The following is a 57,671-nucleotide window of genomic DNA, read 5'->3' as shown; positions in this document are numbered from 1 at the left end:
CATTAGAAGTTTACGGAATTGAAACGCAAACTCCTAAACAAGTGGAACCAATTCAAGTACGTAAAGCTGTTGAACTTTCATCTGTATTTACTCAAATTGGGCGCAACGACAAGCTAGGTTTAACTGGACGTCCTGTACGGCGTCTGCGCAGTTTAACAACATCAAGAATTTTTCGCATTCGTGATGAAATAATAGTGTTTTTGCCTTCGTTTTCTGATCTTCAGCAGTTCTATTTAACCCTGGATGATCATTTCCTGATCGATCAGTTTAGAAGTGAACTTGCTTATATTCAAAAATATTGGAGTGATTTGGGACGCCCAACTCTAACTTTAATGTTGACTCACACGATGTGGGAAACAGGGAGCGAAGCTTTGTTGGCGCTAATACAAGAACTTAAGGAAGGAGTTTGTAATAGTGTACGGGTAAAATTAGGACGCGTAAACCAGTTGATGTTAACATCCGCAACACAACGGATCGATTTTCTCCACGATTTTGAATTTTCTCAATCATCTGTTAAAGATGCTGCACCTGATTGCTGTTACCTATTTAATGATCCAGAGAAAAACTGGCAGTTAGGGCATACTCAAGAATTTCAGATGGAATGTGAAACTAACTTAAATTTATTGCTTTCTTATTTACGTTCATCGGAAAATCTCTATGAACAAATCGAGTTGTTGCAAACTTTAACTCGTTTACAAGGACTTCAGTTTGATACAGGTTTTGGAGGCTCACGGTGTCCTGTAACGGTAGGAGATTTGTTAGATGAAGTATATACTAGAGCAGGTAAGCTAAATCTTTGGGCGGTTGTACGTCGTGCTGCTGGTTTAAGGCAGATGGTTGATATTGGCTTATCAGATGTAGTTACGATGATTTTGGTACGGGGTAAGCAAATTGCTGTGGGTAAGGCTTACAGTGAAGCATCCCTAATTACTGTACCAATGTCACACAATGAAATTGTAGAAAAAATAAATCATTTTTGTGGTGAGGATATACGCGATCGCGTCTTAACTCAAGAGATCCTGATTTATCTGAGCACTTTGATTCAGTCAGAGCCAGAATTATTTAAAGGACTATTGACACTGAGAGTTGGGTATCTGATCTTATTAATCACCAGCAAATTAGCAAGAGAGTTGAATGTTACTCAAGATGAAGGTTATGAACATTTGATGCAACTCTCTCCTTTTGAGGTGAAAATGCGTTTGCGTCAGGTATTGGTTGAGTATGCTGGTATGAGTAACCTTTTACGCCAGCAGGAATCACTGCGCGTTAAGCAAAAAGAAAGCGATATTGCTTGGGTGATACAACCTGTGGGTGAAGAAATCGACGTTCCTCTTGGTGGTTGGCGGCGGTTTCGCGAAGCAGAGGGAGCTACCGGGCGTGTACCAAAAGATTTTTTCCAGCAGGTTTGGCAGCTTTTGAAGCATTGCAAAGGTGTAGTGATTGGTGATAAGCTAGAAAGACGTAACCGTTTAGATAGTGAGAGGATGCTGTCGGAAATGACAGCCGGGGAAAAGAATTTTGCACTAAAAGTTGAGCATTTGCTGAATAAAATAGAGGCTCCAGAGTACCGGCAAGTTTGTATTGAAACATTAATGGAATTGGCGGCGATCGCGTCAAATAACCCTAACCTGCAAATTGAAGCGTATATAGTGTTAGATGTGTTAATTGGTCATGCTGTACGCTTAGCATGGTTAGAACGTCATCGGGAAAGAGGCGATCGCTATGATGAGGATAAAGCAAGTGCGTGGAGATCGTTTTACAACACCTCTCCTACAGAGTGTGCAAGTCATGTTTTGAAGGCATTTAGGTTCTTAACCCGTTTTCAGCAAACCACTGAAATTCCAGCAGTTTAACACCAAGAACTCACAAGCCAAGATTCATCTGTGGAATTGTTTAGTCGCAATAATGCATAGCAATTACAAAACCATTAAATATGTATCTTTTCCTTCCATTGGTAAAACTCGTAATTTCTGATTTTGTAAATCAGGTTCTAATCCTAAATCTTCTAAAGGGATTAATCCTAATAAAGGATCTGAATCTTCTGGTAATTCAATACAATTAAATATCCCTTCTCTTCCTTCAACTGAAATATTTAACATTTTAAAAATACGAGCTTTATGCAATCCTGTGGCTATTTTAACGTCCACTTCTCCTTGAAACGGTAATCCCAAATCAAGAATAATATTTTTCGGTAAGCATAGCCTTGTCGCCCCTGTGTCAACTAAAACATCGTGTAAAGTAATTGAACGTATTTGATCTGTTGGAATAAATCCTCTTTCTGCTAAAATCTGGTCAATTTGGTTAGTAATGGTGATTGTGGTAGTCACTTTGCCCGTTTTTTCGCTTTTGCTAACTTTCATATTATTTTCCTATAAATTTCATCAAATCACAGACAATTTGTGCTGTGCATTAGGATCGCCTTCACAACTTTTCTTCATCTACCAAAGTTGTAAATTTTCTCAGTGCTTTAGCTAAATCATTGGGTGTCCCAATATCTAAATAACTACCATTGGGAAATGCTTCTGCTTCTACATGAAAACCTTGATCAATACCAGCTTGAATTATATTGCCAATAGGTATTTCTGGTAGCTTTGATAAATTTTTGCTAGCTTTGAGACTGGAAATATAGTCATGCAAAAACTGAGTAAAAGCAGGTGTCCAAACTGCAATAGCCCACATATAACGTAAATCTGACTGGTTAGGTTTTTCGATTACCAAGTGGACTTTACCAGAAGCGTCAAAATCAACCATACCTGCTTTATGAGGCTGTTCTGTGGGGAATAATCCCAAAACGACATCAGCATTGCTTTTTTGTTGGCGTTCAAGTAGCTTTACAAAAGCATCGTCAGGCTGAAATAGAATATCAGGAAAACCAAAAGCTACCACTGCATCTTGAACGAAGGGATAAGCCTGATCTAAGGTAAAAGGTACACCATAAGGCAAACCCATGATCAGATAGCCTAAACTCATAGAAAGCATTGTCCCATCTCCAAAATATGACGGGATATCCCACTTTCCAGGACGAAGTATAAAATACGCCTGCTCAATGCCTGCTAGTTGCATTTTTTCTAGCAAATAGTGGCAAACAACTTTTGGGCGCAAATCACTTTTATCACCAAAAGAATGAAACCCAACAGGATATAGCTCTTTACTCACAGGTAAAGGTGAAATCCTTTTTGCTTGTCCACCTGCGGGTAGCAAGCCAATGATTCGACGCTTAATCATACAAAATGACACTTCATAATTCGCCTTTCCTCAATAAATCATAAAAAGGAGTCAGGAGACAGAATTCAGGAATCAGAATACGCCATCCCTTTATGGGTGGTATTTTAAGAAAAGTTTCAACTCCTCCCTCGTCGAAAATCAACGAGGTTTTAACCCAGTATTTATTCTGACTCCTGTCTCCTGAATTCTGAATTCTGTTTCATAAAAAATACCCCCTCCTTACTTAATTAAGCGTCGTCGTTTACAAACGGCATAAGGAGAGGGTTATTTTTCTTTATTGAGACTACTTGACAGAGACAGCATCAACATCGATAGTGTTTGCAGTAGAGGTAGTACTCTCAGCCGTCGTAGATGCTTCCGAGTCAACCACATTATTAACTTGACGTGCTTTGAAGCCTTCGATCACAAGCTGGGAGACTTCGGAAACTAACAACGTTAATAAAAATACGTCGTCCAGCTCTCCCACAATAGGTAGAAAATCTGGAGCAATATCAAGTGGGCTAACAAAATAAAGTAGCGTTCCTAGAATTACCCACCAACGGTATTTGGGATTGCGAAGTAAATTACGATACCAAGAATAAACGGATTGGAGTGAAAATTTCATAAGTTTAACCTCTAGTTATCTTTGATTGTGTCAAATTATGTCATAAAATTCCTGGGGGAATAACCGTCCTAGTTTATCTGGTAGATGCTACCGCTAGGCTATCGGAATAGCCATATTCCTAAGAAATTCAACAGGTATGGAAATTGTCTATTCATCTTTAGTATGAAGTTTATTAAAATGCTTTGAAATAGTTATCAAGGAATGAACGGAGGAAACTTAAAACAGTGGATATTTTAGTTATCTTTCAGAAAGTTGGACCAGTCATCTGGTTGTTACTTTTCTTCTCAGTTTTATGTTTAAGTGTCGTTCTAGAGCGTCTATGGTTCTGGTTACGAATTTTAACCCAAGAAAAGGAAATAGTTGACCGTGTGTTGGATGCAGCCCAAGATAATTGGCTAACAGCTACGGAGATTGCTAGACGAGCAACAGATCAACCTATAGGTAGATTTCTTTATGCTCCCTTAAGCTTACCAAAAAGTACTCCCGAACTCTTCCGTTTAGCATTAGAGTCTACAGCAGAAACTGAACTGGCACAAATGCGACGGGGTGAAAAAGTTTTGGAACTTGTGATTGCTGTTGCTCCTTTGCTGGGATTGTTTGGTACGGTTTGGGGTTTAATCAAGGCTTTGGAATCTATTCGGATTGGGGACTTGGGAACAGAATCAACCGCTGGAGTAACTACTGGTATTGGGGAAGCTTTGTATAGTACTGCAATGGGGTTAGCGATCGCTATCGTTAGTCTCATATTCTACCGGCTATTTCAAGCCTTTGTTGTCAATCAAGTTAAAGTTTTTCGCAAAGCTGGAAATGAGTTGGAAATACTGTATTTACAGTTTCCCCCAGATCTTAACAATAGTGATATACAGGAATCGAGACCTTACACCAGCCCACCTCGTAAGAAAGTGAAAAATAAATTCTCAGAAACTGTAACAGGTATTCCCTCAGAACCTGTAACAGCCATTCCCCCTGAATCTGATTTATCAGAACCAAAAGATACTCAAGAATTTAACTCCTAATTTGTGAGATTTTGACATATGAAAGTTAATCTACACACTCCACTTGAAGAAACTCAAGTTCAAATTATTCCCTTAATTGATGTCGTTTTTTGTATCCTGTCATTTTTTATTTTGGCTTCTTTGCAGTTTACTCGTCAGCAAGCAATAAATGTTGATTTACCTACAGCTAAGACTGGTTCAATATCTAATAGCAGTGTCATGTCACAGACAAAGCAACAGATATTACCTGTAACTATTGATGCCATTGGTCAAACCTATGTAGAGAAACAGCCAGTGAAAAGGGAAGATTTGAAGATAGTTTTAGAGAATTATGTTAGAAAAAACCCCAAAGGAATTTTAGTGTTAAATGCGTCTCGATCAGCAACATACAACGATGTCATTGAGATGCTGGATTTGCTACGACAAGTGGGGGGCGATCGCGTTTCTTTAGGGATTATACCTACCTCCTCACAAAAACCAACTAATTCACAACAACCTGCTTCTCCTTACTTACCAAACAATCCTAGTACTTCAGGATTTGGTTCCGTACCAAACACCCAACCTGTCCTACCTCAAATTCCCTTACCCTCCGATCAATACCAAACTGGGCAACAAGGGATTAATTCAATTAATCCGGGCACATATCCTGTACAACCGACACAACCTGTCGCACCCAGAAAAACGAGATGATGACAATTCCAAACAGATAAAAGAGTAGAGGCGTTTGCCGGGAAAACTCCTACACAAGTAGGTAATGAAAAAGTCGAATAGGGACAAATCAATTAAAATTTTTTGATTCATTTGTTCCCTTCATTCATCTTTTTATTCCGTCAGACTTAAAAGTACACACAATGAACATTAAGTAGCAACAAAATTCTGGTATTTTACAAATATTAATAAAGCTAGATAGAGCAATTTCTTGTTGCCAGTAGCCATTTAAATATCAAGGGTTGTTGCAATGGATCTTAGGACCATTTTTATTGTTTGGGTGGGAACAGCAATTAGCTTGTACATTATCAGCAAATTTCCGCTAATAGGAGTGGAGATTGATACTCCTGACAAAGCCTTTACTTCGTCAGCTATTTTTGGAATAGTAACAACAGTAGTCAGACCAATTTTGCATTGGACATTTGCAACATTCAATATTGTTATAGTTGATTTGTTATCTGGTTTTTTTACCTTTATTATTACCGTTGTGTCCTTTGGACTTGCAGCATCTTTAGTGGAAGGCTTTAACTTACGCTTTGGTCTTTGGAGCGCTGTTTTAGGTGCCTTTACATTATCTATGATCAGTAGTCTTATTTATGGTTTTTTAGGAACCTAGCGCCGCTACACGGAAGTCAAAAGGAGCCAGTGCGCCCTTATGGGTTTCCCGGCTTGAAGCATCTGGCGTTCAAAAATCAAAAGTGTTATAAATCAAGGTTTTTGGCTATTTCAAATGGTCTACTTATTTCTGCGGCGCTGTACTAGTATTAGAATTAATTGTTAGTCAGTTGACTAACAATTAATAACTAACTATTCATTAGTAGTTGGTGGAGTAACTTTGGTGGTTGATTGTTGACCACGCTTTTCGCGTTTTTTACGATCAGCTGATAAAATATCAGCCATGACTACCATTGCTTGCGCCATTTTATCTAAGTTAGAACGGTATAATTCTAAATCTTTATTGAGCTTGTCATCCGATAAATGTAAGCCAGCAGCAATAGTTTTTAGTGCTTCATTGCGTTGCTTTTCATCTTTGACTAATTCTGGATCTGACAGATCCAACAAAGAAAATATACCTATTGCAAATAAGCGGTTATATTTGAAATTAGGATTTTTAGCAATTGAAGCTAGTGAAAACTGGAAGTCACTATCTTGTTCTAAGGGATTTGTTTGGCTCAACCAAGCAATTAATTGGCTCGATGGTAAGCCTTGAGCTAAATCTTGCAAGCGTTGAGCGTCCTGCTTATAAAGTTGTGGATCTTCTTGTATTGCTTGGAGAAGGGCAATAAAAATGGAGTCCTTTTCTCGTTCTGGCTGGTAGCCTTGCATGAAACGTTCAAAAGCGGTAACAACACCCAAGGCATAAATCGGATTATAACTAAAATCAGCATTTACTGACAGCAGGTGCATCTCCACCATCAACTCCTCGACAACCCGACGATAAATCGTATTTATAGGACGGGTGTGTAGAGTGTAGAAAGTTCGCTTTGTATCAGAGACTGTACGGACGTTATTCACAAATAAAATTTACAGGGCAACGTATGTTTATTTTCTCGCTTCTGGGCAACTTTGCCAAGTTTATATTTGTCCTAGACAATAGAATAACTTTGACACTCTCCGCTCTAAAGAGACGGAGATTCTTAAGACCTAAAGCGTCTTAATATCCTGTTTTCACAGGTACGCGCGGCTCAATACGTTTGCCTTTAAGGCGTACTGATGTCTCCTTACAGTGTTTTGGGCGTATACTTCCTCCCAGTCCGGGAGTAGGTTTTATTTAAATGTCTTGTACTGACATGTTCAAATTCTAACACAAAGCCGTCCTAAAAGGACAGGGTTTTAAACCCAAATTTTTTGATAAAAGCCCCAATCGTGACATCATAACACTTCTCCCTAGTCAGTATGCTAAAAAAATCATTACAATTCTAGTTGTATACTGAACAAGTCAACATATGCGCTCCTCGCCACAGCTACTTGCCCTAGCGGATTATCTCAGCGGTGAATTTGATAATCGACAACAAGCTCTTGCTGAGCCTGTTTGGTATGTTCATCTACGTTTGTGGCATAGACCAGTAGCATTATTAGCACAAGATAGCATTACCCTGTTTGCTGAGCAAGCTAATATTGTTAACCTAGAACGACCTTATCGACAGAGAATTATGCGGCTGATGGAAGGGAATAACCCTGATGGATCTCTGTTAGTACAATACTACATGCTTAAAGACCCAACAGCACTAAGTGGTGCTGGTCGTAACCCTGCTTTACTAGATAACTTGACAGATGACCAAATAGATATACTACCTGGTTGCGTTCTCAATGTTAAACAGCGGACGCTGGCCGATCAAAGTTATCACTTTACGGCTAGCCCACCACCCGAAACTCGTTGCTGCTTTACTTATCTTGGCAATACTGTCGAAGTTGCACTTTCATTTGAAGCTAACAAAGATGAATTTCTTAGCTACGATAAAGGAATCGACTCAGAAACAGGAAAACCAACTTGGGGAGCAATTTTGGGTCCATATCGTTACACCAAGCGTCAGTAGAATTAAAAATTTTTAATCCTTAGCTGGCGATACTACGAGGTACACCTTCTAACGCTTCCTCTTCAGTTTCAAAGATTTCAAAGACTGTATCCATCATGGTCACTTCAAACACGAGTTTGGCTTCCGGATGGACGCTACATATACGAAAACTTCCCTTGACTTTATCAGCATCCCGCATTCCTGCTACCAAGGAAGTGAGACCAGAACTATCAATAAAATTGACCTGACCGAGATTCACGACGAGATGCTGACTGACCTTGGAAATACATTCTTGCAGCTTGAGACGAAATAGCCAAGCGGTGGTAATATCCAGACGGCCTGTTGGTGTCAAAACGATAACAGTATTTCCGTCTTGAGTTGTATAAGTTTTTTGATCGATCTTGATCACTAAGCCTCCCTATTGTACTTTACAAAATCCACTAATTGTTTAGTTCCTGATAGTATAACAGTCTTGTTTTATAAGTATTTACTTTAGTACTATAACTCACAGAAAAAAGTTCTGTGTATGATGAACATACGGAGAAGGGTGTAGGGTGTAGGGTGTAGGGGGCAGGGGAGCTCTTGAGCAGGGGAGGAAAAAAAATACCTGAGTTCATTTCAGCTAACAATTGATCGATATAGTTCTTCTCCTCCGCCCCATGCCCCATGCCCCATGCCCCATGCCCCATGCCCCATGCCCCATACTCCTAACTACCTCCAATTTACCCAATCTTGCGGCTTAAGGAAGGTTGTGTATAACTCAGCTTCTGGGGAATTTGGTTCTGGATTGTAGCCGTATTCCCAACGTACCAAAGGTGGTAGTGACATCAAAATTGATTCAGTGCGTCCGTTGGTTTGTAAACCAAAAATTGTGCCTCGGTCATAAACTAAGTTGAATTCTACGTATCTTCCCCGACGGTAGAGTTGAAAATTCCTTTGGCGATCGCCATACTCAAGTTTATGCCGCCGTTCTACAATTGGTACGTACGCCGGTAAAAAAGCATCACCACAGCCTTGCACAAAAGCAAATAAATCTTCCCAACTACGTTGTGAAGGAGTTCCAACTTTGTTGCTGTAAATAGCTGCGTCTTTATCTGGATGGGGACCACGATACAAGGAACCTTGACCATCTTGGTAATCAAAAAATAAACCCCCTACACCTCGGGTTTCTCCTCGATGTTTGAGGTAAAAATATTCATCACACCAGCGCTTAAACACTGGATAATAGTCTGGATGATGAGTATCACAAGCTTGCTTGAAAGTTTTATGAAAATGTGAAGCATCTTCGGCAAAAGGGTAGTAGGGGGTTAAATCAGCACCACCACCAAACCACCAAACTGGTCCTGCTTCAAAGTATCGATAATTTAGGTGAACTGTTGGTACATAAGGGTTACGAGGATGTAGCACCATTGAAGTTCCTGTGGCATAAAAGCCGTGTCCTGCAGCCTCTGGGCGTTGGGTTAAAATTGAAGGTGGTAAATGAGAACCCCAAACTTCTGAAAAATTGACACCAGCTTGTTCAAATATTGCTCCTTCACACAAAATGCGCGATCGCCCTCCACCTCCTTCTGGACGCTCCCACGTGTCTTCTCTAAAATTCCCAACACCATCCAAATCTGCCAACTTTTGAGTAATTTGGTCTTGCAAGCGCTTCATAAACTGACTAACTCTGTTTTTTGCGTCAGATGGAGGCAAAGATGAAGAAGATGCTGGTACTGTTTTGGTTTGGGAGTTGGTCAACATAAGTTCAAGAACCTAAAGTGAAAGTCTCAAAATTTTTCAATTGCAAATTTAATTTGATCAAAGGTGCTCATGCGCTGCCTAAAAGCAAACTACACTCGCTACAATTCTGGGTTTTACCAGCAAGCCAGTGCGTTCCCCCAACAGATTGGTTGACTAAAGGTTTGGGGGTATAGGAGAATTCAAAATTCAGAGTTGAAAACCAAGTTTTGAATCCTGAATTTGAGGTCAGCGAGAGTTTTTGTTAACCTTGCTACATCTTGGTAGCCCAATTTGTGGTGAGCGATGAGTATGACTAAAGCTATTCTCCCTCAAATCGGTATAAGGTTTAATACTGATTGACTTTTTTCAACTTTTTGGTAAAAAATTCCCAAAATGCTGAAAATCCTCCAGCTTAGGGGTTTAGGATGAAATACAGGTCTGCATCCCAGACTGATAATTATAATATTCCTCTAGACCAATGTTAAAACCCCCTTGGAAAAAACTTTTTAAAGCAGGAGCCAGAATTCAAAAGACAGTAGGAGCCAGCGCACTGGCTACCCCCGAGTTCTTTTATTAAATAGTAAGTTGCCATACAAAGGGCATATTTGAGACAGTTTGATACAGAAATTGATTATGCCAGAGTTTCCAAAAAAGTTATAGCGAGGAGGATTAGGAAAATGCGAGCTTGGTTGTCCAAATTCATCCACCGCAAACGTCGTTGGTTGTGCGTTTCTCTGGTGCGGACGTATCGAGAGATTAGTTGTGCTTCTGTAGATGAACTTTGGCAACAGGTGGTTGATATTGCTGATGTTTCCTGGCATCCACTACTAAAGAGTACTAACCTACCTCGCGGATTAGTACCTAAACCCGGATTGATTTACCTAGCTGTAACACGCTTGTCGCCAATTCCCATACGTATCTTTGTAGAACGTGTTAATCCCAGAGAAGTCCTAAGTATCAGAGTTATGCCAATTCCTGGTGTAGAAGAAAGAGTGACTTACCGAGTAGAGTCAACGGTATGTGGCACTTGTTTATCTTATTCTGTAACATTACGTGGGTGGTTGTCACCTTTGATCTGGTCTTTCTCTCGTCCCTATGCGGATCGGGTAGCACGAGCTTTGGTCGATGCAGTCGAGAAAACCGCGCTACAAGCAGTTTCTGGAAAGAGAAAATCTCTTAAGGACAGTTGTTGGGATTTTTAGAGCATAGGAGGGAGTAGGGAGCAGGGGGAGAATAAGAAAATTAGTTTCACTCTTCTTATTCTTACTATTCCCGATGCCCCATGCCCCATGCCCCATGCCCCATGCCCATTGCCCCAATCCCTTGTTAATATTTATTTCGTTAGAAAAGGTGAAAAAAAACTATGTATGATGTCCTAGATTCGCAGTCAGTTTTAGAAGTGCTGCGACCAGTGCAAGATCCAGAGCTTCGCAAAAGTTTAGTAGAACTAAACATGATTCGCAATATAAAAATTGACGATGGCAAGGTTAGCTTCACTTTAGTATTGACAACACCTGCCTGTCCATTACGTGAATTTATCGTTGAAGATTGCGAAAAAGCTGTCAAAAAACTGCCAGGAGTTAATACTGTATCTATAGAGGTAACAGCAGAAACACCTCAACAAAAAAGCTTACCTGACCGTATGGGTATTGCTGGAGTAAAGAACATCATAGCAGTTTCTAGTGGTAAAGGGGGTGTAGGAAAAAGTACAGTTGCTGTCAACGTATCAGTTGCTCTAGCGCAAACGGGGGCAAAGGTTGGGTTACTGGATGCTGATATTTATGGTCCTAATGACCCCACAATGTTAGGACTTAGTCAAGCTCAGCTTGCAGTGTACTCAACACAAAAAGGTGAAGTTCTAGAGCCTGCATTTAATCATGGTGTCAAATTAGTTTCAATGGGCTTTTTGATTGACCGAGATCAGCCGGTGATTTGGCGTGGTCCTATGCTCAATGGAGTGATTCGTCAATTTCTCTATCAAGTTGAATGGGGGGAACTTGATTATTTAATTGTGGATATGCCACCAGGAACAGGAGATGCTCAATTAACGTTAACACAAGCAGTGCCAATGGCAGGGGTAGTCATAGTTACTACACCGCAAAACGTTGCGTTGTTAGATTCTCGTAAGGGATTGCGGATGTTTCAGCAAATGAACGTGCCGATATTGGGAATAGTAGAAAATATGAGCTATTTTATTCCGCCAGATATGCCTTCTAAGCAATATGACATCTTTGGTTCTGGAGGAGGAGAGAAAACTGCTAAGGAATTGGGAATACCTTTATTAGGGTGTGTACCGTTAGAAATTTCCACGAGGATCGGTGGTGATAACGGTGTCCCGATAGTGATTGCTGAACCCGATTCAGCTAGTGCAAAAGCTCTGCATGCGATCGCCCTTGCTATTGCAGGCAAAGTGTCAGTCGCTGCACTATCTTGAAACAAGTCTAAAACCGCATAATAATGTTATTAAAACGCTCAATTCCCAAAATTCGCTCTTTATATTGGGTGAAACCTTGGCAGCAAGTAGACTGGTTGTTACTTAGCTTGCCAATTGCTCTGACTATATTTGGCGGTATTATGATTCGTAGTACCGAATTGAACCAGGAATTATCAGACTGGCGGTGGCACTGGATAATGGGTGGCATTGGTTTGGCTATAGCGCTTGTGATAGCTCGCATCCGCTATGAAAATCTGCTGCAATGGCACTGGGTAACGTACGCAATTATTAATATTAGTTTACTGGCCGTGATGATAGCTGGCCATAGTGCCAAAGGGGCGCAGCGATGGATAAACATAGCTGGTATTCCAGTGCAACCATCTGAATTTGCCAAAGTAGGCTTAATTATTACGCTAGCAGCTTTATTACATAAACGCACTGCTTCTCATCTGAATAGCGTTTTCAGAACCTTAGCGATCACTGCTGTTCCTTGGGGATTAGTGTTTTTGCAACCAGATCTAGCAACATCGTTAGTATTTGGTGCAATCTTTTTAGGAATGTTATATTGGGCAAATGCTAATCCTGGTTGGTTGATACTGATGATTTCTCCAGCTGTGGCAGCAATTCTGTTTAGTATACCTTGGCCTTTCCCAATATCTTTTACCCGAGACCTCACTTTTGGCCCTTTAGGATTAGTATGGTCAATTGCTATGGGTTTGGTTGGTTTAAGCACTTTACCTTGGCGTCGATTTGCGCTTAGCGGTTTAGGTGCTTTGACTCTTAATGTGCTAGGTGGTGAACTAGGACTGTTTGCTTGGAATCATGTGTTAAAGGATTATCAAAAAGACCGACTCACTTCTTTTATGAACCCCAACGCAGATCCTCTCGGTTCCGCTTACCACCAAATCCAATCTCGTATCGCTATCGGTGCTGGTGAACTGTGGGGATGGGGTTTGAACAAAGGTCCCATGACTCAACTGAATTTCGTTCCAGAACAGCACACAGATTTCATTTTCTCAGCTGTAGGAGAAGAATTCGGTTTTGTCGGTTGTTTGGTAGTACTGTTGGTCTTTTGGATGATTTGTCAGCGCTTATTGCATATAGCCCAAACAGCCAAAGACAACTTTGGCTCTTTATTAGCTATTGGCGTTTTATCCATGATCGTATTTCAGATGGTTGTTAATATCGGTATGACCGTTGGCTTAGCTCCTGTTGCAGGCATTCCCCTGCCTTGGTTAAGCTATGGTCGTTCAGCAATGCTGACAAACTTCATTTCTATCGGAATCGTAGAAGCTGTGGCAAATTGTCGCCAGAGGCAGAAGTATTGAAGAAGGAGTAGGGAGCTCTTAGCAGGGAGCAGGGGAAGCAGGGGAAGCAGGGGAAGCAGGGGAAGCAGGGGAAGCATTGAATGAAGCCCTCTATTCCCAGTACCCAATCCCCAATCCCCAGTACCCATGCCCCATGCCCCATGCCCCATGCCCCATGCCCCAATCCCCAATCCCCAATCCCCAATCCCCAGTACCCAATCCCCAATAACAAGTATTAAGCTAGTAAGAGGAAACCTAAAAGTTAAAAACGATGATCCTACCTGGAGCAACTGTTCGCGTCAAGAATCCAGCAGATACCTACTATCGCTTTGAAGGACTCGTGCAACGGGTGAGTGATGGTAAAGTAGCTGTACTGTTTGAAGGTGGTAACTGGGATAAATTAATTACCTTTCGCCTGTCAGAGCTAGAACTTGTAGAAACTACAGCCGGTCGTAAAAAAGGGAAATAAAACATAAATGGGCATGGGGCATGGGGCAGAGGGCATTGGGTATAGGTACTAGGTACTAGGTACTGGGGATTGGGGATTGTGTACTGGGAATAGAGGACTTCATTCAATTCTTCCCCTGCTCCTCTGCTCCTCTGCCTCCTCTGCTCCCCTGCTTTCCCTGCTCAAGAGATCCCATGCCCTATGCCCTATGCCCCATGCCCATTTACCCTACCATGCGCCTTCCTCTACCACAGTTTAACCGTCGCGATCGCCACCCTGACCATATTGGCGAGGTCATTGAAACCGCAACTTGTGAATTTCTAGCTCAGTGTTTGGAAACAGAAGACTTGAGTTTCCCTGTTATGCCACCATTTGGCAGCTGGGTTTGTTCTGTAGATGAAGAGTCAAAAAATCAAGTTTATGCTGTAGTATATCATGCAACTACAATGCCCATAGATTCTGTACATAGGGCAGTAGCTCTTGGCTTGTCATTGCAGGATTTGCGAGAAGAACAACCTCAAATATTTTCTATGCTGAAAACACAATTCCGTTCCGTAATTGTTGGTTTTGAGCAGTCTAGAGATGCTATAATCTCTAAACAACGGGTGTATCAATATCTGCCACCCCGTCCCCCGCAAATTCATCAAGCGGTTTATCGATGTGAACCAGAAGCGATCATTCGATTTACCGAAGAGTTAGATTTTTTACAAACACTACTTTCTGTCAAAGGTATACCAGTGGAGTCTTTAACCGCAGCAGCTATTAGAGAGGTGTATCAATTACGTAAAGCTGACCGACAGTGGTTAATAAAAGCTGGACGAACCCTAAGTATCTTATTAAAAGATGACTATGACCGCTTACGGTTCATCTTAAGTCAAATCCACCCATAGGTAGTTAGCTTTGTGACCAGAATTTATGTAACTTAAGTAAGACTTTTGATCTTTTGCTCAGGGTAGCTTTTGAATTTGTATTGATAAAAGCGATTGTCTTGGGTAATCGCAGCCATACCATAGCCTTTGCCAGTCCTACCTATGGAACTGATATCACAATTTCTTGCTTTAGAACCTACTTCCCAAGTTCTTGGCAAGGAACCAATTGTTCCCTTCGCTATTCTATTACTAGTCATATTAATTGTACCCATCCTGTTTGAGCGTCTACGCTTGCCAGGAATATTCGGTTTGCTTGCATCGGGGATAGTGCTTGGTCCTCATGGGTGGAATTTATTGCAAACAGCATCGCCTTTGATGACTCTACTGTCAGACATTGGGCTAGTTTACTTGATATTTGTGGCAGGTCTAGAAGTAGACTTAGTACAGTTTCGCCGAAATAAAAATCGATCTTTAGCGTTTGGTAGCTTTACCTTCCTAGTTCCCCTTTTCGTGGGAGCTACTGTAGTGAGGATTTTTGGTTTTAACTGGAATGCAGCAATTCTGGTCGGCTCTTTGTTTGCTTCTTACACGCTCCTAGCATACCCGATTCTCACTCGTTTGGCAGTAGTTAGCAACGAAGCTGTTAATATGACGATTGGGGCTTCAATTTTGACTGATGCCAGCGTACTACTGATATTAACAGTATGTGTGGCTATCCATACGAATAAATTAGGCGTTTGGCAAGTCGTCACCTTACTAAATTCGTTAATTATCTACGCTCTCTTTATTCTTATTGGTTTTGATTGGTTGGGTAAACAATTTTTCCGCAGATCAGGGGATGACCAAGGAAACCAGTTTTTGTTTGTGTTACTCTCCGTATTTCTCGCATCTGTAGGCGCTCAATTTATCGGCGTACAAAAAATTGTTGGAGCTTTCTTAGCAGGTTTAGCAGTCAACGAAGTTCTTGGAGATGGACCAGTCAAAGAGAAGATACTTTTTGTTGGCAACGTGCTGTTCATTCCTATTTTCTTTGTTAACGTTGGCTTGTTAGTTAATCTGCCGATATTCTTAAAAAGCTTTGGTACGCTTAACTTAACATTGTTAATTTTAATTGGGTTAGTAACAAGCAAATTTATAGCGGCTTTTTTAACAAAATTATTTTATCGCTACAACTGGCAAGAAACGCTAACAATATGGTCTTTGTCAATACCTCAAGCAGGTGTAACTTTAGCAGCGACTTTAGTTGGGTATCGAGCAGGGATACTCAATTTATCCGTATTAGACAGTGCTATTTTCTTAATAGTCGTAACATCTGCTTTGGGCCCGTTGATTACTGGTAAAGTAGCTGTGGGTTTAAGTTCAACACCGCAAAAGGTTCAAAAGCCAACAACCTCTCTTCACCACCAAAACCAAGAAAAAAGAAACAGCCCTTTTACAATAGTAGTACCTGTTTACAATCCGCAAACGCAGCAGTATTTAATTGAAATGGCGGCATTGCTAGCACGGCAAGGAAATGGTAAGATCATTCCTCTAGCAGTTGCTACTGCTTTCGCTCATATGGATGCACCCCAGTTAGATGCTTCCGTACAACGAAGTGAGCGTCTATTGGCAAAAGCTACAGCTTTAAGTCAAGTCTTAGGTGTGGAAGCACAGCCATTACTCCGAATTGATGATGCCTTTGCTCCAGCAATTAGTAGAGCTTCTAGAGAACAAAGAGCTAATTTAATTGTTATGGGTTGGGGTAACCGTACAGGATTGAAAGCTCGTTTATTTGGTAATGTAATTGATAGTGTTTTATGGGGCTCCCATTGCCCAGTTGCGGTAATGCGTCTTGTGGAATCGCCGAAAAAAATTCAGCGCATTTTAGTACCTGTAGAAAACTTATTGGCTCCATCATTACAGCCTGTACAATTTGCCCAAATTGTAGCAGACGCAAATCAAGCTCAGGTGACCTTACTAAATGTATGTGAGCGGCGCACTAGCCCAGCTAAAATTGCTCATAAGCAATCTCAACTCTCCCTGTTGGTGTCTAAATTAGGTTCGCCAAATCCACCAGAAGTCCAGATTATAACCCATGAAAATATAGCTCAGGCGATTTTGCAGGCAGCAAGATTATATGACTTGGTAGTATTACCTTTTACACGTAATCGTACCAGTCCTGGAGGTTTAGCCATTAGTGATGTCACAAACCAGTTAGTGAGACAACTCACTTGCTCTATTATTATGCTTGGTGAACCCCATCGCACTCACACTGTTCTTCTGCCATCTGGGGTGACTTCGACAGCCACAATGTCACAGGGAATTATCTAAAACGGGTAATTTGATCACAAACTCTGTTCCTTCACCAAGGACAGAGTTGCAAATTAACTTACCAGCGTGTGTTTCTTCGACAATCTGGCGGGCGATCGCTAATCCTATTCCTGTTCCTTTACCAACATCTTTGGTGGTGAAGAGATGGTCAAAAATTCGATCTTTAATCGACTTTGGCATTCCTGGGCCATTATCTCCGATCCGAACGATTATTGTTTGCTCGTCGTTAGAGACTTCTGTGCTAATCTTAATCTGGTAACGCTTGGCTTCTAATTCGGCGAATGTTTGTCCAGCGCTCGCTATATCTATTGCATCAATCGCATTTGCGAGTATATTCATAAATACTTGATTCAGCTGACCCAAAAAGCAATTGACAAGTGGTAATTCGTTGTAATCTCTGATCACCTCAATCGCGGGACGTTTGTCGGAAGCTTTGAGGCGATACTTCAAAATCAACAGCGTACTGTCAATTCCTTCGTGAATGTTACAAGCAACTTTTTCAACAGCGTCGGCTCTCGAGAAGGTTCTTAGGCTATCGCTAATCGCTGTAATCCTCCGTGATGCTATTTTCATGGAGTTTATTAGTTTTTGGAAATCAGCAGTCAAAAATTCTAGGTCGATATCTTGTGCGTGTTCCCTGATTTCAGGTACTGGTGTAGGATAATGTTGTTGATACAATTGAAGATGAACTAGTAAATCTTGGATATATTGCTCAGTATTAGTTACGCTACCCTGAATAAATCCAATGGGGTTGTTAATTTCGTGTGCTACCCCCGCGACTAAATTACCCAAGGTTGCCATTTTTTCGTTTTGCACGAGTTGTAGTTGGGCTTGCTTGAGTTCATCGAGCGATCGCTCTAATTGTTGTCCATAACTCTGGGCTTTTTGATAAAGTCGGGCGTTTTCTAGCGATATACCAGCTTGGGCGCATAATAGATGAATGACCTCTAAGCGAGAATTGGTAAATACGCCAATTGTTAACGAATTTTCCAGATACAGCAAGCCCATGAATTGACCTTGATGCACAATTGGCGCACACAATACACTCTTGGGTTGTTTCTGCATTAGATATGGGTCGCCAATAAAATCTTTTTGTACTGTGGCATCATGCAGCACAATAGTCTTTAACGTGCGTTTAACATAGTTTACCACAGTGATAGGGACCGTTTCGCTACTTTCTAATGGTGCAGATATCAAATTAATACCATCATCTGTGCTAGCTATAGCCTCAACGAAGAGTTGACGATCTTTGAGCAGCACTAGGGTAGCTGTCTTCGCTCCAGCATTCTCTATCACCACTTTCATTAAAGTACAAAGCAAGTGTTCTAATTGAATTTCACTGGATAAGGCTTGTGAAGCTTTGAGAACAGTAGCAAAGTCAAGCGCTTCCGAAAGACTACTATTAGTAATACTTGTTTGGATGGTTTGATGAAGAACTAAAGATGAATCGACAGTAGAAAAACGTATTTTGTTGAAATGGGAGCGATCTTGTTGTACTTGTAGAATGGGAGCGAGAAGTTCGAGATACCGTTTTTCTAAGTCATCGGCTTTGGCTTTTGCACCCCAGCGGGTGTAACAAGAGTAAGCTTCTTCCATGTATGGTTGAGCGACTTTTTCTTTCCCTATTTTCAGGTAATACTTCGCTGCTAACTCATTAGCAAGAGCTTGATTATTGATATATTTATGTTTAGTCGCGATCGCGATCGCCTCATCATAGAGATCCATTGTCTCTAAACGCTGACCCAAAACTCGAGCTTTCTCTGCTTGGACAAGGCGTAACTTTTGCAGAATGTTTTCTGGACAGCTTTTTGCCCAACATTGTAGCTTCTCTTCTATAACTTGGGCTTGTTGTAAATGATGTTCTCGTTCTGATTCTATTGCTGTGTCACATAATGCTAAATGCATTAAAGCCACATAAAAGTTCGTTTCAGGAACTTTGCTGTGGCTGGGAACATACGTTTCTATAATCTCTAGCTTGTCAATCAAATTTTTCCATTCGCTGCGTTCATCAAACCAGTATGCACTGCGTATTTTAGGGTAGTAAAACCACGCCTGGTAATAACCCATATTGGGGTATTTCTCTAGATACTCAGTTTCGCTGAAGTGTTCATCATCGAAAGTCGCTAAACCCATTAAATGGAGTAATGGCTGAATAACACCCGCATGCAATAGATCGATGATGTCATAGTTTTTCACCTGTTTGAGAAACGCTAAATGGGCTTGGCAAATTTCGTAGAGATCATGTAAATCTTTACCAGAAGTGAGGCGATCAGAACCACTTTGGATAATTAAGTAGCCAATTGTAACCCAGTCTCCTGATTCTAAACCAAAGCGATAGGCGTTATCGTAATAGCGCTCTGATTCCTGAATAGGACGGCACCAGTTGTGAACGTCGGCAGCAAAAAGAAAATTGGTTTGGCACTTAATATAGTTATTGTCAAACTGCTCTGAAAGTTTTACCGCCATTTCACCAAACTGTCCACCGATTTCGTAGTTCCCTAACCCACCAGCAACCAAGCCATAGCCTACGTAACCAAAAGGTGAAAACTCATCATTACCATCTTGTAAAGAAAGGGTTGTCATTTTAACAACAGTCAGGCTAGCTAGAGTTTGATTACCAATCAAGTACCCTGCATAAAACATTGCCTGCAAGATTTTCATCATGGCTCTCTTTTGGGAATCTTGCATGTGGGGTAGATAAAGCAGATCTTTTACATTGCGATCAACCAGATAATCAGCCACTGCTTGCAGTTCTTCATCCAGCATGTTTTTTAAAGAACTTGGCTCAAGATCCATTTCCCAACCTAACAGTGATAAACTGGTGCGCTGTACTTCCACTGCTTCGGCGTAACGTCCTTGAATTTGATACTGATTCATTTGAATCAGGTAGATTGTTACTTGATCAAGCAGTGTTTGAGCATTTGCCAGAGCAATGGGATAAAGGCTCTCTGCTTGATCAAATTCGCTACATAAATACTCCACCTCTGCCCGTTCTCGATACAGCGCGAAGGTTAGGCTATAATCTTTTGTCCAAGCCTGGTTTGGCAGCATTTCCATTCCAATGATCAAGTATTCCCGCGCTGCGTTATAGGCACAAGAAAGCTTTGCCTTTTGTCCCGCACGTAAATTTAATTGTGCAAGTTGCCAAAATTCAGCCTCTGTCGTCAGCAGTTCTCGTCCTAAGTTGATTTGATTGACGATCTCAAAAATTTGCTCTTCCCATTGATCGGCGGGAATGTTCTCTAATAATAAACGCCCAATTTTTAGATGTACGGCTTGCTTTTGATGATCAGGAATCAACGAGTAAGCAGCTTGCTGAACCCGATCATGCAAAAATTTGTAGGTCACAACTTGCTCTGGGACGATGTTATGCTGTGTTTCCCGTCCTACATAAAACTTGTAAACCTCAGTTTGAGGCAAGATTAACCCTTCTTGTAAGCCTTTCCATAATACTGTTGCAGCTTCAGTTTCGGATTGCTCACAAATGACTGCCAACGTAGCCAGATTAAATTGGTTACCAATACACGCAGCTAATTTCAATACATTTTGTGTTGCTGTTGGTAGCTTCTGCAGCTGCAATGCCATAAACTCAACAACATCATTCGTTAAAGCTAATGCTTTCACCGCAGCAATATCACACTGCCAAACTCCTGTATCAAAATCAAACTGAATTAGTCCATCCTCATACAATGCCTTGAGGAACTGTGTGCTGAAAAATGGGTTACCCTTAGTTTTTTGATAAATCTGTTGAGTCAGTGGTTGAGCTATTGTTGCTGAACAACTGAGGGTATCAGCAATCAGTTGATTTAAACTTTCTTCACTAAGTGGGGATAGTGTGATTGTGTTAATGATAGCATTGGTTTTGCCAATTTCCTCTAGTGTTAGTATTAGGGGATGAGCAGCAGACACCTCGTTATCACGGTAAGCACCAATTAGCAACAAATACCCAGTACTTGACTCACTCATCAGCAGTTGCATTAACTTAAGCGATGCTAAATCTGCCCATTGCAAATCATCCAGGAAAATTACTAAAGGATGTTCTTTTGTTGTCAGTACTTGAGTAAACTTTTGAAATAATAAATTAAATCGATTCTGTGCTGCCATTCCAGAAAGTTCAGGTGCTGGAGGTTGTTGCCCGATAATTTGTTCGAGTTCTGGAATAACTTCAACAATCACCTGCCCATTGTCGCCCAACGCTTCAAGAATTTTAGCTTTCCAAATTTCTAGTTGGGTATCAGTTTCAGAAAGCAATTGCCCCATTAAGTTTCGAAACGCTTGCACAAAAGCTGAAAAAGGAATATTTCGATTAAATTGGTCAAATTTACCTTTGATGAAGTAGCCCCTAGCTGCAACAATGGGTTTATGAACTTCGTTAACAATTGCTGTTTTTCCAATCCCGGAAAAACCTGCTACAAGCATGAGTTCTGTGTTTTTATTAGCGACTCGGTCAAATGCTGTCAGCAGGATTTCAACTTCTGCTTCTCTACCGTAGAGTTTTTCGGGGATGAGAAAGCGATCGCTCACATCTCGTTGCCCAATTTCGAAATCCTCTATTTTGCCGTTTTTGTTCAGTTGAGCTAGACAAGTTTCTAAATCAAATTTTAGTCCTATTGCACTTTGGTAGCGGTCTTCGGCATTTTTTGCCATTAATTTGCCGACAATAGAAGAAATTATAGGGGCAATTGCTGGATTAATATCGTGAACTTGCGGGGGTTGTTTAGCAATATGACTATGCACCAACTCCATCGGATCGTTAGATTGAAAGGGTAACTCTCCTGTTAGTAATTCGTAAAAAGTTACACCTAAAGAATAAAAATCTGTTCGGTAGTCGATGCCTCGATTCATCCTCCCTGTTTGTTCTGGTGACAAGTAGCCTAGAGTCCCTTCTAACACATTTGGACTCATCAGCACTTGGGTTTCCCGTGGTAGCAAAGAGGCTATACTAAAGTCAATTAATTTTACTTGTTTAGTTTTTGGATTAATTAAAATGTTAGCGGGTTTAATATCTTTATGAATAATGCGGTGACGAATTAGTATATCTAATGTGTTGCACAGGGCGATCGCTAACAGCAAAAACTCCTTCATGTTTTGTGGGTTTTCGCCGATCGTTCTATTATTCTCTCCCTCCATCCATTGACTGAGGGAAATCCCTCCAAAGTCCTCCATTACCAAGGCATAGCCATTTTGATATGGTTCTAAGCTATACATTTGGGTAATAACTGAGGAGTCGAGGTTTTTGGCAATAGTGTATTGATTACGAAACTGGAGTAGTTCACTAAAGCTAGGATAAGGATTTTTTAGCAGCTTGATAACAACTGTTTGTCGATCTTTGTCTCGATAAGCACGATAAACTACAGTTTTGGAACCATCGTAAAGTTGTTCGGCAACTTGATAACCGCTTATACTGACTCTTTTACTACCCATACAGATGAATCCTTGAGGCTTTTTATTTTTAGTCTTCCCAAAACATGTGCTTGTATCATTAATCTATGTAAGACAATTGGTGAAATGAGGAGAACTACCAAACTCTTGAAACAATCAGAGCGCTCTCGGCTGAGGTAGTGTGACCATAAGAACATGGTACGTAAACTATTTAGGTTATCCTATCGTTTCCTTCAAATTTGTTCCATAAGCTAAAAAACTTTATATTCTTGAAGATTTGGTAAATTATTATCCAAACCGTTACTGTAGACAGGCAATGTTTGTTAATTTTCTAAGGGAATTCTGTAATCTTAGTAAAAATAAACATAAAAAAATTGTACCTCCAAACGATTTGCTCTTTTCCTAACGAAACTCCTTAAAAACCTTGATTTGTTTCTGTGTTTTCATGGAAAAACTGGGTATTCTAAAGAAAAGTAGAATACATTTTGCAATGATAATTATCTGTTAACGAACTGAGACATTATGAGAATATTGGTGACGGGCGGAGCTGGGTTTATTGGTTCACATCTAATTGAGCGACTGATAGCTGAAAAACATGAGGTTATTTGTTTGGATAACTTCTATACTGGTCATAAACGTAACATCCTTAAATGGACAGATTATCCTTATTTTGAATTGATCCGCCATGACATCACTGAACCTATACGCTTAGAGGTTGATCAGATTTACCATTTAGCTTGTCCTGCTTCCCCAGTACATTATCAGCACAACCCAGTTAAAACCGTTAAAACCAGTGTGATGGGCACACTGAATATGCTCGGCTTGGCTAAGCGAGTGAAAGCACGTTTTTTACTGGCTTCAACTAGTGAAGTGTACGGTGATCCAGAAGTTCACCCCCAAAGTGAAGAATATTGGGGTAACGTCAATCCTATTGGTATAAGATCATGCTACGATGAAGGTAAAAGAATTGCGGAAACACTAGCATTTGATTATTACAGGCAAAATAAAGTTGATATTCGCGTGGCGAGAATATTTAATACTTATGGCCCACGAATGTTAGAAAATGATGGTCGGGTAGTCAGCAACTTTGTCGTTCAGGCGTTACGAGGTATTCCTTTAACAGTTTATGGAGACGGATCTCAAACTCGTAGTTTTTGTTACGTGTCAGACTTGGTAGAAGGACTGATGCGGCTGATGAATGGCGAGTACATTGGGCCAGTAAATTTAGGAAACCCCGATGAATATACAATATTAGAGTTAGCGCAAAATGTTCAAAATTTAGTGAATCCTGACGCAAAAATCAAGTTTGAGCCATTACCTTCTGACGATCCGCGTCGTCGTCGCCCTGATATTACCAAAGCAAAAACCTGGCTAAATTGGGAACCTACCGTTCCGTTGCAAGAGGGGTTAAAACTGACTATAGAAGATTTTCGCTCTCGGTTAAATAAATAGGTTAATAGTTGTAGTTGTCCTATTAACAACTAAAAAAAATCGAAAACTAACCCCAAAGAAACGAGGAATTGAACAAAATGCGAGTTTGCGTGATTGGTACTGGTTACGTTGGTCTGGTTACAGGTGCTTGCTTGGCGCACATCGGACACGACGTGATTTGTGTTGATAATAACGAAGAAAAAGTCAAGATCATGAAGTCTGGGCAATCACCGATTTTTGAGCCTGGCCTTTCAGAGATTATCCAGTCTGCCATTAGTTCTGGGAAAATCCAGTTTACCACGGATATTGCTGGAGGAGTTGAACACGGTGAGATTTTATTCATTGCTGTGGGAACACCGCCTTTACCAACTGGTGAAAGTGATACTCGTTATGTTGAAGCTGTAGCTAGGAGTATTGGTAGTCATTTAAATGGTGGATACAAGGTTATTGTCAACAAATCTACAGTGCCAATCGGCTCAGGCGACTGGGTGCGGATGATTGTTTTGGATGGCATTGCTGAACGTCAGAAAACACTGGTAACCTCAGGTGGTGGATCAGTTGAAGAAAAACTACCTGAGATTGCAGGTAAGTTTGATGTAGTAAGCAACCCAGAGTTTTTACGGGAAGGTTCTGCAGTTTACGATACCTTTAACCCCGATAGGATCGTAATAGGGGGCAATAGTCCTAAAGCGCTCGAAATGATGCAAGAGTTATATGCTCCAATTGTAGAGCGTAAGTACGCTGACAATCCATCTTTGCCACCAGTGCCAGTACTAGTTACAGACTTGAGTTCGGCAGAGATGATTAAATATGCTGCTAATGCCTTTTTAGCAACTAAGATTAGTTTTATTAACGAAGTTGCTAACATTTGCGATCGCGTCGGTGCTGACGTTTGTCAAGTCGCAAAAGGTATTGGGTTAGACTCGCGTATTGGTAACAAATTCTTAAATGCTGGTATCGGTTGGGGTGGTTCTTGCTTTCCCAAGGATGTTTCCGCACTCATTCACACTGCTGATGACTACGGTTATGAAGCTCAATTACTCAAAGCTGCTGTTAGCGTCAATGAACGTCAGCGCTTGATTGCTGTTGAAAAACTTCAACAAGTTCTGAAAATTCTCAAAGGAAAAACCGTAGGATTGTTAGGCTTAACCTTCAAGCCTGATACTGATGATATGCGCGATGCACCAGCACTTAACTTGATTGAGCAATTGAACCGTTTGGGAGCTAAAGTAAAAGCATACGATCCTATTGTTTCTCAAACTGGAATGCGTCACGGACTTTCTGGTGTGTTAGTTGAAACCGATGCTGAAAGACTTGCTGACGGATGTGATGCTTTGGTACTTGTAACCGAATGGCAACAGTTTAGCCATTTGGACTATACCAAAATGGCACAATTAATGAGCCATCCAGTCATAATTGATGGTCGTAACTTCCTCGATCCTGAAATGATGGCACGCGCTGGCTTCCAATACGTAGGCGTTGGACGTTAGATTGAGATCCTAGAAATTACGTAGGGGCGAACGCCGTTAGGCGTTCGCCCTTGTATTTGTGCGCGAAAAATGTTTGTGACCTACTGAATATTACCAGCCTAATGGGAAAACTATTTATAGTACTCGTAATCTATTAATTGACCTTAATTAATCAACGACAAAGTTTTAATCTTGATCGCAGATAATGGGTTAGGAATTACCGAAAGAGTCAAATCAAAGCTTTTTGATCCATTTTTCACGACAAAACCGCCTGGTAAGGGTACAGGGTTGTTCAGAGGAGGTACCCGCTACACCCAACACCCTATTTTTTGTAAAATAAATTGAGAAGAGTGCTTACCCCTTCTCCTTCGGAGACGCTTTGCGCGTCGCGCAGCTATGCCCGCAGGGTTTTACGGGGAAGCCGCAGGCGCTTACTGCGCAACGACGAACCAATAATTTCTTGGGTGGGTGGTTATGCATTTAACTTGGTTAAACACTAATAGTTGGCTGATTGAAATCGGAGGTCAACGGATACTCCTTGACCCTTGGTTAGTTGGTACGTTAACCTTTAATAATTGGGATTGGTTGTTCAAGGCAACTCATACAGAAGAACATCCAATACCACAAAATGTTGACTTAATTGTACTATCTCAAGGATTAGAAGATCACTCTCACCCAGAGACGCTTAAACAGCTTGACAAAGCAATCCCGGTTGTAGCTTCTCCTAATGCTGCCAAGGTAGTAAAAGAGTTAGGTTATACTCAGGTAACAGCACTCAGTCATGGTGAAAGTTTCACTTTAAATGAGAGTCTAGCAATTAAGGCGACTCGCGGATCTCTGGTTGGTCTCGATTTGGTAGAGAATGGTTATCTTTTCACTGAGTTAAATAGCAACTTTAAGATCTACTATGAACCTCACGGAAATCATTCTCCGGAACTGAAGGAAGCCGCGCCAGTAGATGTTATTATCACCCCACTTACAGATCTAGCTTTACCTGTGATTGGATCAATTATTAAGGGTGGGAAAAATGCTTTGGAAGTAGCTCAGTGGTTGAAGCCTCAAGTGATGTTACCAACAGCTGTTGGTGGTGAAGTGGTTTCTGAAGGTTTGTTACCTTCTGTACTTCAGCCGAAGGGAAGCATTGAGGAATTTCGTACATTACTTGCAGATAGAAACCTGTCGACAGAAGTTATTGAGCCGAAAGCAGGCGATCGCATACAACTCGAATTAGAAAAACGCTCTCTTGTATAAGAAAATCTTATAATATTACTCGTTCACCAATTTATTAGCAACGATATGCCAAATCAAGCCTGCAGCAATCAGCGCTAAACCTAGGTGCCAAATAAACGGTTCTACCCAAAAGGCAAGAAATAGGCAGGCTAATAAACCAACCAATGATACCCATTTAGGGTAAAGCCTTTCATTGGGTGGTAAACAAAATGCAGCTAAGTTAGTAATTGCGTAATAAATCAAAACAGTAAAGGCACTGAATGACCAAGTCGTTTTGACATTACCAATCAAAACTAAAACAGCGATCGCAATGCCTATCGCGATGGTAGCTGGTACTGGGGTAGTTTGTGATTCATTTACAAGAGCAAAAATTCTTGGCATATCGTGGCGTCGTCCCATCGCCAGCAATACACGAGATAAGCCCAAAATTAAGTTTAGCAGCACTCCTAACATGGCAGCGATCGCGCCAACTGCTAATATTTGGGATCCTCCTAAAACACCAAGCCTTCGAACTACAACTTCTAAAGGCGCAGCTTGTCCTAATGATACTGACTCGCCAAGAACTTCTGCCCCTACTGAGCCTACGGCAACCACTGCTACTACTACATACAGCAGCATGGTCAATATCATTGTAATAATAATCGCTTTTGGAATAGTTTTGCGCGGTTCCTTAGCTTCTTCTCCTAAAGTAGCAATGCGACCATAACCAGTATACGCGACAAACATCAAAGCGCTGGCATGAAATACTGAGCCGATAGAGCTTTTAAAAAAAGGTGTGAAGTGTTCAGCACCAGATGCTAAAACAAACGGAGTTCCTGCCCCAATAAAAAAAATCAAAGATAGTACAGATACAGATACAATCAAAATATTGGCGACATTAGAACGACGAATTCCACTTAAAACAATTCCCGTTAGGATGACAACAGACGCTAAAGCCAAAGGAATGAGCAAAGAGCTTCCTCTCAAACCCATAGCATTCAGTAAGTAGCCAGCAAAACCCAAAGCCGCCGTGGCAGCTGAGGCAGTTTTAGCAAGCAAAAACATCCATCCTGCTGTGAAGCCAAGCCAAGAATTCAGATACCGATAACCGTACTCATAAGAACCACCACTGACAGGATGACTAGCAGCCAGTTGCGCACTGTTTAGCCCGTTACAAGTTGCTACTAGTGCGCCAACAACAACAGCTAGGACCACTGCATTACCAGCGATCCCAGCAGCTATGCCAATACTGACAAACACTCCAGTACCAATAATTGAACCCAAACCCATCACAGTTGCACCTACAACCCCTAACTCGCGTTGCAACTGCTGCGGTGAAGTTCTCAGTGACACGAGACATCTCCTTTATCTAAGGATTTTGTGGTATACGTTCTATCTCGGCATAACCGCTAAATATCAACCTTTGACCATCCGTTTCTAAGCGGTTTAGCCGCATTTTTACTCCATCAAGGTCAAATCGATCTAAATCTACCATGTTATCTAAAATTTCTGCTAGTGCTAAGCTTAACTTTTGAGAAATATCCCGTTGTGATTCTGGGACTTGATCAAGTTCAATTTCAGGGTTTTTAAATGAAACGCGGCGACGCTTCTCAATACCTATAGTTAAGGTCATAGTTATGGGTACGAGTTCGCCATTATTTAAATCTGCTTTTGCAGAAATCCGTTGCTGATTTTTAGGTAATAGCTGCACCTGCACATCACTAAAGGTAACTGGTTGACCACCAGATATCTCTGTCAAGGCTGGTATGGTCAAGTTTTCCAAGCGCTTTCTAACCAATTCAGCTTTAAAGGATTGATTGATCCCTGCTTCTGTTAAAATCACTTGAGCAACTGCTTGGGTTGGTTGTTTTAGGCGCAGTTTTCCGCTTAGAACGGAGCCAAAGTCAATAGCAACAGCATCGGTTTCTATAGAAATTTCCTCGGCTGCAAAATCTTTGCGGATAACCAAGCCACGACCATTCATTTTGAAGCTGTCGATGCTCCCTTGCAAGAGTTTGCTAGAAGGAAAGCAGCGAACAGAGACTTCCACTGACTCGCTTTTGGTAAACAGGTGGCGAATCGTTTGGCTAGCGACTGTGTTGAGCATTCGCTCTCCCCAGTCTGTGCTTTTGGGATCTGTAAAACCAGTAAGTCCGCCTAACATGTTGGTTTTGGCTACTCTCTATAGAAGTTCTTTGTATTTTTGTAACAAATTGTAACCGATTCAGCAACCTTCTGATGATTTATTGTGCTGATAGGTATAGCTAAGATGTCTGATGAGAGAGAGTTATTGTGAACACACCCAACCGCTCTTAGCCCCCTGAGCAGGGGAACTTGCTATAACAACGAGTAGTAGCTGTCACCTATTTTCAAGACACCTACGACTAGGGGATGAAAATATTTCTTCCCCATGCCCACTTGCTCTATGCCCATTTTCAATCGCCAATTAACTCCACTGCATCTCTTCCGTCTAGCTCTTGTAAGTAAACCTTGACAATCTCGTCTTTAGCAGTGGGAAGTTTCTTACCAATAAAATCTGGATGAATTGGTAATTCACGATGTCCTCTGTCTACCAACACAGCCAAACGAATTGTTTCTGGTCTACCATATTCGTTTACCGCATTTAAAGCAGCACGGATTGTACGACCCTTGAAAATGACATCATCTACAATAACCACTGTTTTCCCTGTAAGGTCAAAAGGAATATCAGTTTTTGCAGGAGTACGCAATCCAATTTTGTCAAGGTCGTCTCTATAAAATGTAATATCTAACGCTCCCACATCTATTGGGACACCTTCAAGCGCTTGAATGTGACGCGCTAGTAATTCCGCTAATGGCACACCCCTTGTATGAAGCCCTATTAGCACTAGGTCAGATAAATCACGAGTCTTTTCTATAATTTGAGAAGCAAGACGAGTTACGGTACGACGAAGTTCTTCAGGTGAGAGGATTTCAACTACTTTGAGAGACAGTTTCATAGCTCGGTAACCCTGAGTAACGAATTATACCATTGTAATGGTTGGTTGGTAATCGATAGTGAGTGTCGCTTAGCCTCTAGTCAAAATTCAAAATTCCAAAAAAAAATAAACAGGGACACGAGCCCCAATTCATTTATGGAAAACGAAAAATTGCAAGAATACTACGTCTTTTAGATGGAGCAACAGCCAGGAATACAATTCTTTTGGCTTTTGATTTTTGACTTTCGCATCGCGCGTAGCGCCCCAGAGGAAACTAGCGGTGCCACACTCCTAATCCTATCTTTATCATTAACGAAAAATACTCGCAAGGGAAGGGGGCAGGGAGCAGGGGAGCGAGAGAGCAGAGGAGCAGAATTATCTAGGTCAATTGCTAGCTGCAAGGAATTAGTACTGCTTAGGCATTTTTTCCTCCCCTACACCCCACACCCCACACCCTGCCCTATGCCCCATTCCCATTATTTATCTTTAAACGTCCAAACCCCATCGTTCCAATCCGCCTCAGATGGTGGCTGTTGTAGCCAGTGTTGACAACGACGCAGATGCAATGTTGCTGCTTGATCGTTTGGATTGATTTCTAAAACTTTAGCGAACTCACTTTTGGCAAAGGTGAACTGGCGATTTTGATAATACTGACGCCCTTTATGATAGTGCTCAACCACCTGCTGTTTGTCGCTACTAATGGAGTCGGAACGCAAACCCAGAAGTTCATATATAGCGACTGGCTCGTTTCTACCTTTAACGCGAATGTAATCTAGTTCTCTAGCCCAAATAAAATCTTTACAAGGTTGATAAGTATTATGACTCATAATAATATCGCAGCCGTACTGTTTACTGATGCTTTCTAGGCGGGAGCCAAGATTAACACCGTCGCCAATAGCGGTGAATTCCATTCGCTTGCTAGAGCCAATATTTCCGCTAATGACTGTATCTGAGTTGATCCCTATACCTATGTTAATTCTTGGTTTGTGATCTGCATAACGACGTGCATTAAATTCTTTTAAGCGATCGCGCATCTCTAATGATGTTTGCACAGCCATCCAAGCGTGTTCTTGTAAGGCTAAGGGGGAGCCATACACAGCCATGATGGCATCACCAATGTACTTGTCGAGAGTGCCTTTATATTTAAAGACAGCTTCTACCATTGATTCAAAATATTCGTTGAGCATACTGACCACTTCTTCCGCTTCTAGGTTTTCTGTTAAAGTGGTGTAGCCACGGATATCAGAGAATAAAATCGAAACTTCTTTGCGATCGCCCCCTAGTTTAGCGTCATCCAATTTCAATAATTCTTCCGCTAACTCCTGGGTCATATAACGATACATTGTACTCTTGAGGCGTTTTTGGTCGCTGATATCATCCATCACTACCAACGCTCCACGCACTTGCTGCTGATCACTAGCATCGGCGATTGTGTTAATTGATAAATTAACACTGCGGTGCTTTTCTCTAGTTGAGACAAGAGTGCGATCAGGATAGTACTGCTCGCGATATTTTGACTCGGCTGCATTCAAAGCAGCTTGACACCACTTGCTAAAATCGCTTTCTTTAATGCTGATAATATCAGTGATTAATTTACCTTCTAAACGTTCTTCTGCTTCCAAACCAAGCAAGCGTTTGGCGCTTTCATTAGCGGCTATAATCTGTCCACTTTTATTAGTAGAAATGACGCCGTTTGAGAGACTCCGGAGAATATCTCGTTGCATTTGTTCTTGCTGTTTAACAGTCGCGAACAACTTAGCGTTTTGCAACGCTACACCTGCTTGAATATTAAACGCCTCCATGAACTCCTCGTCATTGCGGTCAAAACTAGCCTGAAAACATTCAGGAGCTTTTGGCCATAAACTGGGGTCATAAATAGGAAAATCACCAGGTTTCTTTTTGTTTACTAACTGTGTCACACCAATCAATTGGCGATCGGCATTGAATACAGGCATACAGAGTAAGCTACAGGTACGATAGCCATTAGCTATATCCATTTTTTTTGCTGTATCCGAATCTGGATGCTCATAGAGATCGAAGGGAATGTTGAGCCTTTTGCCAGATGCAGCGACAATACCTGCAAAACCTCTGCCTACTGGTACACGCAATTCCTTAGTTGAGCCATCGTCTTGAGTGATTTTTGTCCACAACTCATCTGCATCAGGATCTAACAACCATAAAGTACTGCGATCGGCATTCATCAATTCTTTTGCCTCATCCATGACTCGCTTGAGTGTTTCTTCTAGATCGAGGCTGCTCTGACTCAAAGACTTGATCGCTTTCATGAGCGCTGCTGCTGCTCTTTGTTTTTGAGTTGCTACATAGAAAGAGCGTGACGACTCTAGTATCAGCCTGATAGAAGGAGCAAATTCTTGAAATAATTCTTCATCAGTGCTAGTAAAGCCTCGAGGATCAATACGTTCTGAAATAGGAGCTTCTGGAATGTCAGGGCGTTTTAATTTATTCAGTAATTGAACCACTGCGACTAATTGTCCTTGTTCGTTTAACAGTGGCAACGCTAACATTGTGTAAGTGCGATACCCAGTTATTTGTTCTTGTTGTTGAGCAAAGACTGAGCGTGGATCTGTGTAAAAATCAAAGGGAATATTAATAACTTTCTTATCGCTGGCAACTTCACCAGCAATACCTTTATCTGCTGGAATGCGAATTTCTAGAGAGCGATCGCCTTCCCCTTCAGCCAGAATCGACCAAAGTTCTTTCTTTTCTTCATCTAATAAAAATATTGTTGTTCGATCTGCACCTAATAACTCCCCAGTTTTTAAGGTTATGGAATGCAACATTTCTTGAAGGATTGTTTCAAACCCTTGGGAATCGAGCATGGATAGAGTTTGATTTACAATTTTTAACTTTTGCTCAACTTCCGCCACAACCTGTTTAAATGTATCCTGAGTTAGAGGAGCAAGAAAGGTAGATATAGTTCCTTTTTGTTTGGCAAGAGCACCCACAGGAGCAGTATTGTACTGCAAGTCACGGTTTTGTTTATTGCCAACACCAATAATCAAATCGGCGGTTTCACCGCAACTAGATTGATAAGCTGACATAATTGGTTTTTGATCTAGAATTTAGATTTTATCTGTGTTTAAGTATGCTAAGATAGAGAAAAAGTAACCATTGCTACAAGTAACCTGATGTAATATTATTTACAGTTTAATCTGTCGAAAACTAAGCGTCATCTGAAGAGAACACGGGGATATCTAATCCCCACGACACAAGGACACTTAGGCAGTTCTAGAAAATAAAATATACAATTCCTACGGATAACAACAGTGTCGGCAATATTAGCAGCCATACACTATCATAACTTCAACAGCTTAAAATTTCATGAATATTATGTTCTCAAAGAATTTATGCCACATAATACTTAATATCGATTTAATTGTTCAAAAGAACTAAAGCACTTGTGTGCGAACCCTTTGCTACGTAACACTCACATTGCTTGATTTAAACATATAGAGCCAAGAGGCAAACAGTTGTTAGCTTTTGAAAGATGTTGTATTCTGCATCAAGATGTAATCCGCTATATAGCTAAAAGTTTTTATGAATCCAGAGATCTTGGTAAAGCTGCGGGGTTTATGTCGAAATGAAGCGGCATTTGAAGAAATTCAACAGATATTAGCAGGCGAACTCCAACATTTAGAAAAACAAAGAAATCAAGCGCATTTTCAAGTCGAGCAGCAGAAAACGCTGTTCCGTGTAATTACTCGCCTGAGGGAGCCCCTAGATTTAGAAAAAATTTTTAAAGCTACAGCTACGGAAGTTCGCCAACTATTGCAGGCAGATAGAGTGGGGATGTTTCGCTTCTATCCAGATTCAGGCGCGGATGATGGGGAATTTGTGTCTGAAGACGTAGATCCAGCTTTTAGACCAGCTATGGGGCAAAAAGTTCACGATCACTGCTTTGGAGAGCAGTTTGCAATTTATTATCAACAGGGTCGTGTTCAGGCAGTTGCAGATATATATAGTTATGGTTTAAGTGATTGTCATATTAGAGTTTTGTCGCAATTTCAGGTTCGAGCTAATCTCGTAGTACCACTTTTGCAAGGTCAAAAGCTTTGGGGATTACTTTGTATTCACCAGTGTCACGCTCCCCGAGAATGGCAGCCCATAGAAATTGAATTCGTCAGCCAAATTGCTAGCCATCTGGGGGTAGCTCTTCAACATGCAGAACTCTTAGCTGAGTTACAGGCTGAAGTACTAGAACGTTTACAGGCTGAGCAGGAAGTCAAATCTCTAAATCAGGGGCTACAACGAACAATCATTGAACTACAAGCAGTGAACAAAGAGTTAGAAGCCTTTAGCTACTCTATCTCTCATGACTTGCGTGCTCCTTTACGAAGTATTGACGGTTTTAGCCAAGCTTTGCTAGAAGACTACTATGATGTGTTAGATGCTATGGGGCAGGACTACCTCCGGAGAATTCGAGGAGCCTCCCAACGGATGGGACAATTAATCGATGACCTACTGAATCTATCTCGGGTAACACGCAGCGATATACAATTGGAACCTGTAGATCTGAGTTTGTTAGCTAGCAGCATCTGTAATGAATTCCAGCATAGTCAGCCAGAGCGGCGTGTAGACTTTGTCATCCAAGCAGGACTCCTAGCTCAAGGGGATATCCGCCTGTTGCGAGTGTTATTGGTGAACTTGCTAAATAATGCTTGGAAATTTACATCAAAACACGCCCAAGCACGAATTGAGTTTGGTGCAACCAATACCGAAACGGATATTCCAGTATACTTTGTTCGTGATGATGGCGCAGGCTTTGATATGACTTATGCCAACAAATTATTTGGACCTTTTCAGCGTTTGCACGGGATGCATGAATTTCCAGGTAATGGTATTGGACTAGCTACAGTGCAACGAATCGTCCATCGCCATGGCGGTCGAGTGTGGGCAGAAGGATCTGTGGAACGAGGAGCTACTTTTTATTTTACATTAGTAGCAGAGGAGGCAAGGGGATGATCTTGAGCAACAAAATGATTTTGATCGTGGAGGATAATCCTGATGATGAAGCTTTGGCTATTCGAGCTCTTAGGCGCAACAAAATTATCAATGAGATCGTAGTCGCTCATGACGGTGTAGAAGCTCTAGATTATCTGTTTGGGACTGGAACTTATGCTGGTCGAAATATCAGTGCTAAGCCTTCAGTGATTTTGTTAGATCTAAAATTGCCCCGTGTTGATGGAATTGAAGTATTGCGTCGCTTACGAGGAGACGAACGCACTAGACTGCTGCCAGTAGTGATTCTAACTACATCCAGCGAAGAACAAGATATGTTAAATAGTTACAACTTGGGGTGTAACAGTTACATTCGTAAACCAGTCGATTTTATCCAATTTAGCGAAGCAATCCGGCAATTGGGGATGTACTGGTTACTGATGAACGAACCACCACCTATTTAGTGAGGTAGCCTAGATGCACTTTCATCTCCGTGTTTTGATTGTTGAAGATTCTGAAGATGATACTTTCTTGACTCTGCGGGAACTAAGTCGTGGAGGCTACACTGTAGACTATGTTCGAGTCGATACCCCAGACACTATGCTGGCAGCTCTCGACGAACACCTGTGGGATATCGTGATTGCAGATTACAGTCTACCTGCTTTTAGTGCATTGGAAGCTCTTAAAGTTTTGCAAAGCCAAAACTTAGATTTACCCTTCATTATCATTTCCGGTACAATTGGTGAAGACACTGCAGTTGCTGCAATGAAAGCTGGAGCCCACGATTACTTGATTAAAGGCAATCTTGCGCGTTTGGTTCCGGCCGTAGAACGCGAGATGCGTGAGGCGCAGGAACGGCATAAACGGCATATTGCAGAAAAGGCTTTACAGGAAGCAGAGCAACAAATCCGCGAACAAGCTGCTTTGTTAGATGTTGCCACTGATGCTATTTTTGTTCAAGACTTGGAGTACCATATATTATTCTGGAACAAGGGTGCTGAGCGTTTGTATGGATGGGAAGCAGCAGAAGTCATTGGCAGAGATGTAACTGATCTTTTATACCGATATGAGCAACCTTTAGCTGCATTTGAAGTCATGCAAGCAATGTTGACCAAAGAAGCTAAGTGGCAGGGTGAGTTGCAGCAAATCACAAAAAGTGGTAAAGATGTCATTGTCTTAAGTCGCTCGACTATTGTGCGCGATGAGTCAAGTAATCCAAAATCAATTCTGACTGTCAGCACTGATATTACTGAGAAAAAACAACTTGAAGCACAGTTTCTTAGTGCCCAACGTCTGGAGAGCCTCGGCACTCTGGCTTCAGGCATTGCACATGATTTTAACAATATCCTCACTCCTATTTTGGCTGTTGCTCAACTACTCCCTCTCAAGTTACCTACACTTGATGAGAGTACTCAGGAACTACTGAAGATGCTCGAAGGTAGTGCAAAGCGAGGTGCTGATTTAGTCAAGCAACTTCTATCATTTACTCGTCGAGGAGTAGCAGTCAGTCGCACTATTGTTCAAGTTAGGCATTTACTTTCTGACGTAGCACAAGTTGCTCAAAGAACCTTCCCAAAATCTATTGAAACTCAAACTAATATAGAACCCGATCTTTGGACTGTTTTTGCAGATGCGACTCAACTACATCAGGTGTTGATGAATTTAGTAGTAAATGCTCGCGATGCTATGCCAGATGGTGGTCTATTAACCATCAGTGCCGAGAACTTTTGGGTTGATGAAAGCTATGCTCGTATGCATGTTGATGCTGAGGTAGGTCCCTACATTTTGCTTACTATTACTGATACAGGAACTGGCATTGCACCGGAAATTATAGACCGAATATTTGACCCTTTTTTCACTACGAAAGATCTAGGTAAAGGAACTGGTTTAGGTCTTTCCACTGCAATAGGTATTATTAAAAATCATAACGGTTTTGTAAATGTTTATAGTGAGTTAGGAAAAGGTAGCTCGTTTAAAGTATATCTGCCAAGTGGTCAATTGACTGAACCCCAAAGCACAGCAGATGGAGAACTACCAAACGGTAATGGTGAACTCATTTTGGTCGTAGATGATGAGGCTACAATCTGTGAAATTACTAAAACTACACTCTTAAAACATAACTATAGAGTTTTAACTGCTAATGATGGTGTTCAAGCATTTTCACTCTATACTCAATGCAAAGATGATATTAATTTAGTGTTAATTGATCTTATGATGCCAGGTATAGATGGTTATACCACAATTCTTACATTGCAACGTATTAACCCGAAAATACAAATTATTGCTATGAGTGGGCTTATGCCAAATTGGTCTAATACTCACAAAATCAATCTTAGCATACAAGAATTTTTGCCTAAACCCTTCACGACGCAAGCCTTACTGATTACGCTACACAAGGTACTGCACCAGAGTTTTTGTGAGTAGGCAACAGATAATACATAATATAGATTATGAAATAATATAGATTTTGAAAATAGGGCTCTTAGGTTTTCTGGGAGTACTTAAAAGTTTATCTAAAAGGTAGCTATCTAGCAATTTCAATCCTTAGCTAGAGGATAAGCACATCAGCCATCTTTATCCTTAATTAAAGGAAAAATAACTTTACATTAACTGTCAAATGCACAATGTTGATCATTCAGTTGTAAATAAATCAGCTGATACTCAGTACCCTGTTCACGATTTAATATCAAAACGCTGGAGTCCTCTAGCTTTTTCAGAACGGCTTGTTGAGCAAGAAAAATTACTCAGTGTTTTAGAAGCTGCAAGGTGGGCTGCTTCTTCGTATAATGAGCAACCGTGGAGTTATATAGTAGCTACGAGAGATAATCAGGCTGAATTTGATCTTCTATTAAGCTGCCTAGCGGAAGGCAACCAGCCCTGGGCAAAAAATGCCCCAGTATTAATGTTATCGGTAGCAAAGCTTAATTTTGAGCGGAATGGTGTAGAAAATCGCCACGCTCTTCATGATGTGGGGGCTGCTTCTGCTCAATTAGCGATACAAGCAACGTCATTGGGGTTATTTATCCACCAAATGGCAGGATTTAATGTACCTAGGGCTAAAGAAGTATACAACATTCCTCAGGTTTATGAGCCGGTGGCAGCGATCGCATTAGGTTATTTAGGCAACCCCGAAACCCTAACTGAAAAATATCTTGAACGAGAGCGATCGCCGCGTAATCGCAAAAGCTTGGAAAGTTTTGTATTTTCTGGCAAATGGAACCAAACTTCACCATTGATCATAAGCTAAACCCTGTAGCGAAGAAATTTGAATTTAACCTGCGGAATGTGAGTTGCAAGGGTTTGGAAATGTCAAACTGTTGATAGACTTTTGAAGCTGCTGTCTAGAACGCACTAAAAAATGACTAAGTCTCATATACTTGAGTCCTACAGATATAACCGTTCTGAAGATTTGGTCTTTGGCGTGGTTGCCTCCTTGCTGCTGCACTTTATCATCTTTCTAGGAAGCATATATTGGCTTAGAACTTTCGCACGTGAGCAAAAACTTGGCGACTCCATACCAATCGAGTATGTTGAAGTTCCTCCTAATCAAACAACAACACCTCCAGAAACCTCACGGCGAGCTACCAAAGATTCTGTTGCAGGTGGGAAAGCAGATCCTACAAAGCCTCTTTCTGTTGCTAGATCAGGAGGAACATCATCGCTCAAGCCATCAGGATCTCGATCAGCACAAGGATCACCACCAGAGCTAAAACAACCAACTCCCCCCCAAAAATCGCAGGCAGCAATTGCACCAAGTACCGCAACACCGCGCAAAACCGTCCAAACAGCAGTTAGACCAAATACTATACTGCCAAACCCTAAACTCTCAGTTAAACCCACAGCACTGCCAATCACAAAACTGAGGAAAATTGCCCCTGCATCTACCACTACACCACCCAAATCTCCAGAAACAGCGGTACCACCAAACCCGGAACCCTCGGTTGAACCTACAACAACACAACTAATTTCAAAGCTACGGAAAATAGCCACCGCACCTACCACTACACCAACCAAACCTCAAGAAACCGAAGCTACACCAGATACCACACCACTAACCCCGAAACCATCAGCTGAACCTTCAAAAACACAACTCATCTCAAAGCTTCGGAAAATTGCAGTTGCACCTACCACTACATTAACCAAACCTCAACAAACTGAAGCTACACCGTCCAAACCAAAACCCTCAGTTGAACCCACAACAGCACCAATCACAAAACCACAAAAAATTGTAGCTGCACCTAACACCACAGCAATTAAACCTGAGCAAGCTGAAGCTATACATACAAGTACACCACCAAAACTGAAACCTTCTCAAACAGCCAACACATCTACAACTACAGATCCAAAACCTTTGGCTCATAATGGTAATAAGACACGAGTCGCCACAAAACCTACAACTTCACCACTTGAGACTAGGACTTCTTCGCGATCGCAATCTCAAGTTCACCCATCTTCAAAATCAGGTGCAGCAAGTCGATTAGGTGGTCCTGTAAGTGTATCTACTCGTGATTTGGGAGGAAATTCTTTGGCGTCGGTGCCTAATTCCAACCGATTCAATCAAAGTGAATCGGGTATCGATGCGCGTAAAGATACAGGTCTGGCAACTTACCTATCTCACTTGCAAGCTCGAGTCAGGAAGCAGTGGATACCTGAATTCACTGATTCTTCCCGGAAAACAGTGGTTCGGTTCACTGTTGATCGCTCAGGTGCAATAAGCAATCTGGCGCTTATACAACCCTCTGGATTCAGCGGTACAGATCAAGCAGCGTTTAATGCTATCAAACGAGCCGCACCGTTTGGGCCTTTACCCACAGCATATGCCCAAAATTATATCAATATTGAATTTACATTCAATATCAACGTATATGGACAGCTAGATATACAAGGCGGTGGTTAATTGCGTTCACTTTGCGTAAGTTAGTGTCCAGTTTTGTGGTTGTTGTAATTTATTTAACAATCCGTGGATAGCGCTCCACAAGACTGAACGAGTCCTAACGTAGTGTTTCGTTAAGTAGTAACCAGGAGCAGCATCTATTCCTTGAAAATGTTGACCAATAGGATTTGTCGTTTCACAGTATTTTCCTGCTCCCACAACTGTGAGTATAACCGGATGACCAGGAGGGGATTTATGGCTATCAATCTGAAAAATTCCGTAAACTTGGTGTTCACCTAGCCACGGTTCAATAACAACTTTGATAGCATGAATCGTTTCAAGAGGAGAGTTAGAAGGCAAATATCCTTCACCAGTACAAAAATCCTCCGATGGTGGTTTTAATAAGTGAATGCACCAGATAAATCCTATTGCAGCTATCACGAGTAAAGTGAAGACAAATGTGCGCTTGTGGAATTTTAACCCCCTACTCCCCATCCTCCACTCCCCCATTCCTCTTTCCCCTCGACTATCAAGCTAGGATCAATTTGATCTACACTCGTACAACCACTTAGCGCCATAGCAATATCTAGCTCATCTCGTAAAATTTCAATGACATGAGCGACGCCTGCTTCTCCCCCGACAGCTAAGCCCCATAATATAGGACGCCCGATAAGTACAGCTTTTGCTCCCAGAGCTAGTGCTTTGAGAATATCAACGCCTCGACGAATACCTCCATCTACCATCACTTCAGCCTGATTATCTACAGCGTTTACTACGTCCTCTAGAGCATCAAGACTGGCGATCGCACCATCTAGCTGACGACCACCATGATTAGAAACAATAATTGCCTTTGCTCCGTATTCTACTGCACGCGCTGCATCATCACCACGTAAAATTCCTTTAACCACTAAAGGTAAAGAAGACAAAGATTGTAACCAATCTAGATCCCGCCAAGTTAATGTGGGGTCTAGCTGCTCGACAAAATATGTAAAAAGACCAGATTCTCCCTGTTGTATGGGAATATTTAATTCTGATATACTAACAAGATTAGCCAACTCTAAACCTGACGGTAAAGTAAATTGGTTACGCTTGTCTCGTTCCCGGCGTCCTAGAACTGGTGCATCCACAGTTAAACACAGTGCTTTGTAACCAGTCGCACAAGCTTTTTCTACCAAAGCGCGGGTTATTCCTCTGTCTTTGTGTATATAAAGCTGAAACCATTGCGGAGCGGGAGATTTTGTCTTATGACATACTGTTGCAACCTCCTCCATGCTTTTTGTCGCCATTGTACTAAGCACCATACCTGCACCTGCCTTAGATGCAGCTGAAGCTGTAGCAAGTTCTCCCTCTGGATGAGCAAGACATTGGAATGCCATAGGAGCGATCAGCAAAGGTAGTTGGAGAGACTGTCCTAATACCTTTGTCGTAAGGTTACGAACGCTTACATCAACTAGCACGTGAGGTCTAAGTTTGACCCGCTCAAAAGCAGCACGATTGTCCCGTAACGTTATCTCATCTCCAGCACCACTGTTGTAGTAATCAAGTGCCATTTGAGATAAATGCTCAGTGGCTAGCTTTTCGTAATCAAATAGGTTAATGGATGCGAGGCAATTCATCGTTAATAGGGCCATTAAAAAACAAAAGAATGTGACAATTTTTTGTCAAAATAATAAATACGATTGATAAATAATTTAACACTTAGTTTTAGGGATACTTCAAATGGCAGGGATGACGCTTGAGCAGCTACGAATTTTCATAGCTGTAGCGGAACATCTGCACTTTACGCGTGCAGCGGAGATGCTCTACATTACTCAGCCCGCTGTTAGCGCGGCGATTCAAAGCTTAGAGCAAGAATATGGAGTAAAACTTTTCCATCGGATTGGTCGTCATATTGAGATCACTGAAGCTGGAAAGTTACTACAAGTAGAGGCACACAAAATTCTTGACCATGTCACTTTAACTGAGCGTGGACTAAGGGAATTAAACAATCTGCAAAGGGGGGAATTGAAATTAGGTTCAAGCCTGACTATTGGAAATTATTGGCTTCCTGGTAAGATTAGTGAGTTTAAGCGCGAATACCCTGGTATTCAGATTAACTGTACTCTCGCCAATACGGAAGAGATTTGTGTCGGTACAGCAACAGGACAATTTGATTTGGGTTTGATAGAAGGAGATGTTAAACCAACGCTTCAAGGTTGTTTAGAACAAGAAGTTGTGGGGAGCGATCGCTTACAAGTTGTTGTTGGTAAATCCCATCCTTGGTACGAGCGTCTAGAAATTTCCGTCACAGAATTGACTGAAACGCCTTGGGTGATGAGAGAGCCGGGATCGGGTACACAGCAAAGGTTTGAGGAAGCTTTGCTGTCTTTAGGAATTGATCTTAGTGAACTGAATGTGATTTTAGTGTTTAATAGTGGCGAGATGACAAAAGCAGCTGTTGAAAGCGGTGTAGCTGCAACTGGGATTTCTGAATTGATGGTAATAAAAGAATTACAGCTTAATACTCTACGTACAATTAAAGTCATAGATGACAGAAATGGGCGTGGTATAGTTTCCCAAATAGTCCGACCTTTTTTAAAACTCAAGCATAAACAGCGTTTTCAAACGACTCTTTCAAAAGTCTTTGAACAAATGTTGCTGTTGTCTCACAAAAATAATATAGGGGAGTGAGAATCTCACGACAGTTTGAAAGGCTGCTGAATAGCCGTTCATAAATTGTCGCGGAGTGGGTATTTTATTGGGGTGATCCCACACCCATATCACTGGCTGCGTTAAGAATTAGTGACACTCCCACTCTCCTGCAAGCAGTGAGTGTGGGCTTCTGCCGTCCCATCAACACCGTTTTTAGACGCGGTAGCTAGCTTGCGCAGAACTCGCAGAACTTCATTCCTGGTACTCGGTTGCCTTTCCCAGTCCTGCTGTTTAAGGTCAGGAACGTGCCCCGCCCGACCCTTGAATGACAAGCACTTCCCGACTACCTATTTCCCTTGAAGATTTTACACACCGGAGGTAGTTCGCACTCATCCATTTACTTCCCGGTGAAACCCCATATCTTCAGTTTTCAAGGTGCGGTATGTGGTTAGCGATTTAGGCTTTACCATCAGTCGTTTATGATAGCATAAGCGTACTGGCGTTGTACTGCTATCATGAAAGAAAAAACATTAAATATTAGGATGAGTGCGCGTAGGTTAGATAAGTTACGGTTATACGCTCAAAAAAAAGACAAAACAATGACCCAAATTATCGAGGATTATATTGATCGGCTACCCGTTCCAGAGCATGGCAACTCCGACGCTCGATGACTCGAAGAGAGCTCCGCTATCAACCACCCCGCATCCTGGTTGAGTGGTAGTCAACCTCGACTGGGGGTGGTTTCGTCACTGCCCCAAAATTCATCCCACACTGCCCCTTCTCTGCGAGACGCTACGCGAACGGGGTCAGATGTGGGGCTTCTTTTGGTTTAAGCTAACTTCATTTGCGATAATGCCAATTAAATTTAACTTACTATCGCTAAAAATCTCTGTTGCTTGAGTTAGTTTAGCTTGGGTTAACTTACCTAGGCGAGCAACCATCGCAATTGCATCACATGTGCTGGCGACAAGTCTAGCATCTACAGTATCTAGAATAGAAGAAGTATCTATCAGTACTAAATCATAGGTTTGCTTAAACAAATTGACTAATTGTTGCATCCGAGAAGAACTTAGTACCATTACCGGATCTTCAGCTACCGGTCCAGCAGTTAAAACGTCAATAGAAGGGTGAATAGGCTGGATATAGTCTCTGAAGTTACTTAATGTTTCATCGATCAATAACAGAGATAACCCCCATTCATTAGGAATTTCTAAAATTTTGTGCAGGTTTGGCTTGCGCAAGTTAGCATCAACAATCAGTACCCGTCTATTCATATGTGTTGCACTCAGCGCCAATCCTAGGATTAAAGTTGACTTACCTTCACCTGCTAGGGCTGAAGTTAACATTAAAGATTTATATGAATCTGCAGATTGGACATTTTGAATATTTTGAAATGCTATATCTAGCGTTTCATGAGCAGGTAAAAAATTGTAGATATCAAGGAAGTTATCGTTAGAAGTAACTTTTAACGATTTTGACGGTGAGGTTTGCGCTCCACGAGGAAGGCTGAAAAATTTCCTTTTCTTTAGCGGCAGTGGAAGTTTTGGTACTGTTCCTAGTAAGCGTACATTTATCAGGTTGCGCAAATCCTGTGGAGAATGAATCGTATCATCTGAAAATTCACGTAGTAAACCTGCTGCAATACCTAACACTGGTGCAAGGAGTATCCCCCCAAATAAAAATAATAATCTGTTACTTCCTAGGGAAATTCCTGGCTGTGGTTGTTCTAACACTTCCAAATTCAAGTTTTCTTCAGCAATTTTGAGTGCCAAAGAATGTTGCGCGGCTATAAGTTTTTCAAGTGTTTTACGATTAGTTTCCACTTCTGGTAGTAGGCGCTTATACTGTGCCATTAGGTTTTGGTATTTGCTAAGCTCAGAATTAATTTGTTGCTCTGACTCAACTAAACTTTTTTCATTAGCAGTTAGTCCTGTTTCAGTTTTTTGTACATCAATTAAATCTTCTACCATCTTTTGGTTAACCCCTGCTATCTGGACTTGCGTCATTGCAATATTCTCGGTTCCAGAAGGTGATAAATTATTTGAAGGCACTTGCGTAGTAAAAGAAACTTGAATTTTAGACGATCCTACATTTCGTCGTTCAACTACTTTGGAAACTTTATCTATGGGAGTGGTCATCAACCTTTCGCCACCTTGCTGGTTACCTTCAGAAAGGTTAGCGGACGAATTCGTTAAGGGAGATGGCTTACCTGATGTTTCCTCAACAGCTTTAGCTGGCAGCAACGTTTGCGGAGACTGTCCAAGGGAGTCAGCACTACCACTGCCCTTGGAAGATCGCCCAACGTCTTCACGCAACACTGCCATTTGGCTCTCGTGTTTTTGTAGCAATGTTTTTACTACTGGTGAGTCGTCTGTATAACGTTGTCTTTCTTGAGCTAAAGCTTCTTCAGTGTGATGAATTTCATCGAGTAGTGTTTGGACATTTTTTGACTGATTGGCAACAGAGGAAACGACTGTTTTTTGGTGCAGGGAAGTTAGTTGTTTATGTAAATAATTGTTGCGTGCTTTTGCGTCTTGGATTTGTGCGCGAACGACTCGTAGTTGTTTTCTAGTATCAGCAAGAGATTGTAGAAGAAGTTTACCTTGTTTTTCTGGATCAAGTAAATTATTTTTCTGACGGAACTGCTGCAAATTCTTTTCAGATTGAATCAGCTGATTTTTAATTTTAGGCAGTTGATCGTTAAATAAAGAAAGACCTTTTGCTAAACGTTCTTTTTGTTGTTCTGTGTTATGGTCAATATAAACTTTCTCCAAAACTTGAAGTACTTTTTGGGTTTTAAGTGGATCATTTCCTTTAAAAGAAACATCAAGTAATTGACTGAGAAGTTGATTAGCTTCTCTGTGTTCCTCTATTTTTTTGATAACGAGATATTTTTGTTTACCGTTCTTTCCTTTAATCTCTTCTACTGTAATATTTGGATAGCTAGAACGGAGCAAATCCACAGCCTTCTCTATCATCATAGAACTGACCATTAGCTGGGTGTAGTCCATGATTTTGACATTGTTTTTTTGAGACGTACTGTCTACACCTTTATTAGAGTGAGAACTCACTAGTATCTGCATAGAACTTTGGTACGTTGGTTTTGTAGTTAACGCCAAAAAAGTACCCACAGATATGACTGCACAGGAGACACCCAAGATGAGGAAGCGCCTACGATGCACAATTGTAAAGGCTTGTCTGATATTAATAGTGCTGTGTGGTGACAAAACAATCAATCGACCTTGCTTGGAACCATGTTCTAGACTAGTATCAGCCACTTTCAAAATCCTCTAATATCGAACAATTTACAAGATTTGGAGAAAACTTCTTTGATAAATAATTTGGTTATGACTAGACTTGCGCAAAAGCTAATATTTTCTTTGTATTCATCTAGGTTCTTCTTCCTTGAAAAAGTCTAGCCATTAAAAATTTTCTCGCAAACACAAAGCCTGATTGGCTACGAGCCTATGGCTTCTTTTACTCACTCTTCTCTAAAATTGAGTAAAAAAGGAGACATTTTTAGCCTTGTGTTCAAAGTGGAGTTTCTTAAAGAATTCAAGAGTTAGACATAAATCCATAATTGACTTTTTTCTAGAGGACAACCACCAAAAGTAAGAATCTTTCTGACGAGATTCTTCGTGATTCATCCCAAGCTAAAGTGACAAGATTAGGATAGTCAACCCTCTCAATCAATCTTTACTATATATACTTTTGGTTTTATAGTACATTAAGAAATTTTTTATACAATATTTTTAACGCTTTTGGTTCTGGTTATAAATTTAGCTGATACTTTAGTAATTTTCGGTATGATACCTGATTACAGTCTCTAAGTTTATCAAACTTTTTGTATATAAATATCTCGATATACACATTGACATGCTACGACCGAATGCTTTGTATACCAATGTGTATGTCAAGACTCATAGTTCAATTATCTGGGCTCATTGGTTAAATAGTTACTATCAAAGTTTTTGTATCTTATTCATAACCATAGGTGTAAGAATCCAGCAACCTTGTATAATAAAACTGCCCACAAAAAGCATAGAGCTATCAAATATATACATTTATAAATAAATCAATGTGTATTTGTTTACTTAACAAAAATTTACAACTCTATGCAAAATTCGATGATCATGAACCTTTAAATTAAAGATTTTGTAAATTTCACAAAAACTCTCCAGTCACAGGCTCAGTTATCACTTAGGTGTATCTTGCGGTGTTAATTGATAACTGTTCACTGATAACTGTTCACTGATAACTGTTTTTCTCGACGCCTTGGGACTTCATAGTTCATGAAATCATAAGCCATATCTGTATTAGGGAAAATAGCGCGAGCCTCGTCAAGGAGATCTTTGAACTCCAGAGGATTTCCTGGAGTATAGCGAGGACTGAAATGAGTCATAATTAAGCGATGAGCTCCCCCCGCTAAAGCTGTTTGCGCTGCCATAGTGGTTGTGGAATGCAATCTTTGAAAAGCCATATCCGCATCTTGGTGGGCAAAGGTGGCTTCATGAATTAGTACATCTGCATCGGTTGCTAATTCAACTGCACCATCACAATAAACCGTATCTGTACAATAAGCAATCTTACGTCCAATTTCCGTTGGCCCACACAGATCAGCACCGCGAATGACTCGTCCATCGGATAGAGTGACGGTTTCACCGCGTTTAAGTTGACCATAAATCCGACCAGCAGGAATTTGCAGTGCTTGAGCTTTTTCTACGTCAAAGCGTCCTGCTCGATCTTTTTCAGCTACTCGGTAACCAAAAGCGGTAATGCGATGATGCAAAAGACCACAGGTGACCGTAAATTCATCGTCTTCGTAAATCACCCCTGGACGAATACTGTGAACTTTGAGAGGGTAAGAAAAGTGGGTATGAGAGTAACGTGAGGCTGATTGTAGGTAGTCATTTAAGCCTGGTGGACCGTAAATATCAATACGTTCTACATTCCCAGCTAAACCACAACTGGCTAGTAAACCCATTAAGCCAAAGATATGGTCACCATGCATGTGAGTGATAAAAATTCGAGAGAGTTGGCTGATTTTGAGATCGCTCCGGATAATTTGATGCTGAGTACCCTCGCCACAGTCAAACAACCACATTTGAGCACGTTGGGGTAGTCTCAAGGCTACACTTGAAACATTACGCGATCGCGTAGGTACACCGGAACTTGTCCCTAAAAATGTTATCTGCATTTTATTTCAAGTAGTACAGAGATAAAGGTCATTCCGGTTGTTTCCCATAAGGTACACCTGCTATATATTGTTATACAACACGTAGCACACATTCTTAACCATTTAGGATAATACTATCATTTCTGCAGAATGGTTGGGCAATAGGTATGGGGCATGGGGCATTGGGCACGGGGCAGAGGAAAAGAAATATATCGGTAAATCTTTAAAGATAAATAAAATAATGCTCGAATAAGCCTTTTTTACTCCTAAACCTTATGCCCAATTCCCAATGCCCAATTCCCAATGCCCAATGCCCAATTCCCAGTCAATACTCCACAGGCTTGCAGCCTAATTCTTCGAGTTTGACTTCCATATCCTCATAATTTTTACAATGGAAGTACTGGCGATTCTTTAAATCGACGACATAATACCCTTGCTGACCCCCGTAAAGTTCGATTAATACACTAAACAGTTCTTTTTGAGTTAGCCCAAAGTATTCTTCTATGTTATTGTGCCGAGACTTAGCATCTTCTATTTCCGACTCTTTTAGGGCTTTACCCACAGTTAATATAATTTTTTCGACGAAGAAATCATTGTCCTTCCTCCAATAAGTCCTTATGTGCATTGGACGTGCATAAATTTTTCTAACAGGTAACTCATTAAGAGATTTAATTATTTGGTATCGTTTGATATCCTCTTCCATAAACGCTTCCATAAAACCTCTATAAACTCAGACTATATGAGGGTAATAAGTCAATACCGTTCGGGAGAGAGAAAGGCGAAAGTGAGAAATCTCGTCTTTTCCCAGACCACAAGATAAGTGAAGAGTGGTTATCCGAATCGTATCGGGCAATATCATCCACTATTTGCCAATAAACAATAGTGCTTAAATTTAAGTTAAAAATGGGTAGCAAAAATACAAGTTTTAAGATAGCGAGTCTCGATTAGAGAAAGCTCGCTAACAAGCGCATATTTTAAACCATTACTCATTGTAGCGCTAATAAGCCCAGTAAAAACCTTTTTTTAAGATGTAGGTTTTGAATCCCTAGATCCATTACCTTTTTCGGATTTATCTTCTGGTACAATTTCCTCTTTACCAACCGGATTACCGGAACTTTTTTCCATATAGTCACCGCCTCCCAATGGGATGTATTCATCTAATGGTTCACTCTTGCTAGCGTCCCCATTGTTTCCGCTTTGTTGTCTGCCACTCATATTGTATTCCTTTCTAGGTTGAAAAATGCTCTTAGTAAGAGAATTGTATACGAATCACTACCACCAATACTTTGGTACGGGCCAAGATAACTCACAAAGAGTACCGTGAGGAGAAAGGGAAAATCGTCGAAAATTTCCGTTAAGCTGTTTGGCTATGTTTTTAAATTGCTGTGTTCCTTGACCTTCTCTGGAGGAATTAATTCCTGAGCCGTTATCTAAAATGCTGAGAGTGTAAAAACCTTCTTTTTGTTTGCAAGACACTTCAAGGCGGGTAACGCCAATAGCGTGTTTTCCAACGTTGCACAAAGCTTCCTCCAAAAATCGACAAAGTCCCTGTTTTTGTTCAAGGTTCAAGTACTGATCATCTATGGGATCAAATGAACGAATTTTGATCTTGATAGTTTTGAAGCAGGGAAAATCCCGCTGTAAGGTATATAGATAAACTTGATACAAAACTTCTTGGATCGGGTCGCGTAAATCGAGTTCTAGCCCTCTTCCTAAGTAAAGGCTATTATCTTGAATTAGAGGTTCTGCTTGTAAAAATTCGTAAACGCCTCGTAATTCATAATTGAGTTTTTCAAGCTCTTTTTCCAGTTCTGATAACAACTCATTTGTCGGCAAGTTCCTCTCTCGGACATACTTCAACGTTTTAGCGAGGGTTTGCAAGGGTCCATTATGAATCATTTCAAACGTGCGTTCAATGATCGCTTGGCGGGAGTTAATTTTAGACTGTAAAACTTGGTCATATTGATATAAAGCCATAAGTCCTACGCCGTTTAAGACGAAAACAAGTAGTGTTGGTATTACTGGAACCCACAAACCCAAAGTCAGGAGTACATAACTTATAAGTATTAAAAATGTGCTAGCAATGCCAACAGATAAAAAGTTGACAAACGGAGATTTTCTCAGGCAAGCAAAATTAATACCTAGTACACCCCAGCCAATTATCCATAAATACTCCGAAAATTCAGACCAAGTTTTTAGTAACGGTCTAGAATTAAGTACAGCACTGATAATTTGGCTAACAGCATGAGCTTGAATTTCCACCCCGTAAACTCGCCCTGGTGCTGGTTTGGTAGATGTAATTGCGGAAGTCGTGATAAAGTCTTTAACACTAGGGGCTGTCATGCCAATTATAACAATGCGATCGCGTATCCAACTAGGATCGAAATTTCCTGTTTTGATATCGCCCAGGGTGACCATCCTAAATCGTTCTCGACCACTGCGAAAATTGAGCAGAATTTGGACTCCTCCTGCATCCGTGTGGACATACCCACCAAAGTTGGGCACAAACCGAGGTAACTCAGTATTTCCAAACCTAATGGCACCGGTATCTTGAAAACCGGTTTCTAAACTAATATTTTCATGACTTAGATAAGCTTTTGCTAAACATAGAGATAAGGATGTTTTGTATGTTTCAGGTAAAAATTTTACTAACAATAAGCTACGTCTCAATTTCCCATCACTATCTATAACTTGGTCTGCAAAACAGACTCGTTCAGAGGGCAATACCGGTGGTGGAGCTATTGTTTCTGGTAAAACTTTTTCAATAGCAATTAAATTGTTTATTTCCTTAAAGGTGGAAAGTAACTCCGTATGACCAGGCTCAACCGGTAAATCCTTAAAAATATCCACACCAATAACTCTTGGCTCTAGGGAGTGAATTTTTTTGAGTATGAATGCAATCTCTTTATCTGGAATTGGATACACTCCTACAGACCGAATATCATTTTCATTAATCCCAACAATTAAAACACGTTCTTCAATAGGTTCTTGGAGGCGTAAACCAAGGAAACTGTCGAAAGCCTGCCACTCTAAGAATTGCATTGAACCTATAGAGCGCAGGATAATCACTAGTGCAATAACTATAATGCCTGGTAGTACACCTACGCGCCAATTAGCAATTGTCTCCTTGATTTTTTCCAAAGTAACAATCTGAGTCATTTTCTGGTTACTAATTGTTAATTGCTAGTTTTTAATAACTACCAAGAATTAATCAATTAATCCTTCTTCTCTAGCTCTCATTTGTGTTTGGATTCTGATATTTTTCCCCTCTTCGGGGTAAACTTCTAAAGCATCTTGTAGCTTACTCCAATAATGGCGCACCATTCTTTCAGATACACACATTCGCTCTGCAATTGCTTTATCTTGTAATCCTTCACCAAATGCAAGAGTTAGTACTTGGAGCCACTCTGGTCGAACTTCTAATCCCGAGTGAATGCCTTTAATGTCTTTTGTATGAGTCAATCCTTGTAATGACCAATTAACTCTAGTCAACATTTCCTTACTCGTAAGACTTTTATCGGCGACTGTAAAGCCTCCTTTGTGAGCATCAATTTCCGGTCTAATTCGCACCAGTGTTCTGACATGAGCGCTTTGAACAACAAGATTGAGATGAGGATAATCTTTCATCAAAGTTCTAAGCAGTTGAAGCCCTATATTAGGTCGTGCTATCAACCCTAGACTTTCTGGAATGGAAAGATCCATTACAACAAGATCCGGTTGTGAGTTAGTCAATTGATTTAGAGCAGTCTTTGCTGTCAGAGTCGTGATAAATTCAGCATCTGGATACTCTTTTCTCAGCACGTCAATTGTTCCACTCAGGACCGATTCATGATCATCAATTACCAAAATTTTCAGCAATGCGTTAGCTGATAAAGCTTGTCTCATTATCAAGCCTCTTCATAAATGAGTATTTAATTATACAATTATTTAAAAAACAAATGAGCTTGTGTTTAACTACATTGCTAATTTATACAGTGATTACCAGCGAAAATACCAAGCTGCAGTTATGTTTTTACTACGACAAAAGCATTTTCCTGACGTTAAAAATCGAAAACTTTCATAGAGATATCCTAGTTCAGGTAAGTTAGAATAAAAACTGAAAGTAGATGTATCAGGATAAGTAACTTTCACTACCATCTGACCAACATTTCCTAGCTCCTTCAAACTAATATAAATGGATATTTGTGTTAAAACCTCGGGCAAAGTGATTCTCAGTAACTCTTCTAAAGCCGTTAAAACTATCAAACTGTTTTCGGCTCGTTCATTTCGCCAATGTTTTGGCATATCTATATGAACATAGAAATCAGGATGAGATACAAGCCAAGATTCTAATAAACTTTCAATTGCTAAAGGCAAGCTATCTTCAAGGTATGCGGGACACAAGCGATCGCTCAGTTGAGCTAAAGATTGATGAAAGTTATTAGTTTTTGTTAAACACTCCTGAGTTTTGTTAACTGATAATTCAAGATTATCTACTGGTAATAACTCCAAGTTGCGACGGATAGTAAAAGATTCTTGTAATAATCCGTCCCTAATTTTCTCAGCTTCCAAGAAGAGTTTAAAAGACTGCCTAAAAAACCACCATTGCAATGCTTGCTGAGTCTTGTTATGAGATCTGAGTGACCACATAAGGAGCATGATGTAGACCATCAAAACGATAATTTGTATAGAAAATTGGTAGATCACAGCGCACCACTAAGTCATGCTTTTCTCTTTCACGAGAAAAAATTGATAACTATAAACTTTCCCTAATTCTATCTAGCTTTTGAGCTAGAACCACCCTGTAAAATTTACTGAAATTTGATAGATAACCGCTTACAAATCTGTTATTATTCTTGCCCTTCTTAATAAAAATTGCATAGGAGTTTCTTCCCTCGAAATAATATCAGATGTAGCGGCCATCCCAGCTTGGAGATGGCATTGATGTTCACCATGTCCAAAGTCAAATTTCTCTGGTTGCACTGTCACTTCAAAGTAGCTAGGAGTAGGTGCTGCGGAACTAGCTACTCCTGCACCTGAACTACTTGTTTGAGATGTGATAGCATCTGGAGAAATTGCTTTGACGACGCCGTTGAGAGTTCCATAATCTGGGTAAGGACAAGCATCAACTCGGATCTGCACCTTTTGGTCAACATTAACTTTTTTAATATCAGCAGTAGAAACCATTGTTTTAATGACTAAAGGTGCATCATAAGGAACAATTTGGGCAATAGCATCGCTAGAATGTACAACTTGACCAGAGTTATATATATTTAATTTAAGAATCGTACCGTCGCTAGTAGCACGAATAACACTATGTTTAATCTGTTTATTAATTTGTTGAAGTTCTTTTTGAGATTGATTGATTTGGCTTTGTATTTCAGCTCGTCTTTGAAGTAAAGATTGTTTTTCTTTGTTCAAAGTAGCAATAGCCGCTTCACCTGAAGCGATTTCTTTCTTAATATTTTCTTGTGCTATCTTAACCATTGCTTCTGTAGGATTGAGAGCGGCTTTAGTTGCTTGAACTTTACTTCTTGCAATTTCAATAGCTTTTAGTTGACCCTCAACTACTGATTGTGCTTGCGCAACAGTTAATTTTCTTTGCTCGTAATCGCGCTTACCAACTGCTCCGGTTTCTGAAAGCTGTCGATAGCGCTCTCTATCGACTTTAGCAAAGTCTAAATCCGCTTTCGCTTTTTGTAAATCCGTCTCTGTTTTTTGCAAGCTTGCAATAGCTGCTAGTGAGTCGCTTGTCGTTGTAACTTGCTTTTCTTGGTAATCTCGTAGATTACGAGCCAAATCTACTTTTGCGGTGGAAACTGTCTGTTCTATGACTTTTCTTTGAGCAAGAATCTGAACATCTAAACTTCTTATTTGGGCGTAGAGTTGAATTAGCTGTAACTGACTCTGCTCAATATTCCCTTTTGTCTGACTCTGTTTGATTTGCAATTGCTCGTCATCGAGCCGAACAATCGGATCTCCCTCTTTAACTTTTTGATTTTCTTTAACAAGAATCTGTTTTACTGTTCCGTCAAATTCTGGTTGGACTATTTTGAGGTTTCCAACAGGACGGACGCTAGCTCCACCCTTGACTGTCACATTGTATTTTACGGATGAAGCAAGGCTGAAAGCAGCACCTACACTTCCAAGGAGAAACACACCTGCTAAGGATGTCCAAGGACTAACAGGAGGCAGAAATTCGTCACTTTGGACAGAGGGTAGAAATCTTTGCCGTTCGGTATAAACCATAATTGTTGGTTAGTAATTTGTTAGTTGTTCGTTATTAGTTGTTAGTTGTAAGTGGTTTGAGCAGAACGAAAAACTCAAGAACTCTTGTTTCTACAATTAGTAGTTAGTAAGCACTTCATAACTAGCAACTAACCACTCATGACCCTACAGGATAACACCTTACGGGTAACACTCTAACGCCCAACGATAAACCGGGTTAACTTTACATACAGCACGGTCGAATATTCACTCTCACATACTGTTCGTTGAACTCACCAGTTGCTACTGCTTTGGTTCACTAACAACTAAGAATCTCACGGAATTAAAAAATCTAAATGGTCTCCTGGTTTTGAGCGTAAATCTTGTAGAGAACCTTGAAGTTTTAATTTTCCCTGATCCAGTAATATGATCCAATCAGCCCGATTAATGACTTTCGGTCTATGAGTAATCAAAATCGTGGTTTTCCCACGACGATGAGCAAATAGTTGATCTAGTACAATAGTCTCACTAACTGGGTCAAGCCCAGATGTGGATTCGTCCAAAATCAAGATTGCCGGATCAGTAGCAATAGCACGTGCTATTGCTAGTCTTTGGCGTTGTCCACCAGAAATATTTGCACCAAATTCTCCTAATATAGTTTGATATTTGTCAGGGAGTTTACTGATAAACTCATCTGCTTGAGCTATTTGACACGCCAGCACAATTTGCTCAAAAGTCAATTGGGGTGTTCCTAAACGAAAGTTTTCTATAATGGAACGACTCCAAAAGTGAGCATCTTGGGGAACTAAAATCACCTGTTGTCTGAGACAATCGAGAGCAAGGTCATCTAGGTTATAAAGTCCAATACGAATATTGCCTGATTGCAGTGGATATAAACCTGCAATGACTTTAGCTAAGGTACTCTTACCACAACCAGATTTACCAATTAGGGCAATGACTTTACCACCTGGAATTGTCAATGTGAAGTCGTCTAGCAAATCAAGCCGACCCGCGTAGTGAAAGTTAACTTTGTTACATACAATGTCAGCGTCTCCTGCAATTTGAGCAAACGGTCTTTTTCCATCGCCTTCATTTTCAGGGGTAGCATCTATGACTTCTGTTAAACGTTGGGTTGCAGTTCTGACTCGCGTAAATTGGTCGACAAAACTAATGACAGTGCTGATTAAGCCTACGAAATTACCGTTCATCGAATTGAACGCTAACAACTGCCCAATACTCAAATTCTCTGCGGGATTGATAACCAAATTACCCCCAAACCAGAGCAGAGCGATGCTTCCAACAGCAGAAATAAAACTAGAGAAAGTATTATTGATAATGCTAATCTGAATCGTACGCAGTGTTAGGTTAGCAAGCTGACCAAACCGGCTTTGAAATTCTTCCCAAAACTGCGGTGCTGCAGTGGTACTTTTTAGGGTCAGTGCTCCTTTAAAGGTTTCTACTAAAACACCTTGCGTTTCTGCTTCTTGAACTAAAAGTTCACGAGTTTTTTGCTGCAAGGTGGGCTGGAAGACTATTGTTGATAGTGTCATAACCACAGCAACTAATATTGCTACTACGGTTAATTTCCAGCTATAAAAAACCATTATGGCAAATGAAATTACCGCAATAAAGAATTTTGACGGTAGCGAGATAACAACTTGAGCGACTAGTTGATTAATCTGGTCAATATCACGCAAACGGCTAACGATTTCTCCACTGCGACGAGCTTCATAATAAGCAAGAGGTAATCTTAAAATTTGTCGTCCGAATTCTAGGACTAGTCCTAATTGTAGACGTTGTGCGAAGTGTGCTATTAAGTTAGACTGAACCCAGGAAAGGCTGCTAGAGATGAGATTCATCGCTATCACAGCGATCGCTACCGTAGTGAGCAGCTTAGTATCACCACGCACTAACACATCATCCGTGAGAAGTTGCAACAGAAACGGCGAAGCTAAAGACAGTAACCCTAAGATTATATTTAAGGGCAATGCTTGAGCTAAAATTCCCCGAAAAATCCAAACTCTCTGAAGAAAACGCCAAAAACCAGGAATGCTGTCACTTTCCTGTTGAAAAAAGCGAACTGGATCTGGTTCTATCAAAAGCATCAACCAATCCGTCCAAGCTTCTGCTAAGTCCTGTTTAGAGAGATAACGGATTCCCACTGCAGGATCAGCAACAACGCATTTTTTGCCTTTCTTGCCGTATAAAACAACCCAGTGGTGACCTTTCCAGTGAATAATTGCTGGCAGAGGTGCTTCATTCATTCGATTTAACACTTCTGGTGAAGTCCTCACTGGACGAGCATTAAACCCCAGTGTTTCTGCTCCCCGCTTCAACCCTAATAAAGTTGTGCCTAATTGTCCCGTGCCTACCACCTCTCGAATATGATTTAGGGTGAAAGTACGTCCATAATGTTTGGCGATCGAAGCTAGACAAGCAGCACCGCAATCTTCTTCACTGTATTGTAAAACGCTAGCGTATTTCATAAAGAAATGCTTGTCCCGATTTCCCTGTTACTTAACAGTAGTAAAGCACCTATTCTCTAGAGGTTTGTGCTAAGTCAATGCAAATACATAAGATTATCCGATCCATACTCTAAGAAAAGCGAAATAGTATTGCACTAAAGCTTTATGACAATCTTATTACCAAACCTGGAAACAATAGTTACATTATTAAGCCATCTCAATTTCCTAAAAATACATTAATACATAGTCGGTATTATTTTTGACAACTTACTTATAGCCTCATACGATAGTAAATTCTCAATTGGTGTTCAATAAGCAACACAATTTTGGGGGAAAACTGTAGAACAAGAGTTCTCTCCCGTTTAGTAAATGAGACGCCCTGATATTAGGAATAAACTTTCCCCTACTGTATTTACTTTACAGTATTTTTACAAACTTACTTGAGCATACATATTTTTTAGGGAAAAATCTACAAAAAAAATGAATATATGATTATTTTGCCTTATGGTGATAAATTTTTCTTATACTTTTTGTGCTGGTGACGGCAAAACATGTTTTAAGTTTTCTACATGTCTTACTTAAACTACGCTTAACAGTCTTCTTATAAATCTCAACAGAGAATAATTCATATGATTTAAGCACGCAGGTGCGGGAGCAAAGCCCACACACGCGGACTGATATAAAAATACGGTTTCAGATTTGATCTAACGATAGTAAGAAAGTAGGGCCAACATCTAGGTGTTGCCATTGAAAACTTGTTGGGTATTACAGATCTTAATCTGAAAGTTAAATTGGCAAGCTTCTAAAATGCCTTCTTGTTGTTGTTTGAGCAAAAGATTTTTCGACGTTGCTTGTGAAAGCTCTGTTCCATTGCGTTATTAGCACTGAGTTAGCAAGCTCTTTGTTGCCAGTCAGGAGCAAAGTATATGTGTACGCGCCGAGAGCAAAAATAATCTGTGCCTCACTTACTCCAAATTGGATTGAATCACCGCCTTTGATAATAGCAGATTCCTCATCTGTTATTTCAGTGAATAGTTCTTGCTTGTCGATAACTTGCATACTTTGTGACTCGGTTCTCATGAAAATGAAAATAAATCCACTATATAGTAAATGGAACCAAATTTACTCAAAAGCTATTTGAGGACATGAAAATTTACAAAAAACATTGGAATTTTATAACCATCGCCAGAGGCTGCTTCTACCAAAGCGCAGTGGACTTAGAATTAGTCCTGTGTAACCACTGTTCCCCTTCGATGAGGGGTCTTCAGAAGAGGCAGGAGAATCTACAGTCGCTACTTCTCGAGTAATAGTTTTAACTTCTATGCTGCCATCAGAGTTAACTTTAACCACAGCTGCCTCCCCCCCACAAACAACAGCAGCTTCTTCAGTTGTTAGTTGTGTAAAGAGCAGACTTTTATCATTGGATGACATTTTTCTTCTCCGTTGATTGTTTGTTGAATAATTTTCAGAATACGATAAAATATCCAAAGGCGAAAGCATTGAAATATGCTCGACTATCTTAGTGAATATTTTACTAAATTATTTTTCAAGCTCTACTAGGGAAGCCCAATAAATTTAGAAGGATTCTTCAAATTTATTGGGCTTCACGCTCAAAAGAGATTTTGTGTTAGTGACCTTAATTAGTCATTAAAAGCCAAAATCAATTTTGCTGGCATAAGATCTGTTGTACTGAGTGGTAAGTACTGAATTAGCTAGAGCAGCGTTACCAGTTGTATTGAATGTGTAGATAGCTGCGCCAAGAGCAAAGATTTGCTGAGGTACACTTACTCCGATT

Annotated in this window: 45 protein-coding genes and 1 pseudogene (1 of these 46 running past the window's edge); 22 read left to right on the top strand and 24 right to left on the bottom strand. The window is 40.7% G+C overall.

What is annotated here, in order from left to right:
- Window positions 1-1,853, top strand: partial view of a glycoside hydrolase family 15 protein gene (locus G4P69_RS09120; RefSeq protein WP_208349475.1) — the 3' portion only. It extends 1,366 nt beyond the left edge of the window; only the last 1,853 of its 3,219 coding nucleotides appear in the window; its start codon lies beyond the left edge, outside the window; its stop codon occupies window positions 1,851-1,853.
- A 63-nt stretch (window positions 1,854-1,916) separates the two neighbouring features.
- Here the strand turns inward: G4P69_RS09120 and G4P69_RS09115 are convergent, their stop codons facing one another.
- The 3 genes from G4P69_RS09115 to G4P69_RS09105 form a co-directional block, all read right to left on the bottom strand.
- Window positions 1,917-2,360 carry a pepsin/retropepsin-like aspartic protease family protein gene (locus G4P69_RS09115; RefSeq protein ID WP_208349472.1) on the bottom strand — a complete coding sequence of 148 codons (444 nt, stop codon included), beginning with the start codon at window positions 2,358-2,360 and terminating at the stop codon, window positions 1,917-1,919.
- A gap of 61 nt (window positions 2,361-2,421) precedes the next feature.
- Complete coding sequence (locus G4P69_RS09110) at window positions 2,422-3,225, bottom strand: sugar phosphate nucleotidyltransferase (RefSeq protein ID WP_208349469.1); 804 nt, start codon at window positions 3,223-3,225, stop codon at window positions 2,422-2,424.
- A 283-nt stretch (window positions 3,226-3,508) separates the two neighbouring features.
- Window positions 3,509-3,829 carry a YkvA family protein gene (locus G4P69_RS09105; protein ID WP_208349467.1) on the bottom strand — a complete coding sequence of 107 codons (321 nt, stop codon included), beginning with the start codon at window positions 3,827-3,829 and terminating at the stop codon, window positions 3,509-3,511.
- A gap of 224 nt (window positions 3,830-4,053) precedes the next feature.
- On the opposite strand from G4P69_RS09105, the gene G4P69_RS09100 reads away from it, so the two are divergent.
- The 3 genes from G4P69_RS09100 to G4P69_RS09090 all read left to right on the top strand — a co-directional run bounded on the left by G4P69_RS09100 (window position 4,054) and on the right by G4P69_RS09090 (window position 6,148).
- The gene (locus tag G4P69_RS09100) at window positions 4,054-4,845 is read left to right on the top strand and encodes a MotA/TolQ/ExbB proton channel family protein (protein WP_208349464.1); all 792 of its coding nucleotides are present in this window, start codon (window positions 4,054-4,056) and stop codon (window positions 4,843-4,845) included.
- Window positions 4,846-4,863: 18 nt separating this feature from the next.
- A complete protein-coding gene (locus G4P69_RS09095; protein ID WP_208346018.1) occupies window positions 4,864-5,514 on the top strand; it encodes an ExbD/TolR family protein in 651 nt (216 codons plus the stop codon).
- Between the two features lie 268 nt (window positions 5,515-5,782).
- Complete coding sequence (locus tag G4P69_RS09090) at window positions 5,783-6,148, top strand: phage holin family protein (RefSeq protein ID WP_208346019.1); 366 nt, start codon at window positions 5,783-5,785, stop codon at window positions 6,146-6,148.
- Window positions 6,149-6,339: 191 nt separating this feature from the next.
- Here the strand turns inward: G4P69_RS09090 and psb29 are convergent, their stop codons facing one another.
- On the bottom strand, window positions 6,340-7,047 hold the full coding sequence (psb29, locus tag G4P69_RS09085; RefSeq protein ID WP_208349461.1) for a photosystem II biogenesis protein Psp29: 708 nt from the start codon (window positions 7,045-7,047) through the stop codon (window positions 6,340-6,342).
- A 431-nt stretch (window positions 7,048-7,478) separates the two neighbouring features.
- On the opposite strand from psb29, the gene G4P69_RS09080 reads away from it, so the two are divergent.
- Window positions 7,479-8,069 carry a chromophore lyase CpcT/CpeT gene (locus G4P69_RS09080; protein ID WP_208349457.1) on the top strand — a complete coding sequence of 197 codons (591 nt, stop codon included), beginning with the start codon at window positions 7,479-7,481 and terminating at the stop codon, window positions 8,067-8,069.
- Window positions 8,070-8,088: 19 nt separating this feature from the next.
- Here the strand turns inward: G4P69_RS09080 and G4P69_RS09075 are convergent, their stop codons facing one another.
- Both G4P69_RS09075 and hemF read right to left on the bottom strand, forming a co-directional pair.
- Window positions 8,089-8,457: an STAS domain-containing protein gene (locus tag G4P69_RS09075; protein ID WP_208349454.1), complete on the bottom strand. Its 369-nt coding sequence runs from the start codon at window positions 8,455-8,457 to the stop codon at window positions 8,089-8,091.
- Between the two features lie 302 nt (window positions 8,458-8,759).
- Window positions 8,760-9,791, bottom strand: a complete 1,032-nt coding sequence (gene hemF / locus G4P69_RS09070; protein ID WP_208349452.1) for an oxygen-dependent coproporphyrinogen oxidase — start codon at window positions 9,789-9,791, stop codon at window positions 8,760-8,762.
- Between the two features lie 656 nt (window positions 9,792-10,447).
- Between hemF and G4P69_RS09065 the strand changes: the two genes are divergently transcribed.
- The 6 genes from G4P69_RS09065 (at window position 10,448) to G4P69_RS09040 (ending at window position 17,138) form a co-directional block, all read left to right on the top strand.
- Window positions 10,448-10,972 (top strand): SRPBCC family protein, encoded by a 525-nt coding sequence (locus G4P69_RS09065; RefSeq protein ID WP_208349450.1) that lies wholly within the window; start codon window positions 10,448-10,450, stop codon window positions 10,970-10,972.
- A 161-nt stretch (window positions 10,973-11,133) separates the two neighbouring features.
- A complete protein-coding gene (locus G4P69_RS09060) occupies window positions 11,134-12,204 on the top strand; it encodes an Mrp/NBP35 family ATP-binding protein (protein ID WP_208349448.1) in 1,071 nt (356 codons plus the stop codon).
- Between the two features lie 23 nt (window positions 12,205-12,227).
- Window positions 12,228-13,532 (top strand): rod shape-determining protein RodA, encoded by a 1,305-nt coding sequence (gene rodA / locus G4P69_RS09055; protein WP_208349446.1) that lies wholly within the window; start codon window positions 12,228-12,230, stop codon window positions 13,530-13,532.
- A 250-nt stretch (window positions 13,533-13,782) separates the two neighbouring features.
- Window positions 13,783-13,980: an NAD(P)H dehydrogenase subunit NdhS gene (locus tag G4P69_RS09050; RefSeq protein WP_208346265.1), complete on the top strand. Its 198-nt coding sequence runs from the start codon at window positions 13,783-13,785 to the stop codon at window positions 13,978-13,980.
- A gap of 212 nt (window positions 13,981-14,192) precedes the next feature.
- Window positions 14,193-14,849, top strand: coding sequence for a hypothetical protein (locus G4P69_RS09045; RefSeq protein ID WP_208349538.1), 657 nt, complete (start codon window positions 14,193-14,195; stop codon window positions 14,847-14,849).
- A gap of 141 nt (window positions 14,850-14,990) precedes the next feature.
- Entirely contained in the window at window positions 14,991-17,138 is a 2,148-nt protein-coding gene (locus tag G4P69_RS09040) for a cation:proton antiporter domain-containing protein (protein ID WP_208349444.1), read from the top strand.
- Here the strand turns inward: G4P69_RS09040 and G4P69_RS09035 are convergent.
- On the bottom strand, window positions 17,121-22,562 hold the full coding sequence (locus tag G4P69_RS09035; protein WP_208349439.1) for a trifunctional serine/threonine-protein kinase/ATP-binding protein/sensor histidine kinase: 5,442 nt from the start codon (window positions 22,560-22,562) through the stop codon (window positions 17,121-17,123). The genes G4P69_RS09040 and G4P69_RS09035 overlap by 18 nt on opposite strands.
- 480 nt (window positions 22,563-23,042) lie before the next feature.
- Here G4P69_RS09035 and G4P69_RS09030 point away from each other — a divergent pair, with 480 nt between their 5' ends.
- From G4P69_RS09030 to G4P69_RS09020, 4 genes and pseudogenes are all read left to right on the top strand, one after another.
- Entirely contained in the window at window positions 23,043-23,972 is a 930-nt protein-coding gene (locus G4P69_RS09030) for a UDP-glucuronic acid decarboxylase family protein (RefSeq protein WP_208349438.1), read from the top strand.
- Window positions 23,973-24,049: 77 nt separating this feature from the next.
- Entirely contained in the window at window positions 24,050-25,441 is a 1,392-nt protein-coding gene (locus tag G4P69_RS09025; RefSeq protein ID WP_208345452.1) for a UDP-glucose dehydrogenase family protein, read from the top strand.
- A gap of 156 nt (window positions 25,442-25,597) precedes the next feature.
- Window positions 25,598-25,711 (top strand): annotated as a pseudogene (locus G4P69_RS40425) (histidine kinase); the annotation flags it as partial.
- Window positions 25,712-25,894: 183 nt separating this feature from the next.
- On the top strand, window positions 25,895-26,671 hold the full coding sequence (locus G4P69_RS09020) for an MBL fold metallo-hydrolase (RefSeq protein WP_208345453.1): 777 nt from the start codon (window positions 25,895-25,897) through the stop codon (window positions 26,669-26,671).
- 15 nt (window positions 26,672-26,686) lie between these two features.
- Here G4P69_RS09020 and G4P69_RS09015 read toward each other — a convergent pair whose 3' ends face one another.
- The 4 genes from G4P69_RS09015 to G4P69_RS09000 all read right to left on the bottom strand — a co-directional run bounded on the left by G4P69_RS09015 (window position 26,687) and on the right by G4P69_RS09000 (window position 32,648).
- On the bottom strand, window positions 26,687-27,982 hold the full coding sequence (locus G4P69_RS09015) for an APC family permease (protein ID WP_208349437.1): 1,296 nt from the start codon (window positions 27,980-27,982) through the stop codon (window positions 26,687-26,689).
- 16 nt (window positions 27,983-27,998) lie between these two features.
- Window positions 27,999-28,793, bottom strand: coding sequence for an LmeA family phospholipid-binding protein (locus G4P69_RS09010; protein ID WP_208346500.1), 795 nt, complete (start codon window positions 28,791-28,793; stop codon window positions 27,999-28,001).
- Between the two features lie 271 nt (window positions 28,794-29,064).
- On the bottom strand, window positions 29,065-29,607 hold the full coding sequence (gene pyrR / locus G4P69_RS09005; RefSeq protein ID WP_208349435.1) for a bifunctional pyr operon transcriptional regulator/uracil phosphoribosyltransferase PyrR: 543 nt from the start codon (window positions 29,605-29,607) through the stop codon (window positions 29,065-29,067).
- Window positions 29,608-30,062: 455 nt separating this feature from the next.
- The gene (locus G4P69_RS09000) at window positions 30,063-32,648 is read right to left on the bottom strand and encodes an adenylate/guanylate cyclase domain-containing protein (protein WP_208349433.1); all 2,586 of its coding nucleotides are present in this window, start codon (window positions 32,646-32,648) and stop codon (window positions 30,063-30,065) included.
- Window positions 32,649-33,144: 496 nt separating this feature from the next.
- On the opposite strand from G4P69_RS09000, the gene G4P69_RS08995 reads away from it, so the two are divergent.
- The 5 genes from G4P69_RS08995 (at window position 33,145) to G4P69_RS08975 (ending at window position 39,442) form a co-directional block, all read left to right on the top strand.
- On the top strand, window positions 33,145-34,569 hold the full coding sequence (locus tag G4P69_RS08995) for a GAF domain-containing protein (protein WP_208349430.1): 1,425 nt from the start codon (window positions 33,145-33,147) through the stop codon (window positions 34,567-34,569).
- Between the two features lie 14 nt (window positions 34,570-34,583).
- Window positions 34,584-35,009, top strand: a complete 426-nt coding sequence (locus G4P69_RS08990; protein WP_390691849.1) for a response regulator — start codon at window positions 34,584-34,586, stop codon at window positions 35,007-35,009.
- A gap of 13 nt (window positions 35,010-35,022) precedes the next feature.
- Window positions 35,023-36,969: a hybrid sensor histidine kinase/response regulator gene (locus tag G4P69_RS08985; RefSeq protein WP_208349423.1), complete on the top strand. Its 1,947-nt coding sequence runs from the start codon at window positions 35,023-35,025 to the stop codon at window positions 36,967-36,969.
- 193 nt (window positions 36,970-37,162) lie between these two features.
- A complete protein-coding gene (locus tag G4P69_RS08980) occupies window positions 37,163-37,792 on the top strand; it encodes a nitroreductase family protein (protein WP_208341682.1) in 630 nt (209 codons plus the stop codon).
- 111 nt (window positions 37,793-37,903) lie between these two features.
- Window positions 37,904-39,442 (top strand): energy transducer TonB, encoded by a 1,539-nt coding sequence (locus tag G4P69_RS08975; RefSeq protein ID WP_208341681.1) that lies wholly within the window; start codon window positions 37,904-37,906, stop codon window positions 39,440-39,442.
- A 6-nt stretch (window positions 39,443-39,448) separates the two neighbouring features.
- Here G4P69_RS08975 and G4P69_RS08970 read toward each other — a convergent pair whose 3' ends face one another.
- Window positions 39,449-39,928: a hypothetical protein gene (locus G4P69_RS08970; RefSeq protein WP_208341680.1), complete on the bottom strand. Its 480-nt coding sequence runs from the start codon at window positions 39,926-39,928 to the stop codon at window positions 39,449-39,451.
- On the bottom strand, window positions 39,895-41,034 hold the full coding sequence (locus tag G4P69_RS08965) for an alpha-hydroxy acid oxidase (protein ID WP_208341679.1): 1,140 nt from the start codon (window positions 41,032-41,034) through the stop codon (window positions 39,895-39,897). Before G4P69_RS08965 ends, G4P69_RS08970 begins: the two co-directional genes overlap by 34 nt.
- A 103-nt stretch (window positions 41,035-41,137) precedes the next feature.
- Here G4P69_RS08965 and G4P69_RS08960 point away from each other — a divergent pair, with 103 nt between their 5' ends.
- Window positions 41,138-42,088 (top strand): LysR family transcriptional regulator, encoded by a 951-nt coding sequence (locus tag G4P69_RS08960; RefSeq protein WP_208341678.1) that lies wholly within the window; start codon window positions 41,138-41,140, stop codon window positions 42,086-42,088.
- Window positions 42,089-42,564: 476 nt separating this feature from the next.
- Window positions 42,565-42,720, top strand: coding sequence for a hypothetical protein (locus tag G4P69_RS08955; protein WP_208341677.1), 156 nt, complete (start codon window positions 42,565-42,567; stop codon window positions 42,718-42,720).
- Window positions 42,721-42,855: 135 nt separating this feature from the next.
- On the opposite strand, the gene G4P69_RS08950 is transcribed toward G4P69_RS08955, so the two are convergent.
- The 11 genes from G4P69_RS08950 to G4P69_RS08900 form a co-directional block, all read right to left on the bottom strand.
- Window positions 42,856-45,327 (bottom strand): GumC family protein, encoded by a 2,472-nt coding sequence (locus G4P69_RS08950; RefSeq protein WP_208341676.1) that lies wholly within the window; start codon window positions 45,325-45,327, stop codon window positions 42,856-42,858.
- 956 nt (window positions 45,328-46,283) lie between these two features.
- The gene (locus G4P69_RS08945; RefSeq protein ID WP_208341675.1) at window positions 46,284-47,246 is read right to left on the bottom strand and encodes a ribonuclease Z; all 963 of its coding nucleotides are present in this window, start codon (window positions 47,244-47,246) and stop codon (window positions 46,284-46,286) included.
- A 304-nt stretch (window positions 47,247-47,550) separates the two neighbouring features.
- Window positions 47,551-47,940, bottom strand: coding sequence for a hypothetical protein (locus tag G4P69_RS08940; RefSeq protein ID WP_243902386.1), 390 nt, complete (start codon window positions 47,938-47,940; stop codon window positions 47,551-47,553).
- 308 nt (window positions 47,941-48,248) lie between these two features.
- Window positions 48,249-48,440, bottom strand: coding sequence for a competence protein ComE (locus G4P69_RS08935; protein WP_208341674.1), 192 nt, complete (start codon window positions 48,438-48,440; stop codon window positions 48,249-48,251).
- Between the two features lie 57 nt (window positions 48,441-48,497).
- Window positions 48,498-50,384 carry a sensor histidine kinase gene (locus G4P69_RS08930; protein WP_208341673.1) on the bottom strand — a complete coding sequence of 629 codons (1,887 nt, stop codon included), beginning with the start codon at window positions 50,382-50,384 and terminating at the stop codon, window positions 48,498-48,500.
- 48 nt (window positions 50,385-50,432) lie between these two features.
- Window positions 50,433-51,110 (bottom strand): response regulator transcription factor, encoded by a 678-nt coding sequence (locus tag G4P69_RS08925; protein WP_208341672.1) that lies wholly within the window; start codon window positions 51,108-51,110, stop codon window positions 50,433-50,435.
- Window positions 51,111-51,203: 93 nt separating this feature from the next.
- Entirely contained in the window at window positions 51,204-51,863 is a 660-nt protein-coding gene (locus tag G4P69_RS08920) for a hypothetical protein (protein WP_208341686.1), read from the bottom strand.
- A 177-nt stretch (window positions 51,864-52,040) separates the two neighbouring features.
- Window positions 52,041-53,453, bottom strand: coding sequence for an HlyD family efflux transporter periplasmic adaptor subunit (locus G4P69_RS08915; protein WP_208341671.1), 1,413 nt, complete (start codon window positions 53,451-53,453; stop codon window positions 52,041-52,043).
- A 293-nt stretch (window positions 53,454-53,746) separates the two neighbouring features.
- Window positions 53,747-55,897 carry a peptidase domain-containing ABC transporter gene (locus G4P69_RS08910; protein WP_208341670.1) on the bottom strand — a complete coding sequence of 717 codons (2,151 nt, stop codon included), beginning with the start codon at window positions 55,895-55,897 and terminating at the stop codon, window positions 53,747-53,749.
- A 765-nt stretch (window positions 55,898-56,662) separates the two neighbouring features.
- Window positions 56,663-56,956 carry a hypothetical protein gene (locus G4P69_RS08905; RefSeq protein WP_208341669.1) on the bottom strand — a complete coding sequence of 98 codons (294 nt, stop codon included), beginning with the start codon at window positions 56,954-56,956 and terminating at the stop codon, window positions 56,663-56,665.
- 93 nt (window positions 56,957-57,049) lie between these two features.
- Window positions 57,050-57,307, bottom strand: a complete 258-nt coding sequence (locus G4P69_RS08900) for a hypothetical protein (RefSeq protein WP_208341668.1) — start codon at window positions 57,305-57,307, stop codon at window positions 57,050-57,052.
- Between the last annotated feature and the right edge of the window lie 364 nt (window positions 57,308-57,671).

The sequence above is a fragment of the Aetokthonos hydrillicola CCALA 1050 genome (genome assembly GCF_017591665.1).
GTDB lineage: Bacteria > Cyanobacteriota > Cyanobacteriia > Cyanobacteriales > Nostocaceae > Aetokthonos > Aetokthonos hydrillicola.
The sequence above is the reverse complement of the archived record's forward strand: the minus strand, read 5'-3'. Positions and strand labels throughout refer to the sequence as shown.

What these genes read in the sequence shown, in the direction of transcription:
- G4P69_RS09115 (WP_208349472.1), bottom strand. Translation starts at nt 2,360, where the DNA reads ATGAAAGTTAGCAAAAGCGAAAAAACGGGCAAAGTGACTACCACAATC.
- G4P69_RS09110 (WP_208349469.1), bottom strand. Translation starts at nt 3,225, where the DNA reads ATGATTAAGCGTCGAATCATTGGCTTGCTACCCGCAGGTGGACAAGCA.
- G4P69_RS09105 (WP_208349467.1), bottom strand. Translation starts at nt 3,829, where the DNA reads ATGAAATTTTCACTCCAATCCGTTTATTCTTGGTATCGTAATTTACTT.
- G4P69_RS09095 (WP_208346018.1), top strand. Translation starts at nt 4,864, where the DNA reads ATGAAAGTTAATCTACACACTCCACTTGAAGAAACTCAAGTTCAAATT.
- G4P69_RS09090 (WP_208346019.1), top strand. Translation starts at nt 5,783, where the DNA reads ATGGATCTTAGGACCATTTTTATTGTTTGGGTGGGAACAGCAATTAGC.
- G4P69_RS09080 (WP_208349457.1), top strand. Translation starts at nt 7,479, where the DNA reads ATGCGCTCCTCGCCACAGCTACTTGCCCTAGCGGATTATCTCAGCGGT.
- hemF (WP_208349452.1), bottom strand. Translation starts at nt 9,791, where the DNA reads ATGTTGACCAACTCCCAAACCAAAACAGTACCAGCATCTTCTTCATCT.
- G4P69_RS09065 (WP_208349450.1), top strand. Translation starts at nt 10,448, where the DNA reads ATGCGAGCTTGGTTGTCCAAATTCATCCACCGCAAACGTCGTTGGTTG.
- G4P69_RS09060 (WP_208349448.1), top strand. Translation starts at nt 11,134, where the DNA reads ATGTATGATGTCCTAGATTCGCAGTCAGTTTTAGAAGTGCTGCGACCA.
- rodA (WP_208349446.1), top strand. Translation starts at nt 12,228, where the DNA reads ATGTTATTAAAACGCTCAATTCCCAAAATTCGCTCTTTATATTGGGTG.
- G4P69_RS09050 (WP_208346265.1), top strand. Translation starts at nt 13,783, where the DNA reads ATGATCCTACCTGGAGCAACTGTTCGCGTCAAGAATCCAGCAGATACC.
- G4P69_RS09045 (WP_208349538.1), top strand. Translation starts at nt 14,193, where the DNA reads ATGCGCCTTCCTCTACCACAGTTTAACCGTCGCGATCGCCACCCTGAC.
- G4P69_RS09040 (WP_208349444.1), top strand. Translation starts at nt 14,991, where the DNA reads ATGGAACTGATATCACAATTTCTTGCTTTAGAACCTACTTCCCAAGTT.
- G4P69_RS09035 (WP_208349439.1), bottom strand. Translation starts at nt 22,562, where the DNA reads ATGGGTAGTAAAAGAGTCAGTATAAGCGGTTATCAAGTTGCCGAACAA.
- G4P69_RS09030 (WP_208349438.1), top strand. Translation starts at nt 23,043, where the DNA reads ATGAGAATATTGGTGACGGGCGGAGCTGGGTTTATTGGTTCACATCTA.
- G4P69_RS09025 (WP_208345452.1), top strand. Translation starts at nt 24,050, where the DNA reads ATGCGAGTTTGCGTGATTGGTACTGGTTACGTTGGTCTGGTTACAGGT.
- G4P69_RS09020 (WP_208345453.1), top strand. Translation starts at nt 25,895, where the DNA reads ATGCATTTAACTTGGTTAAACACTAATAGTTGGCTGATTGAAATCGGA.
- G4P69_RS09010 (WP_208346500.1), bottom strand. Translation starts at nt 28,793, where the DNA reads ATGTTAGGCGGACTTACTGGTTTTACAGATCCCAAAAGCACAGACTGG.
- pyrR (WP_208349435.1), bottom strand. Translation starts at nt 29,607, where the DNA reads ATGAAACTGTCTCTCAAAGTAGTTGAAATCCTCTCACCTGAAGAACTT.
- G4P69_RS09000 (WP_208349433.1), bottom strand. Translation starts at nt 32,648, where the DNA reads ATGTCAGCTTATCAATCTAGTTGCGGTGAAACCGCCGATTTGATTATT.
- G4P69_RS08995 (WP_208349430.1), top strand. Translation starts at nt 33,145, where the DNA reads ATGAATCCAGAGATCTTGGTAAAGCTGCGGGGTTTATGTCGAAATGAA.
- G4P69_RS08990 (WP_390691849.1), top strand. Translation starts at nt 34,584, where the DNA reads ATGATTTTGATCGTGGAGGATAATCCTGATGATGAAGCTTTGGCTATT.
- G4P69_RS08985 (WP_208349423.1), top strand. Translation starts at nt 35,023, where the DNA reads ATGCACTTTCATCTCCGTGTTTTGATTGTTGAAGATTCTGAAGATGAT.
- G4P69_RS08980 (WP_208341682.1), top strand. Translation starts at nt 37,163, where the DNA reads ATGCACAATGTTGATCATTCAGTTGTAAATAAATCAGCTGATACTCAG.
- G4P69_RS08975 (WP_208341681.1), top strand. Translation starts at nt 37,904, where the DNA reads ATGACTAAGTCTCATATACTTGAGTCCTACAGATATAACCGTTCTGAA.
- G4P69_RS08970 (WP_208341680.1), bottom strand. Translation starts at nt 39,928, where the DNA reads ATGGGGGAGTGGAGGATGGGGAGTAGGGGGTTAAAATTCCACAAGCGC.
- G4P69_RS08965 (WP_208341679.1), bottom strand. Translation starts at nt 41,034, where the DNA reads ATGAATTGCCTCGCATCCATTAACCTATTTGATTACGAAAAGCTAGCC.
- G4P69_RS08960 (WP_208341678.1), top strand. Translation starts at nt 41,138, where the DNA reads ATGGCAGGGATGACGCTTGAGCAGCTACGAATTTTCATAGCTGTAGCG.
- G4P69_RS08955 (WP_208341677.1), top strand. Translation starts at nt 42,565, where the DNA reads ATGAAAGAAAAAACATTAAATATTAGGATGAGTGCGCGTAGGTTAGAT.
- G4P69_RS08945 (WP_208341675.1), bottom strand. Translation starts at nt 47,246, where the DNA reads ATGCAGATAACATTTTTAGGGACAAGTTCCGGTGTACCTACGCGATCG.
- G4P69_RS08940 (WP_243902386.1), bottom strand. Translation starts at nt 47,940, where the DNA reads ATGGAAGCGTTTATGGAAGAGGATATCAAACGATACCAAATAATTAAA.
- G4P69_RS08935 (WP_208341674.1), bottom strand. Translation starts at nt 48,440, where the DNA reads ATGAGTGGCAGACAACAAAGCGGAAACAATGGGGACGCTAGCAAGAGT.
- G4P69_RS08930 (WP_208341673.1), bottom strand. Translation starts at nt 50,384, where the DNA reads ATGACTCAGATTGTTACTTTGGAAAAAATCAAGGAGACAATTGCTAAT.
- G4P69_RS08925 (WP_208341672.1), bottom strand. Translation starts at nt 51,110, where the DNA reads ATGAGACAAGCTTTATCAGCTAACGCATTGCTGAAAATTTTGGTAATT.
- G4P69_RS08920 (WP_208341686.1), bottom strand. Translation starts at nt 51,863, where the DNA reads ATGCTCCTTATGTGGTCACTCAGATCTCATAACAAGACTCAGCAAGCA.
- G4P69_RS08915 (WP_208341671.1), bottom strand. Translation starts at nt 53,453, where the DNA reads ATGGTTTATACCGAACGGCAAAGATTTCTACCCTCTGTCCAAAGTGAC.
- G4P69_RS08910 (WP_208341670.1), bottom strand. Translation starts at nt 55,897, where the DNA reads ATGAAATACGCTAGCGTTTTACAATACAGTGAAGAAGATTGCGGTGCT.
- G4P69_RS08905 (WP_208341669.1), bottom strand. Translation starts at nt 56,956, where the DNA reads ATGAGAACCGAGTCACAAAGTATGCAAGTTATCGACAAGCAAGAACTA.
- G4P69_RS08900 (WP_208341668.1), bottom strand. Translation starts at nt 57,307, where the DNA reads ATGTCATCCAATGATAAAAGTCTGCTCTTTACACAACTAACAACTGAA.